This window comes from Acinetobacter sp. ANC 5600 (assembly GCF_002018395.1).
Classification (GTDB): Bacteria; Pseudomonadota; Gammaproteobacteria; order Pseudomonadales; family Moraxellaceae; genus Acinetobacter; species Acinetobacter amyesii.
In genome coordinates this window covers 1-57,671 of the sequence record NZ_MVKW01000004.1, presented here as the reverse complement: position 1 = coordinate 57,671, position 57,671 = coordinate 1, and the positions used below count along the sequence as shown (strand labels likewise).

Below are 57,671 nucleotides of genomic sequence, written 5' to 3'. Positions count from 1 at the left end.
CGTTTTTACCCGATCAATTTTTGAGGTGATGTTTCCTCAATATTTAAAACCATTTCCTGCATGTTCTGTGGTGAGCTTCGAAGATATAAATAAAATTAAGCAATTAACAGATCGACACGTTATTCCAAAGGCGACCAGTCTAAAAGCCAAAAGTACGCGCGGTGTTCAATGTGAATATCAGACGGTACAAGAAGTAACATTATTGCCGATTCAATTAAAACAGCTCAATTTCAAAACTCATCCATCGGCACATATGCATTTAAATCAAAATGCTACATTGAGCTTAGGATTTGAAATTTTTTCGAATAAGCACGCTTTACTCAAAAATGAAACTTTGCCGATATTTTTAGACGCTATTTCTAATTTTCCTTTGCAGGTTTTAGATAGTATTTTTAAATCGACTACAAGTTTTTCGATTCGTGTGGGGCAGCACATTTTTGATATTGCTAATCCATTTGAAATTATGGGCTTTGATGAAGTTCAAAGTGTTCTACCTATCGATCAACATACACATCATGCATATCGTTTACTGATGGAATATTTTTGTGTTCCTGAAAAATTCAATTTTTTAAATCTAAATCTAGATTTCATTAAGTTTTTAAGTTTAGAACATAGTGAATTTGATGTTCAAATGCACTTTAAACTCAATTTAAATGATCAAGCAGCAATTCGAAATTATTCTGAATTAAATGCTGCAAATTTTAAATTGTTTGTTACACCAATTGTTAATCTTTTCAATAAACAAGCAGAGCCGCAAAAGATTAATCATAAGCGAATGGAATATCCATTGGTGACAGATGCACACCATCCTGAATATTTTCAAGCCTATAGCATTTTAAAAATGAATATGGTGCGTGAAAAAAGTAACCAAGATGAAGTGTATTATCCGGTACTGCCTTTTTTTGCAATGAGTCATTATCATCAGGATAAAGTCCAGTTTTTTTATAGTTTAAATCCGCAGCAGATGAAGAATAAACATCAGGAATTAAACTATTCAATCATATCTCGTGCTTTAGACCCACATAGCACTCAGTCCGATTTTATTAGTACTGAACTACTATGTAGTAATCGTGAGTTACCTTACGAAAGTTATAATAAAGATCAGAATGCATTAACTCTGAATGATAGTAATTTGGCCCGTCGTGCCCTGATGCTCAAACGACCGTCGTTACCGTATTATTTTGAGCAAAATAAACAAGAACAGTGGCGGGTCATTTCACATTTATCTTTGAATAATATGTCTTTAATGAAAGGCGATACGGTCTCTCATATTAAAGAACTTTTGGAATTGTATAATTTACCTAAATCGAAAGAAAACCAAATTATTATCGACTCCATAAAAAATATTCAGTTTTCTACCACACAGAAACTTGTAGATAGTAAACCGTTTCCATTATTTGTCAGAGGTTTAAAAGTACAGCTCGATATCGATGCGGATATATTTAGAGGGCATAGCCTGTATATATTTAGTCAATTGCTAGCCCATATCTTTAATTTAAAAGTCAATATGAACAGCTTTGTCGATGTCTCGGTTTTTGATGCAAATAGTCAACAGGAGTTATACCAATGCGTGCAGAACGTTGGTGGCAAGAAAGCTCTGTAATTGACGGACTTTTCCAAGAACCGAAAGCCTACGAGTTTGTTCAAGCTACTCGTTTGTTAAGACATGCACCTTATGGAGCAGCTCAAGTCCATTGGGCCAATGACTTTGAGTTTAATAGTTCACTTAATTTGAACTTCCCGAACACTGAAATTGAAAGTTTAGAGTTCAACGATGAGAAAGTTGAACTGACAAATTTAATGGTGGGTTTAACGGGTATTCAAGGTGCATTACCTTATAGCTATACCAATAAGATTAAGCTCAGCGGGCGACATCAGCGACACGAAACACAAAAGTTTTTAGGACTGTTTAATCATAAATTAACAGCACATTATGTTGATGCCAGTTTAAATTATCATTTACCTATTCGTTATGAAATCGAGCAGGATAATCACTATCTTGATATTTTACATGCATTAAATGGTTATATCCGTAGCCAGCATGATCAGCCAGATTTAGATGATTATTTTGCTGAATTCTCAGGTTTAATGCAGGGGCAAAACAATACAGCTTATGCATTAAAAACCATGCTGAATTGTATCTTTAAGCAGAAATTTGATATTCGAGAATTTATCCCTGAAACTTTTGTATTTGAAGAAGATCAGAGAACATGTTTAGGTGGATCTCAGCCGAGCTTATTGGGGCTGAATACTTTTTGTGGTGAGAAGATTCAACAGATTGACGAAAAAATTGAAATCGTGATTGGACCTTTAAATCATGAAGATTATTTAACATTTTTACCGAATCAGGCACGCAGCCTAAAATTAAAACAAATGATTCAAACTTGGTGCAGTCCAACATTAATGGTGGATGTGCGCTTAATTTTACAAAAAGAAGAAATAAAACCGGTGTGTTTAAATTCTTTGAGCGGAATTGGTTTAGCTCAGGGAGCATTTTTACAGCCGAATAAACAGGTCGATAATACAGAAACCTGTTATGCCTTAATGGGGAATTCATAATAATGCTGAAATTAATAATTGGAACCTTTAGTACGCTTTTTGTTTTGTGTACTGCTTTCGTGATTTTTTACTGGCGAGATACAGGCTATGACCCTACAGCTTTTGATCTGATCACCTATTTTCTACTTCTTCCTGTCGCTTTATGTGCAATTATTTTGTCGCCTTATTTGCTTTACAAGGGCATTCAACATCAAAAAGAAAAAAAACTTGAAGCTGAAAAACGTGCAGAAGAACAAGCTGAGCAACAACAACTTGAGGTCATTGAACAAGCAAAACCAAAGCCTGTCGATGTACAGCAATTTCGTTTAAATGTTTATTCTTCAGCGGCTTGGCATAGTTTTGGTGAAAACGAACAAATTATCCAAGATATTCAACAATTCAAAAGTCCTGAACTCGATGATAAATTATTCAATGCATACGGTTTGCCTGTTCTTTCATTTCGAATTAAAGATTTAGATGAACTTACTAGTGAAGAAGCAGATGATGAATTTAGTGCCATCACCATGCGTGAAAAACGCATCCAGTCACTTATTCAGCAACAACTAGAGCAACACGTTGAAAGTCTATTTTTAATTGCAGAGCATCTGAAGCAATCAGCACTCTTTTATGATAGTGAATTGGCATATCAGTACCGTATGCATCCGGGTTGGGTGGATCCAGATTATACGCAAGATGAACATCCAGAACATTTGGCGAACAATGCACAGCAAGTTTCACGTCTAAATCGTATAAATGTTCATATTTTGCTTGCTGATAATTTGATTCATCAATGGAATGATGATTATGCTCAAATTATTCAGCAATATCTATCTGACGGATTTTCGATCATTCCCGAACAAATTCATATCGAGCCACATTTTATCGGCACTCAAGTCGCTTATTCAGAATGGTTAAGCATTTTAGAGATGATTTCAAAACAAAAGTTTGAAGTCAGTTTGATTCTGAATGCTGACTCTGAAATCGACCAAGAATGGATTGATGAAAAGATGTGGTTACAAGAAAAATACATTGCTGCAGAGTTTGCATCGAGTTGGTGTTTGGCTGCTTCAGACGTTCAAGTTCGAGGTTTAACTCCAAATAAAGTGCTACAAGTGGTGGCACATGAGCCTGAGTTGAAACGTAATTTAGAGCTTAAAGCACTGAATAATTTAGATCAGTATGATCAAGAACAACCCTTTTTATTGATGTTAGATGATGCAACAGATATGAAAGTGGTGAAAAAATTACAGCATAAATTTAATGAAACCGCGATTGAAACCTATCATTTTTTATATACAAAACAGAATCTTGGAAATACCCAGCAATTGGCAAAAATTTTTGGATTCATGTTGGGTATGCACTTGCCAGAAGAGTTAACTGCCATGATTTATAGCACAGACCAAGAATCGACATTTGCTTTTATTCAAGCATTTTCAGTAGAAGATGAACTTGAACAAGAAACTGTTTAATTAGAATTAAGACGAAATTGAGAACATTGTGAACACACTATTTTATACGATCCTCGGTTATGTTTGGCAGTACGTCACCAATCCTAAAGCGATGGTGGCTTTGTCATTTTTTGTGGCCATTGTGGCTATGCATAATTCGATTCCACAAAAGACTTTTTACATTGTGGTTGCTGTTTATATTCTCGGATTAATTCTGTGGGGTATTTATGAATTAGTGCAGCATTATCGTCATAAACAGCAAGGCGAAGAGCTGGCTGAGGCGATTGCCAAAGATAATGAAGCTGAATACGGCAAACAAAAGAATAAAGAAGAACTTGCGCTGATCAATCAGCAAATGAAAGACTCGATTCAACTTATCCGTAAATCAAAACTTGGCGACAAAAAGGGTAATGCAGCGCTATATGAATTACCTTGGTACATGGTGATTGGTAACCCAGCAGCGGGTAAAAGTTCAGCGATTTATAATTCTGGCCTTAGATTTCCATTTGAAGAAACTCATCAGAAAATGGTGTCAGCAGGTTTAAGTGGAACACGTAACTGCGATTGGTTTTTCTCTACAGATGGTGTGTTACTCGATACCGCAGGTCGATATTCTGTTTATGCCGAAGACCATTCAGAATGGTTAGGTTTCTTAAATATTCTCAAAAAAAACCGTTCTAAAGCACCAATTAACGGTTTAATCGTGATTGTTTCTGTGGCTGAGCTTGTCAGTCAAAGTCCTGAAAAATCAATCAAATTAGCCAAAAACTTACGCGCACGTATACAGGATTTGACTGAACGTTTAGAAATTTTTGCGCCAGTGTATATCGTTTTTTCAAAAATGGATTTGATTGCCGGCTTTACTGAATTTTTTGATTGTTATGATAAGGATGAATTTGATCAAGTTTGGGGTGCAACACTGCCTTATGATCCAGACTCATCTGAGCATGCTGTTGAGATGTTCGAAAAGCATTATTCAATTTTATACGATGGTTTGAAGAGCGTCAGTACTACGCACTTGAGTCGTCGTCATTCGCAAAATATTTCTCCAAGTGTAATGACATTTCCACTTGAGTTTAAAAGTTTAAAGCCAGTGTTAAAAACTTTTATTGGTACGTTGTTTCAAGACAACCCTTATCAGTTTAAACCAGTTTTCCGTGGGTTCTATTTCACCAGTGCGTTACAAGAAGGTGTGATTGAAAGTCCAATGACCGAGCAAATCGCTGAAGACTTTCATTTGGTGAAAAGTACGGATAGTGAGTTTGGCATTCCTACGAATTCTGTTTCGCAAGACCATGGTTATTTCTTAAAAGGACTCTTTTCAACCGTCATTTTAAAAGATAAAAATCTAGTTAAACAACATATCAATCCTGCACGTAAACGTCAGCGCTTTATGGCATTTATTGCTGCATTGTTATTGGTTGCTGTGGTGCTTGGGTTATGGGTTTGGTCGTATCGTAATAACCAACAACTCGTGGCGGAAGTTCAAGCTGACTTAGACAAAGTTGTGCAAATGGAAAGCCGTAGCGGAAGTGAGCTTTCGACTCAATTGGATGCATTGCTGATATTACAAGGGCATTTACAGCAGCTCGATCACTTTGATGAAGATCGTCCTTTGAAATACAGCTTTGGTTTATACCAAGGGAATAAAATCCGTGAAAAACTTAAAGTTGAGTATTTACGTGGTATTCAACAAATTGTATTGGCACCATCTCAGCAAAATATGGCGCAGTACTTACAACGCGTTAAAGCCAATGAAGCGACGTTGAAAGAAAATCACGTCAATGTGCAAATCACTCAAGCTGTGAAATCAAATCAGCCCTATTTAGAACCATCAGATACTAACCCTCAGGATGCATATAATGCACTGAAGGCGTATTTGATGATGAGCAATCATAAATATATGGAATCGAGCCATTTGAGTGACCAAGTTACTCGTTTCTGGCGTTCATGGTTAGATTCAAATCGCGGTCAAATGCCACGTGGGGAAATGATTCAAAAAGCTGAACAAGTTTTATCTTATGCGATGACTTTAGCTGCTGATCCTGCGTTCCCGCAAATGGAATCTGATCCTTTATTGGTTGATCAAACACGTCAATTATTGACGGCTGTTACTATGGGTATTCCTGCACGTGACCGCGTTTATAATGAAATTAAAATGCGTGGTTCGGTACGTTTCCCTGCGGTGACAGTGAAGCAAATATTAGGTGAAACAGGCCAAAACAGCATGTTAGGTAGTTATGCCTTGCCGGGTATTTTTACTTACCAAGCTTGGAATGATTATGTAAAAGATGCGATTAACCAAGCTGCGAATAATCCGACAGATACCCAAGACTGGGTACTCAATACCAATCGATCGGATGACCTGACGTTTAGTGGTAGTCCAGACCAGATCAGTAAACAGTTAACCGAACTTTATAAGCAGGAATATATCGCTGAATGGCGTAAATTTTTAAATGCTGTGCATTATGGAAAAGGTGCAGATGTCGCTCAGCAGTCACGTTTTATCGATATTTTAGGTGAACCTGAGAATTCTCCAATTCGTAAAGTGGTGGACCGTATTGCGAAAGAAACCAGTTGGGATAATCCAATTGTTCAAGCAGAACTGGCTGCGCCTCAGAAAGGCTTTATTGCGTGGTTTAAACGTAAAGTTCTCAGCCGTGATGATGCGCAGCAGGCACAGCAAGTTGCTTCTAAAGCCGGTCAAGGTGTTATTGCAAAAGAGTTTGATGTGTTCTATCAATTGGTTCGTAAGCGTGATGATCAGCAAAACAAATCTATTTTAGATGAATACATGCTGTCTTTGAGTCAAGTACGTAGTAAGTTCAATGATTTGAAGAGTGGCGGTGACATGGGGCCTGCAAGCATGACATTGGTGAAACAAACCATCAATGATCAAAGCTCTGTCTTTAATAGCACGCAAAAATTTGTGGATGAAAAAATGTCTGTGGGTCTGAATGAATTAGACCAGCAGTTGATTCAAAAGCTCTTTATGCAGCCGGTGACCCAGTCATTTGAAGTATTACTGATCCCAGCTCAAAACGAAATTAATAAGTTATGGGCAATGCAAGCGTATCAACCATTTACAACCAATCTTGCACCTAAATATCCATTTAATAGCAATGCTACTTTACAAGCGACCAGTAATGAAATTAGCCAAATTTTTGGTGAAAACGGAAGTATTGCTCGTTTTGTAAAAGAATATTTGGATCCATTGGTGATTCGTCGAGGCTATACCTTAACCACGAAAACATGGAAAGATTTGGGCATTGGTTTAAATCCACAATTTGTAGCGAACTTCCAACGCTATGTTGCGCCAAGTAATGGCGTTGCTACAGGGGAATTGAGTCAAGCAGCACCTGCGGCAACCAATCAATCGAACTTCCAGTTCTTCCCATTAGAAAATACACAGTTGCTTTCATATACCATTGATATTGATGGTCAGCGTATGGTGTATGAAAACGGTGTTCAGCAATGGGTGAACTTCGTTTGGCCAAATAAAGGGGCAATTCCGGGTGCACGTATTACTGCAATTGACTTGGAAGGTCAAACGCATACGATTTTTGATGAGCCGGGTGAATATGGTATTAACCGATTGGTTGAAGGCGCTCAGCGTACACAAAATGGTAATTCATTTGAAATGGTGTGGCGTAGCAAACAAAATCCAAAAGTGTTTGTAAAAGTGAACTTCCGTTTAATTAGTGGTAACGCATCTGGCCCAACTACAGGTTCAGGCTATTCAGGTATGACTCTTGTTGATCAAGTGGTGACGAATAAAGGTATTCGTGTCGTCGCAGCGCAAACGATGCCTGCAGGACAAGCGCCTGTAGTGCCAGCGACTTCACCGATGAGTGTTGTGCAAGGAACAGCAACACCATGATGATGAATTTAAAAATGAGAGCGGTGGCATTCGTGCAAAAGAACAAGGAGTGTGACGATGTATGAAGTGAGAACGACACCGCTGTATTATGGGAAATGTCCAGCTCGTGGTGACTTCTTAAAGAGCCGTGAACAATATTCACTGATTCAGTTAATCGATCAGTGGATCACGGAGGCGCTTGAGTTCGCTATGCGTTCAGACAATTTTAATGCAGCGTATAACTCACTGCCTTCATTAGATTTCTTTATTGCCAGTCCAAAAGATAAGCGTTTTTTGGTTGCCAATTTGATTAGTAGTGAAGACAGTTCAAAGCGTCAATTTCCAATGGTGCTCGCTCATCTGCTAGAAATCGATGATCCTTTCGATAATATTTTGTATGCACCTTTTCGTTATAAACAAACCTTAATTGACTTATATCAGCGTAACCGAGTGATGCGTTCTATTCGCGATCCCGATATTTTGCTCGATAAATTAGGCAAACTGAATAACGAAATTCAAGTGTTCGGGACAGAAGAAACCTCTTCTTTTTATGAGCATCATACGTTGCATTCATTTGCACGTTTATTGAATTTTACGCCTTATCAGTTGGCGCAAAGCATGATTGGTCTCGGTTTGCTGCTACAACCGATTATTCATCAGGGCACGTCTCGGTTGAATAAAGTGTTGATTTTACCAATTAATAATATTAGTTACTGCTATGAAATTGCGGCTTTTTGGGTCAACCTAATTAGTCGTTTTGTCGAAAACCAAGATGCTGAGTTACTCATTGGCATCCTACACAGTGATTCACCTGTTTTACTGTTTGGTTTTCAAGGTGCTGATATTACTGCACTCAGTGATGTTTTTACCCAAAATATGCAAAGTGATCATTGGGTTTCCCTGATCGATGCCAGTTGGATTGATCCTTATCTTGAACAAAATGCAGGCTTAGCCGTTTTGGAACAGTCTTTGAGTGAGCGTCAGATCAGCCTTATTCATGGCATTAAACTTTTTAGACAGACTTTTATAGAAGAATAATGATGCAAAGAATCTTACCAATGTTGCCCAAATTTATTGCGAGTGTATGCATTTTAGGTTGTTCGACTTTGCTTTGGGCAGAGCCTATTGTGATTGAAGGTGCTGTACCGAATGAAGCAACCAAGCAAGAAATATTAAATAAAGCCTATTTGACCTATGGTCAGGCAAATGTGGTTGATAAAATTCAGGTTCGAGCGGTTACAGCACCTAATGGTTGGGGTAATAGCGTAAGCCAAATGATTAATGATGACCTAAAAAAAGTAAAACAGGGGAAACTCTCTGTACGCGGAACGCAAGTCGATTTAAGTGGCAAGATGTCAAATCAAAATGATATCCAACCCACGACCACCAAGTTTCAGTCTTTGGTCACAGCACCTTTTCGTTTCAATGCACAGCTTTCTGTCAATCAGGCTGAACAGGCCATTATTGATGCGGCTTTACGTAATCGTATTATTGAATTTGAATCTGGAAGCGCGATTTTAGCACCATCTGGGGTACAGATCTTAGATGAAATGGTTATCGCACTGAATCGCGTCGGTGGGAAAAAAGTACGAATTATTGGTCACACAGACAGCTCGGGGAATCCTGAGAAAAACTTAAGTTTAAGCCAAGATCGTGCTAATGCAGTTAAAAACTACCTGATTTCAAAGAATATTGCGGCGGCGAACTTAAGTACTGAAGGGATGGGCTCAAATAAGCCTGTAGCAGACAATGCTACGCCTGAAGGCCGTAAGAAAAACCGTCGTATTGAGTTTGAAGTGCTGTAACTATTTCAACTTAACTACAACGGCTAATGCAACGAATGAACCCAGTGTATCTAGACTGGGTTTTTTTATGCTAATTGACTCAGTCGATTATTTGATAACTGAAAACGACATTTTTTAAAGTAGCAGTGTTATAACTAAATAAGACTATATTTTGAATAGGGATAAAGTTTTAATTTTTGCATTTTATAACACTAAAGCATTCATATTTTGAGCAATAAAACAGTGGATTCTAAAATCAATTAAGGTTAAAACATAAGAATCAGTTTTGGATATGCGTTTCATATCTACTGCTTTCAACCTTGTCGATAAAGAATAATCACTTTTGACATGGTGCAAAGTTTTAAAAAATCTGCAGGACAGTGCGGAAAAACAACAACTCAATATGGATGAATGTGGGAGCAAAGAATGCTTGGTAATATGATGTTTAAACCGCTTTTGATTAGTAGCATGATTGAACATGCGGGTCGCTATCATGCGGATAGTTTAGTCATTTCAAAAAATACAGACTCGACGATTACGAAAACCACTTGGGGTGAAGTCCATAAAAATTCAAAACGATTTGCCAATGTTCTTGCATCACTCGGTTTAAATTTAGGGGATCGTGTTGCGACCATCGCTTGGAATAACCATCGTCACTTAGAGTCTTGGTACGCTATTTCAGGTAGTGGTTATGTATGTCACACCATTAATCCACGTTTATTTCCAGAACAATTAATTTTTATCATCAATGATGCCGCAGACCGCGTCATGTTATTTGATAAAACCTTTTTGCCTTTAATCAAAGCAGTAAAACCACTATTAAAATCTGTTGAACATTTTATTTGTTTAGATGCACCAGATGCAGCAATTATCGAAGCAGTGCCAGAAGTTAAATTTTATGATGAACTCATCGCGGCGCAATCTGCAGACTATACATGGCCAGAATTAGATGAATTATCGGCTAGTTCGTTATGTTATACCTCGGGTACCACAGGCAATCCGAAAGGCGTGTTGTATAGTCATCGTTCAACAGTCTTACACAGTTATGCGATTTGTATGCCGGATTCATTAAATATCTCAGCGCGAGATATTATGATGCCTGTTGTGCCGATGTTCCATGTCAACGCATGGGGTACGCCATATGCTGCGGCAATGGTGGGATGTACTTTAGTGCTGCCAGGCCCAGGTTTAGATGGTGCGAGCCTGACACAAATGATTGATGACTATAAAGTATCTGTTGCATTGGGCGTTCCAACGATTTGGCAAGGTTTAATTAATGCTGCGCAGCAAGCGGGTAGTCAGCTCCAGAGTTTAGTGCGTAATGTAGTTGGTGGATCTGCTTGCCCACCTGCGATGTTAAAAGTATTTAAAGAACAATTTAACTGTGAAACGATTCATGCTTGGGGAATGACCGAAACCAGTCCATTAGGTTCTTCAAACCAATTTAAAGCCAAACATTTGTTATTATCTGAAGAAGAACAATTACAAGTACGATTATCACAAGGTCGTCCGCCATTTGGAGTTGATTTACGTATTACCGATGAAGAAAACGGTACACACGAAGTTGCACGTGATGGAGAAACGACGGGTAATTTACAGATCCAAGGGCATTGGATTATTGGCAATTACTTTGGCAAAACAGAGTCTGCATTAACCTCAGATGGTTGGTTTGATACCGGGGATATTGCAACCCTGAATGAAGATGGTTTCTTAAAAATTAGTGACCGTTCAAAAGATTTGATCAAATCGGGTGGTGAATGGATTTCTTCTGTTGAGTTAGAAAACTTGGCTATGGGACATCCTAAAATTGCAATGGCAGCAGTGATTGCAGCGACTCATCCGAAATGGGATGAGCGACCTGTTTTGATTGCAATTAAAAAGCCAGATGTCGATTTATCTGATACAGAAATTTTGGATTATTATGCAGATAAAGTCGCTAAATGGCAGGTGCCAGATAAAGTGATTTTCGTGGATGCTATTCCTTTGAGTGGAACAGGTAAAATGCTGAAAAAAGATTTACGTGAGCAATTTGGTGCTGTACTACTTGAAAGCTAACTTAATATAAGTCACTAACTAAATGTTGGTAAGGAGCAAAACGCAAAGGTATGTTACCTTTGCGTTTTTTATAAAAACTTAAATTTTGATAAATACCATATTCTTAATATGAGGTTTTTAAATAAATTTTTTTCAACGAATCCATAACCAAGTTCAATGAATAATCTAGCCGTGTTGGGTCGCATTCAATTCAATAAAAGCGTAAATTGATGAGGCATCCACCGTTAAACCACCTTTCTTATGTTTCCAGTTTGGATCTTATTCACTTTAATGGCTGCTTTTATGCAGTCATGGCGTAATGCATTTCAAAAACAACTCAGTACCACTGTTGATGTGTATGGTGTCACCCTTGCACGGTTTATTTTTGGACTCCCATTTGCCTGCATTTATTTATATGTGCTGTACCAACAACAGCCTGTGACTCAGGTGACCACATTTACAACTATGTTTTGGGTCTATGTGGTGATTGCAGGACTAAGTCAAATTTTAGCGACGATTTTAATGGTCTTGCTTTTTAAGCAAAAGAATTATGCCATCGGTGTCGGTTTAGCGAAAAGTGAAGCCATATTTGCGGCCATTGTTGGGGTGATTTTCTTAAGTGAACATTTAAGTTTATTTGGTTGGATTGGAGTTTTGATTGGTGGTGTTGCCGTTTTTCTTTTAAGCAAAGGTTCTCAACGACAAAAATTATCTCTGCCAACGTTATGCATCGGTGTAGGAAGTGGATTAAGTTTTGCAATTACCTCTTTATTGGTTCGTGAAGCCAGTATAGAGCTAAGTGATTTACCGACTTTGCATCGTGCGGCGTGGGTGTTGTTGAGTGTAATTGGCTTTCAATGTGTGATTATGCTGCTTTACCTCAGTTTATTTAGCCGTAAAACGCTCATTGCCATGTGGGATAGAGTCGGTCTGACCTTTCGCGTTAGTGTCTGTAGCTTTCTAGCATCCTTGGGCTGGTTTACTGCTATGAGTATGCAAACGGTTGCGATTGTCAAAACCCTAGGTCAAATCGAAATCTTATTTAGCCTCTTAATCTCTGCATATTTCTTTAAGGAAAAACTCGCAAGAACCGATCATTGGGGATTAGCCTTAGTGGTGATTGCGGCGATTATGGTGATTTGGGCTTAATGTGTGCTTTAAACATTCATGGAAGCAAATAGAGGCCGAATTTAAGTCAGATTTTCGAATATTTTTTTAATTAAAATATGAGAAAAATTAATGTTTACTAAGATATTTATCATGGAATTGTTTATGATTTAAAGGATGATTAAACTTTGAACATGATTGAAAATGTTCAAGTTGTTCAATTTATATATTTATTTTTCGAATTTTAGCGTTAATTTTTTTTAATTATTTTTTATTTATATTGCCAATATAAACAATGTATTGATGGGAGGGCTTAAATTTGGAAATACTCATACAAACATTATCCTTCCCAGCATTGTTAACGATTTTAGCTTCGGCTTTAGGCTGTGGATTGCTCATCGGTTTGGAGCGTCAACGTAACAACAATTTGGACAGTGAACAGAGTTTTGCTGGTTTACGCTCATTTACCATTTGTTCGTTGTTTGGAGCATTGTGTTTTTTAATCCATTTAACTGTTGGTGTGATCGGTGCAATTGTCGTCAGTATGTTTAGCTATTATGGATTAAGTCAACAAAAACAAGATATTGGAACAACCACTGAACTTGCTTTTGTCATGACTTATTTGATCGGTGCCGCTTGTGTTTTTAATATTCCACTTGCTGCGTGTTTGGCTGTCGTGTTGACCCTCATATTATTTGGAAAAAAAGGCTTACATCATTTTGCAGCGCATTGGATCAAAAACTATGAGTTAAGAGATGGGGTCTTTTTACTGGCATTGATCCTAATTGCCTTACCTTTAACGCCGAATCAAGCCTATTGGGGTTCAGTATTAAATCCCTATGTGATTTTAAAATTACTGATATTGATCTTGGTGGTGCAGTCATTAGCGCACATCGCCAAGCGGCTTCTATCTTCTGATAAAGCCATTATTTTATCGGCCTTGGCATCAGGTTTTGTGTCGAGCACAGCAACAATCGCAAGCTTAGGCATGGAAGTGCGAGCAAGAAAAGCCAGTGCCAAAAGTAATGCAGGGGCAGGACTTTTTTCATGTGTTGCGACATTGGTTCAACTCTTGATCATCGTACTTGGGGTGAGTTTTGCCTGGTTTAAAATATTAGTTATACCAAGTATCGTCGGCATCTTGATATTAGTCCTTGCTGCGCTATATCTGATTTATGGCTCATCTCAAGTTCAGCATAATAAAGAGACAGAACCCGAAAAACTTTGTGTAGAAGCGAATGAACCAGCGCCGTTAGAAAATACCGATAGTCGAATGTTTAGCTTAAAACAGGCGGCAATCATTGCCATCACGCTCACTTTGATCCAAGCACTTGTGTATGGATTAAATCTCGCTTTAGGTGATAAAGGCTTAATTTTAGGGACATTATTAGCATCACTCTTTGAAGTCCATGCAGCTATGGCAACCGTTGTGATGCAAGGTAATATCGATAATTTGACACTGGTTTATGCTGTGGTGATTGGATTATCAGCCCATGCAATTTCAAAATGTGTGAATGCATTTCTCACAGGTGGCTGGAAATATTTTCTATATTTTGCACCAACACAGTTACTTCATATGCTGTGCCTAATCGCGGTTTTGTTATTCAGTTTAAGATAAATGAGCCAAGTGACTGCTTCATATTATTCATGGCGCAATTGCATTAATTTGGCTTTTATTTGTGGCCAACTGGTTGAAATCCAACATACCAGCGAACCGAATGTCACTAAAATGGCGCCATGCCAAAAACTTAAACTCAGTGGTGTCTGTAAAATAAACATTGAAATCAATGAAGAAAAAATCGGACTAAAATACGATAAGGTCACCAATATCGTAATATTGCCTTTTATAATACCTACATTCCACGCTGCATAGCCCAATGCGGTCACGATGGATACGATTAACATATACTTACCGGTATGTAAGTCTACGGCAGGCATTCGCGGGATACCGTGAAATATCAACATTTTTAGCCATAGCACAATGGTGATCACGACGAAAAAGAATGAAATAGGGTTATGTCCATGACTGTATTTACGTGTAATCACACAGTAGAGTGACCATAAACTAGCGCCCATAAAAGCAAGAAAATAGCTTAATGGATTGGACTGAATGTTGGTAAAGACGGTAGACCAGTTAAAACTTCCGTTAACAGTTTGGATTAAAATAATGCCGCCCAAACTAATGGCTAAACCAATGATTACGAAAAAGTTAAATTTTAATTCTTTAAATAATATTAACGCGGCAATTGTCAGACTCGGCCATAAATAATTGACCAAACTGATTTCAATCGCTTGTTGAGCTGTTTGAGCCAAAGCAATGGCATACGAAAAACACAACTCATAAATCACAAATAAAAGGGTGGCATATATCAAAAATTGGCGCGGAACCAGTTTAAGGTTTGGAATTTTAAATAAGAGCAATAGAATAATTGCGCTCAAGGTATACATAAAGAGCACAGCAAGATCAGGGCCAATACTGAAACTAATTTTCTTAAGTAAACCAACAATAGAAGACCATTGTAAGATTGCACTGAATCCAATCAGCGTTGCAAGATTTTTGGACATGATTGCTCGAAGATTTCGCAAATAGCGAATGAATTTTTAATTTTTATTATAGTCTTTATTCAGTCGTTTAGTATAAGCGTGAAATTATCAAACTCTATTTAATTAAAAAGATTTAGAGCTCGTCGTACGTCAAGAGCAGCATGGCGATGAACTAGGTTTAGGTTCTGGTTTATTAACACAAGATTTAAAACTTGGACAATGTATTCATGCCTATATTCGTGCGAATCCAAATTTTGACTTAGCAGAGGGCGTTAAGTCGGCAATTATGATTGGCAATGGCTCAGGAATGGCGGGTTTGCTTTCACATCTTAAGCAACGTGTCGCAACAGAGCACTATCAAAACTGGTTAATTTATGGTGAGCGTCAACAAGCTTTTGATGCAATTTTTGCTGATGAACTGCATGAATTACAAAACCAAGGTAAAATTGCAGAAATCGATCGGGTATTTTCTCGTGATGGATTTGCTGAAAAGTATGTGCAAGATGTCCTAGTTGTAAAAAAAGCTGAATTGATTGATTGGCTAGAGCAAGGGGCTTGTCTCTATATCTGCGGCAGTTTGAATATGGCTAAAGCGGTAGATGCCACTTTGCAAGAGATACTGGGCATTGAACAACTGCATACACTGCGTAAAGCAGGTCGTTACCGCCGTGATGTGTATTAAATAATTGATGTCTACTGAAGAAGTAAAGTAATGATGCAGTTCGTAATGAGATGGATCGATAGTTTAAAAAGGAATAATAATGGATAAATTTGTAATTAGAGTTTATCACGATTATAAAAGGCTAATTATAGCTATTTTTTTTATTATTGAGTTTTTGATTTTTTTAATAAAGTATTACTTTTTTGGGATAGGTTTCTGGAGTTTTATTGGTGCAGTAGTTTTTTTTATTATCTTTGTTGATCTAATTTATAATGGGAGTTATTTGTTGATCGGGAAGATAAAAAAAGAAAGTGAAGTTTATGAATATTATATTAGGTTTATCTATATTAGACTTCTTTCATAATTCATTTTTTGCTCAGCTCTAAATTATAGATTCCCGCAATTAAATTGAATCTTAAGCCCAGTCTTTTTCCTCGATTACGATATCGCTCGGCAAGGATTTTGAAAGTTTTTAAACTACCAAATACATGCTCAACCCCAATTCTTCTTTTGTTGATTTCTTGATTATAGATTTTTAGTTCAGGATCCAATTTACAGCGCTTTTTTGCTTTTAATGGCAACAAGCTATTTGGATACATTGCATAAATCCCTTGATAGCCTTTATCTGCAAGGATAAAGGCACCTGCCGGAATCTGATGTAAGTTTCGTTTGAAGAGTTCGAAATCATGTACAGCACCACGATCAGTGCATAAACTCAGAATTTGCTGAGTTCTATAATGAATGATGGCCTGGACTTTGAAAGTATGTGCCTTCTTTTTGCCACTATAGCTTTTCTTCTGTTTTTTTAGGTCTTTGTATTGGAATTTCTGTGGCATCAACAATCACCACGTTCCAGTCGATGCCTTCGCCCTCAGGCAAATGCTTCGGTAAATTAAATAAATTGGACTTGATCAGGCAGTCCTCTACATGACGGACAATTCTTGAAGCAGTCGGCTCTGACACACCATAACTTGTTGCAACATGGAACAAGGTTCGGTATTCGCGCCAATAACTTAAGCACAGAAGGATTTGATCTTCTATGCTCAATTTAGTTGGTCTACCTTTAGCAGGAACATGCATTTTCAGTTGTTCAACCATTAAATCAAAGGTTGACCATGATATGCCGGTGTATCGCTTAAACTGTGTTTCAGAAAGCTTCTTTGAATCGATATATTTCATCCGCAGATTATGCATGAATATTTAAAATTCTTCGGTACAAATAATCAGCAAGAGACTGTTCGTTTTTTGATTTATGAAAGAGGCTTATTATGGAAAGATATTCAAAGTATAGATGTCGTACGCCAAAATTTTGGAACCATTGATGAGATTCAACTCTATATATTGTGTTCAAATACAATCATTTATATTACCGAAAATACACAGGGTTATTACTATTTCATTGATCAACTGCATCAGAATTTTCCAGAAATAGATGAAATTTGGCAAATTTCAATCCTTGCAGATGATTCAGGGCAACCATTCAATATTTTAAAAAAAGGCAATGGTCATTGATATGAAAAGTTATTTAGCCGTCTACGATATTGGCGCATAATTTGCTTGCTTCTACCTAATTTTTTACTGTTTGATATAACAAATTAGGAAGTTGAAGTGACTACAGGCTACTTACGCGGGCAAGACTTAATTGACCAGATCCAACAACAGGATTATTCCAGAGACCTAATTGGATATCATGGCGATGTACCTCAAGTCATATGGCCTAATCAGGCACGTATCGCAGTGCAGTTCGTGTTGAACTATGAAGAAGGTGGAGAAAACCACATCGAACATGGGGATGCAGGATCAGAACAATTCTTATCCGATATTATTGGAGCGGCCAGTTTTCCTGCCAAACATATGTCGATGGACTCGATGTATGAATACGGCTCCAGAGCAGGTTTTTGGCGGATTCATGAAGAATTTAAAAAACGTGATTTACCCCTGACGGTCTTTGGTGTCGGTATGGCTTTAGCACGTAATCCTTATATCGTCGATGCGATCAAACAATCCAACTATGATGTCGTTTCACATGGTCAACGCTGGTTACATTATCAAGATATGCCGATAGAGCTAGAACGTCAGCACATGGATCAAGCTTTTAGTGTGCTTGAAGCTTTATTTGGAAAGACGCCTATTGGCTGGTACACAGGGCGTGACAGTCCCAACACACGTCAGCTATTGGCTGAATTTCCGCAAATCAAATATGACTGCGATCACTATGGTGATGATTTACCTTTTTGGAGTCATTTGACGAATGAAAGTGGTCAAACCCGTCCACATTTAATTATTCCTTATACTCTCGAAAGCAATGATATGAAGTTTTGTTCACCGGGTGGTTTCAACAGTGGTGAACAATTTTATCAATACCTTAAAGACGCTTTTGATGTGCTATATGCAGAAGGTGAAAGCGCGCCAAAAATGTTATCGATTGGGATGCATTGTCGTATTTTAGGGCGACCAGGCCGTTTTAAAGCACTACAACGATTCTTAGATTATGTGCAATCACATGAAAAAGTCTGGATCTGTCGCCGTGGTGATATCGCGGAACATTGGTATACACATCATGCAGTCTAATAAAAAAATATTTGGATAAAGAGGAGCTTAGCTCCTCTTTTTTTAGGCCTGTACTTATGTAACTGACTTCATAGACCTAGGTTGGCACTGATATTGCAAATCTAAATTTGAACAATCATTCAATAATTTTAGGCGAATTTATAGTGCAACTTGTTGAATTTAATAAAGCATCCGAAGCAGATGTAAAAACTTTTTTAAAGCACTGTGTGCAAATTGAAGGCTGGGCAGAACACATTGTAGCGCAGCGTCCTTATACCTCTGTCACGCAAATCACAGAGCAAGCAGTAAAAGCTGCAAATGCTTGGACTTGGGATGAAATCAAAAATGCTTTAGATAACCATCCACGGATTGGTGAAAAAAAGGCACAGGCTGAATTAAGTAGTTTGGAGCAACAATTTTCAAATCGAGAACAGTCTGAAATTTCAGCAGATGAAGAAACTCAATTTGCATTGCTCAAAGGCAATATGGCGTATGAGAAAAAGTACGGTTATCTCTTTTTAATCAAAGCTTCAGGCCTCAGTAGTGAAGATGTACTACAGGCGCTGCAATATCGATTATTGAATGATCCTGAAACAGAAAAAAGAATTGTCCATCATCAACTGGCTGAAATTGCCTTATTAAGATTAAAACAGGAGCTTAGCGCATGATTAGCTCACATATTTTAGACACCAATCTAGGCAAACCTGCAGCGAATGTCCGCATTCAATTATTTAATGCACACGGAGAGTTACTAGGTTCAGCCCAAACCAATGCTGATGGCCGCGTTAATGATTTTGCACTCAAGGAATTTACAGCAGGTGCGTATAGCCTTGAATTTGCGACTGCTGAATATTTTCAGACGTTAAATACCGAAACCTTTTTTCCAAAAGCTGTGATTCATTTTTATGTAAAAGATGCCTCGCAGCATTTTCATATTCCTTTACTCATTAGCCCATTTGCATATTCAACGTATCGCGGAAGCTAAGAGCAAAGTTAAAAAATAGGGGATATAAAAATGACAGAACAAGATAAAACAGTTTCACCAGAACATGAATATTTAGGCGCAGGGAAAAGCCTTGCCTATGGTCTACAGCATGTATTAACCATGTATGGCGGTATTATCGCTCCGCCATTGATTATTGGTACAGCCGCGGGACTTGAACCTGCGCAGATCGGTTTATTGATTGCGGCGGCGCTTTTTGTGGGTGGCTTGGCGACCATCCTGCAAACCGTAGGTGTGAAATATATCGGTGCAAAATTACCCTTAGTTCAAGGGGTTTCATTTGCAGGTGTGGCGACGATGATTGCCATAGTAACCACTGGCGGTGGGCTTTCTGCTGTTTATGGCGCGGTGATTGTTGCATCTCTAATTGGCTTTTTTCTAGCTCCATATTTTTCAAAAATTATTTGTTTTTTCCCACCGATTGTGACTGGCTGTGTGATCACCGTGATTGGTCTTTCATTGCTGCCTGTAGCGGTACGCTGGATGATGGGGGGCAATAATAAAGCACTAGACTGGGGAAGTGCTGAGAACATCAGCTTGGCATTTTTAACTTTAGGTATCGTGATTGCGCTGAACTTAACCCGTAATGCAACCATCCGACGTTTATCTATTTTGTTAGCCATCGTCTTCGGTACAGTGCTCGCTTATGCCTTTGGCTTTGGCGATTTTTCTAAAGTTGCAAATGGTAACTGGATTCAATTTCCAAGCTTCTTTGCTTTCGGTATGCCAACTTTTGAGTTAAGTGCCATTATTGCCATGCTGATTGTGACTTTAGTGATTATGACTGAAACGACAGCAGATATTATTGCCGTTGGGGAAATTGTTGGTACTAAAGTGGATGCTGAGCGTATTACCAATGGCTTACGCGCTGATATGCTATCTAGTGCAGCAGCGCCAATCTTCGGTTCATTCATGCAAAGTGCTTTTGCACAAAATGTCGGTTTAGTAGCGATTACTGGCGTGAAAAGTCGCTTTGTTGTCGCAGCGGGTGGAATGATTTTAGTCGTATTAGGCATTCTGCCAATTATGGGGCGACTGATTGCAGCGATTCCTGTCCCTGTCTTAGGCGGTGCTGGTTTAGTTTTGTTTGGAACGGTCGCAGCAAGTGGTATTCGTACCTTGGCGAAAATTGACTATAACGAGCAAAAGAACCTCATCATTGTTGCGACTGCAATTGCAGCAGGAATGATTCCAATTATCGATCATTCTTTCTATGCAAACTTCCCGAAATGGGTGCAAACACTCTTTCATTCAGGCATTAGTTCAACTTGTTTGATGGCGATTATTTTAAATATTGTGTTCAATCATCTGAATTTATTTAAAAATAAAGAAGTGACTATGAGCAAAGATCAGGTGAAAAAACCAAACATGGCAATAGATGTGCAACATTAATCATGGCAGATCTTGAGTCTTGAACCTCACGATGATTCATAAAATAATAACTTTATAGTTTAAAAAAGCCCTCTAAATTGAGGGCTTTTTATTGCGTAATATTTAAATAAATTAATTAATACCAAGACATTAAATAAGATATTTACTAACAATTGGTTAAGTGATTTTTGGTCTATTTAACTCTAAGTATTTAAGCTAAAAATACATTAATTTGAAATGTGAATAGGCGTTGGGAACTGAAACACATCACAATTATGCCCAGCGCCAATACGATCGATGACGGCAAAGCTACTTGGTGCTTCGAGTGTCAGTAGTGGATGATGCCATGTTCCTGCACGATAGTTGACTCCTTGGCTACCATCAGTGATGAAAGCACATAGCTGTGTAAGATCAGGGCTGTGATCATCCAACGCAGGTGCAACAACCACTAAAAAAGCTTGCGCTTGCATTGGAATAAACGCTTGTGAGCCGTTGGGATGCTGCTCTAACATCGAAATCGTAAAAGGCAACTCAGTCGTTTTGATATTTCTGAAGATGCTAATTCCAGCAACCGCATCACCTGAAATTTCTGTTTCTACGAGGGCATGATATCGCTCTGTATGTGCGTCATTGATGTGGAAAAAATCATGTCCAGTCGTACAAATAACCTCACCAAAAGGCGCAAAGCCTTCAATACTTAGAGCTTGTATTTTTATGCTGTGAGTCATGTTTAGATATCTTATAGGGTATTTAATTAAAAAAATTGAAACCATACACATAGGAAGCACGAAGGCTTCCTATTTGATTAACACTGCATTTAAGGATGTATTTTTCCCCATAACCGTATGCGACTAATTCCCCCGTCAGGAATCATATTGATGCGGATATGCGATATTTTTTCATGCTTTAAAATCTCACTGACAAAGCTATGAATATGATCCATCTGCATGTCTTGTGCATCGAGTAAAAAAGGCCAGAACATACTTTGCGGAATCAGTTGAGGGTCAGTGGCATCTTCTACATAGATCGCTTGTATAGAAACCTGCGCAGGGAAGTTGCCTTTAAAATGGGCAGTATCAATATCAATTTTCTCTATTGCACCAGATTGGCCCAAAGCCAAAATACACCAGTCAAAACCTGGTGCACGGCGACGTTTCGTTTCCCAACCATCTCCCATATTGATGCCGCGACCAGGGTTAATTAAGTTTCGTGGATGTCCAAAATGAGCATCACTATAAGCAATAACACGTCCACCATTTTCTAGTGCAACGAGGTCTAATGTGCTCATACTATCTTGAATTTGAACCTGAACTTCACCATAGACTTTAAATCGTGCAATACCGCCGTCTGGATATATATTTAAACGCACATGGGTAAAAACCTGATCAGTTGAGACCTTCAATATATGGTGTTGGCTCGGGCCCAATACGGTATTGCCTAAGATATTGACCCATGCTGCCTGTGCTAGTTCACCACTCGGTGCAAAGCAGGCTTCAACTGATGCGGAAGCTGGATAATTCCCTGTAAAGAATGTTGTATCAATATCTAAGGCTTGAATTCGACCAGCAACACCGAGTTGGATGATTGCCCAATCATAACCTGCATGGCGTTTACGACGCGTTTCCCAACCATCCATCCATTTGCCATGCTCATCAAATTTATCTTCGACGAAGATAGGTGCATTAAATTGAAGCATGCGTTTTGATTCTGCAAAAAAATCATCTGAACAATCAAGTATTTTTGCACCAATACGGTCATCTGCTAAATTTGTAAGTGTCTGTAATTGTGCAGGAATATCAAAACTTGGTGCGAGTAAAGTCGCCATATATAAAATCCATTCACTATTTTCATTTAAAACATATGCATTTTGTTTTCAGTGTTAAAAATTTAACATTTGATAAAAACAAGCATTTACACGTGTTTAGAAGCACAGCGTGTGCCAACTTTAGATTTTTTATTGCTTTTTTGAAAAAATGGCATGCTTTTCGCTTTTTAGGAGAAAGATATTTAAAAACACAGGGGAGTTATAGATGGACATTACAATTATTGGTGCAGGTATGGCGGGCCTAACGACTGGGATCGCTTTGAAAAAATTTGGACACCAAGTAACCATCTATGAACAGGCAGAACAAATTTTACCTGTTGGAGCCGCTATTTCTTTATGGTCTAACGGTGTCAAATGTTTGAACTATTTGGGGCTAACCGAACAAGTCGAAAAGCTCGGTGGCAAGATGGATCATTTAGCCTATATTGATGGTTTAACGGGCGATGTTATGACGCAGTTTAGTCTGTTTCCTTTAATTGAAGAAGTTGGACAACGACCATATCCCGTTTCACGTGCAGACTTACAAAATATGCTCATGGATGAATTTGGTCGTGAGAATATTCATCTAGGCAAAAAAATGGTGAGCTTCTCAGAACGAGATAATCAAGTGATCACCCGTTTTGCCGACGGAAGCGAGGTTCGGGCTGATTTATTGGTCGGCGCTGATGGCACACATTCATTGACACGGGCATATGTATTGGGTGAACAAGTTGAGCGCCGCTATGCAGGTTATGTCAATTGGAACGGTTTAGTCGATATTTCAGAAGAATTTGCTGCGGCAGATCAATGGACGACATTTGTAGGAGAAGGTAAGCGCGTTTCGCTGATGCCCGTTGCCGACAACCGATTCTATTTCTTCTTTGATGTCCCTTTAGCAGCAGGCTTAGAAAATGACCGGACACAATATCAGGCCTTATTTAAAGAATACTTTAAAGGTTGGTGTGAACCGGTTCAAAAGCTAATTGATGCTGTAGATGCCCAAAAAACCAATCGGGTAGAAATTCATGATATTGAACCTTTTGCAGATTTCTACAAAGGTCGTGTGGTGATTGTGGGTGATGCAGCACACAGTACAACGCCGGATATTGGACAAGGCGGCTGCCAAGCAATAGAAGATGCAATTTATTTAGCTCGTTCTTTACAAATCAATACTTTGGGCTTGCAAGATTCATTGCGTCGTTATCAAAATAAACGTAATGAACGTGCCAATGAATTGGTTCTGCGAGCGCGTAAGCGTTGTGATGTAACCCATATGAAAGATGTAAGCGTAACGCGCGAATGGTATGCAGAACTGCGTAAAGAACAAGGCAATCATATTATGAAAGGTATTATCAGTAATATTGTAGGTAATCCATTGGATTAAAAATAAACTAATAAAACTTTAGCTTTCAGCAGCCAGTTCGAATTATTCGCACTGGATTTTTTTTACAAAAAATTAAGTGACAAAAAAGCTTAAATAATGGTTTTAATGGTTCAAAGATTTTAAATTGATCTTAATTTCTTCCATTTTTTCCACCAAAAGATTAATCATGATCTGAGAAATTCGAGAGGTTTGGCGCTTCGATGCGACACATAAAGCGATGGTCAAACTGTGTAAGCCTTTTTCACGGATCGGTTTAAAAATAATCTTATTATTCTCAAGCAGTGGCAAAGCATCCATGTATGACATCAAACTGATGCCTAATTGTTGTTGAACCAATGACAATATCATTCTAATGTCATTACATTCGATCTTTTGAATCGGACTAAACTTATGATGCTTATATAAAGTCTGTACATATTCACTAATAATGAGTGGTTCACTCGGCAAAATATGCCGTTCATTTAACGTATCTGAAAGATAAATTTTATCCATCCCACCCAAGGTATGATGCGGCGACATCACAAAGCCCAAAGGAATTTCTATAAAGGATAAAATCTCTAATTGGCTATGGCTTTTGGGATTTAAAATAATGCCAAAATCTAATTCTGCATCGACGATTTTTCTGGATATATCATCACTGCTATTCATGCTGATGTTGAGGTTGATCCACGGATAAGTTTCAGCCATCTTTTGAATACAGTCGACGACAAAACTGTCATTCAAAGCTGCAATAAAGCCCATTTCAATGTTTCCACGGTTTAAGCCTTGGATTTCATCAAATCGAGTTCGCGTTAGTTGATATTCTTTTTGCCATTTTAATAAATCGGCATACAGTAATTCACCCGCGAGCGTCAGTTTTAAGCCCTGAGGTAATCGTTCAAATAGGGCAACCCCCAGTTCTTCCTCTGCCAAAACGATTTGTCGATGTACTGCCGAGACTGAAATAAAAAGTTGTTCAGCAGCTTTACGTAGACTCCCAGTCCGTGCAACCGCCATAAAATATTCAGAAAATCTAGAAAAGGTAATCGACATACAGGCTTCAATCTCTATCGCGTCATCAGCGAATCATAATGTTATGCATTTTAAGCGATATTCATGCCAGCTTTATCAAATCAAGCAATAATGAATACTTAATGTTCTAAAAAATAGAACAATCTATGCAAATCATTCTAATAGACAGAAATGTGTTTAGAATTTAATTTCGACTTAGAAAATAAGGATTTAGCAAAATTTAAATAGAGCTAAATGCTGAAGAAATATTGAAAATGTCGAGATGAACTATGAATGCCATTCCAGTACTCAATTTATTTACCCAACCTCAGTGCAGTACATTTGATGCCAACGACTGGAATATTTTGGCGCAGCATTGGTATCCCGTTGCACGTGTAGAAGATGTTTCGACTGAACCGCAACAAGTGCAATTACTCGATGTAAAAATGGCGTTATATCAAACTGAAAGTGGAAAAATTCATTTGGTTCGTGACATTTGTCCACATCGAGGGGTGCCACTAACTAAAGGCTGGGTCAAGGGTGAAGACATTATTTGTCCATATCATGGTTTACATTATAACGGCGCAGGAAAGTGTGTAAAAATTCCCGCACAGCCAGAGCTGACTCAAATTTCAGAGCGTTTTTCATTAACTAAATTTCCAGTTGTATTGAAATATGGATTAGTGTGGACCAGTTTATTTAACCGAGACGAATCTACGGCCAATTTTCCAGATTTAGACACGTGGGATACCGAGCAGCACCAATCGATATTGCCACCTTATGTAGATATTGGTGGTTCAAGTGGGCGTCAGCTCGAAGGCTTTATTGATGTTGCACATTTCGCATGGGTGCATCATGAGAGCTTTGCAGACCGTGAAAATCCTAAAGTACAAAAATATTCCACAGTACGTACGGACTATGGACTACATACAGAATATCTCAGTGATGTGAGTAATTATCCGCATGGCTTACAACATTTAGCGCCAGAAGATTTTTTATGGAAAAGAACATTTGATGTCTATCCGCCATTTTCAGCAATTTTAACCATCGATTTTCCTGAAAATGGGGTGTTGAAAATCTTAAATGCCTGTTGTCCTGTATCGCATAATAAAACCCGTTTATTTGTGCCTTTAACTCGAAATTTTGATACCACAGGAGATTTACAAGCAGTTTATGATTTTAATGCACAAATTTTTGCTGAAGATCAGGACATGGTGGAAAGTCAAAAACCTGAGGAATTGCCACTGGATATCAGTATGGAGGCGCATTTCGAAGCAGATCGCTCATCCACAACCTATCGTCGCATATTAGCCGAATGGGGGCTAAGCAAACGTTATACCGTTTAAATTTTATATTCGAATAATTTTATATTTGAAGTATTCATGCAAAAAAGCGACTCAATCGAGCCGCTTTTTGAATTTGTACACTAAGGATTAGTTTACACGTATCCATGTTTGGCTGCGTCCAAGCGCAGATACACCAATATAGCCACGACCATTCAAAGTCTTACCGTCATTCGACATTTTCGCATTGAAGCTATAGGTTTTACCATTTTTGGGGTCAGTAATTTTACCGCCGTCATAGGTATTTTTACCGGTATTTTTCAAACCATTCACGATTTGTACACCGAGTAATGGTTTATTGTGGAATTTACCAACACATTTTTGGCAGTTTTCTGCTTCACCCGGGGTGAGTACATCAACGATTTTTGCAGATAAAACGCCATTTGAGGTTTCGTTAAATTGAACTACGGATAAAGGTTTTTTTGTTTGGTCATCGATGGTTTTCCATTTAGTACCATGCAATGGATCAGCAGCCAATGCTAAGCTAGACACCAGTGATAAACCGATTAGGCTAAGAGTTGTTTTTATCATTTTAGAACCTCTATTGAACATAGTAAGAGATGTGCATCCCTGATCTTCCAAAGGGTGGATACACAAGACTTGGAAAATTACAAAGCATCAGCCTTGCTTTCTTCAAGGACTATATTCACAAAAAAATAAGTATATATTGTGGATTTTATATACTGATTTTGAATATCTAGAATCTGGATCGTGTAGAAAAATAGAATAAATGTTGAGCTTTGTTTATAACATTTGGGGTTTGTATCACTTTTATAAATATCAAACGCAATTTGATTTAAAAAAATTGGAGCTACAATCCGCAAAAAAGCAGGAGATAAAAGGCTCATTAAAGCTTTTAATTTTTGCTCTAATCATGGCGAATTACATTCATTTGATTTGAAGAAATAACGCTAAATAGCCATGTATAGCATTCATATTTTAGAATTAAATAAAATCATTTCATTCATAGATTAGAACTCGTTAAGCTTGTGCTATGAATAATACGAAAATGCGGCTTGATCACTGAACTGGATTAAGTGTGTATAGGAATAACGATGAAAAATTTTAACAACAAAGTCGCAGCCATTACTGGAGCAGGTTCAGGTATTGGACAGCAATTAGCCATTCAACTGGCTCAATCAGGTGCGCATCTAGCATTAAGTGATCGCAACCTCGACGGCCTTGCACAAACGGCTGAAATGATTAAGCACACCGGTGTGAAAATAACTCAGACCCAGTTAGATGTGTCTGATCGTGCCGCTGTCGAGCAATGGGCGGCTGCAACCCAAGCTGAATTTGGTCAGGTCAATTTGATCTTTAATAATGCGGGTGTCGCGCTAGCCAGTACAGTAGAAGGTATGCATTATGATGAAATTGAGTGGATTATGAATATCAATTTCTGGGGCGTGGTGTATGGGACAAAAGCATTTTTACCGTACTTAAGACAAAGTGGCGATGGACATATTGTGAATATTTCCAGCTTATTTGGTTTGACAGCTCAACCGACTCAAAGTGCCTATAATGCAACGAAGTTTGCAGTACGTGGTTTTACAGAATCTTTACGTCAAGAATTAGACTTGGAAAATGTCGGAGTGAGCGCTACCTGTGTGCATCCGGGTGGAATTCGAACCAATATTGCAAATAGCGCGCGTATGAGTGACAGTATTCGTGCGTTGGGTATGAACCCAGATAGAGCCACGAAAGCCTTTAATAAAGTGTTGAAAACACCGCCTGAAGTTGCAGCAAAAGTGATTTTAGATGCGGTAAAGCAAAATAAACGTCGTGTTTTGATCGGTAATGACGCCAAAATCATTGATTTAATTCAGCGGATTGCACCTACACGTTATGCCCAAGCCATAGATCTGCTCAGTGGTAAGAAAAAACGTAAATAATTCAAAGATAAGTAAAAAAGGGATGATGCAACATGATCCCTTTTTTTTGTTTTTGTCAAAATATATATTTGAAAATGTATTTCTAAAATGAATTAAGCGGTGCTAGAGAAGACGCTATTTTGAAATCACATAATTCCAGCATGAGTTCAATTGATTAAAAATTTTGAACCATTTAGAAGTAAAATATGAGAAAAATTGATATTTAAATAAAAAATGAACACTTCACCACAAAATATAAGACTATTTTAGCTTGCTAACAGAATTGTATTAAAAACGTCCTAAGGATTGGACTACACAGGTGACTTAAATGGAATTAAGACATTTAAAATATTTTGTCATGGTTGCACAAGAACTTAATTTTAGCCAAGCGGCCTTAAAACTTTATACGGCTCAGCCTTCTCTTAGCCAACAAATCAAAGACCTCGAAGAGTTTATTGGCGTACAGTTATTTATTCGCTCTAAACGTAAAGTTGAACTGACCGATGAAGGAATTGTTTTTTTGGAACATGCCAAAAATATTTTGGAAAGTGCCGATAAAGCAGTTGCAATGACGCGCCAAGTCAAAAAAGCCAAAGACCAAAAAATCACCATTGGTTTTGTACCAGTTGCAGAAATGAAAATTTTTCCTTTTATTATTCCGAAACTCACAGAGATGTTTCCTGACTTAAAAGTTGAACTTTTAAGCTTAAATGACACTCAAATCGTCAGTGATTTACATAATGGACGTATTGATATCGCCATATCGAGGGCAGATGTTAATAACCATGAAATTTCGAGTCAGTTGATATTTGAAGAGCCTTTGATTTTCTTGATGAATAATCAGCATCCATTTGCAAATCAAAATAAAATATCAGTCAAATCTTTAGAAGAAATAGATTTTATTATTCCGGCTGAGGAAGTGTCGTCAGTTCTGCATCATAAGATTTTAAAATTTGCAGAAGACAAAAAGATCAACTTAAAAATCATCCAGCGCGCCAGTAATATTTTATTCAACATTAATTCAATCAATATCACACAGTCGTGTACGATTTTACCGAGTTATATTGCAGATATTGCTTATGAAAATATTATTGTCAAAAAGTTAGATACGGACCTTCCAACAATCAACTTATATATGAGTAAGCGCAGTACAAATACATCACCTAGTGTGCAAGCATTTATAAATTTAATTAACGATTTTTTTCATTTGAAGTTTGATTGAAGTTTATCATTTAGTTAAGTGATTCTATTCAATAAATAATCTTCTCAGGGGGGTAAAAACCTTTGGATTTACGCTGCTGATAAAGTTTATGTTGGTTCAAATTAGATGGTTTTTTTTAAACTAAGGCTAGGTGGCGATTACTTCATCATAAAAATTGAATCTGTGCGTTGCTATGCTTATTTGCCTAAAGGGTTCACTGGATTGCCAAAGTTGTAGAGCTTTTATTGACTGCTGTGGGATTAGATGTTCAATAAGCTTTTGAAATCGCTCATCGAGAATTGCCTGAATTAACCGAAGTCTAAATGAAAGCATTTTATTTTTGATTAAACAAAGAAGATGTAATTTTCCATCTTCTTTGTATTAGCAATGCGTTTGGATATTATGAACTTTTAGAATCTTGAGTCGTTGTCATCGGCGCTTGTGTAGTTACACGGTTGGTCAAAATGATATGTGCCGCGACACCGATACAAATCCCCCAAAATACTGAGCTTAGCCCTAAAAAATGCATACCTGAGGCTGTCGCTAAAAAAGTGATCAGCGCTGCATCACGGTTGGCCTCATTTTTCATCGCAACCGACATATTTGTCCCAATCGCACCTAATAACGCTAAACCTGCAAGTGCAGCGACTAACTCTTTAGGTAATAGGCTAAATAACATGACAATGCTGCCTGCAAATAAGCCGCCTAAAATATAAAAAATACCATTGGCAATACCGGCTATATAGCGTTTTTCCTTAAGTTCATGTGCATCTTTGCCCATACACATGGCTGCGGTGATAGACGCTAAAACAATAGTAATGCCTCCGACACATGCGACAGCGAGCGAGGCAATACTGGTTGCTGTGATAATCGGCTTGGCTGGCGTTTCATATCCACTGAGTTTCATGATCGCCATCCCCGGAAGGAATTGACCACTCAGACTGACTAAGATTAAGGGAATTGCCAAATTTAAAGTTGAGTTCCAAGTCCAAGTTGGAGCAATAAACTGCGGTATAGCGAGCTGAAAATTTACATCAACAGGATTGATTTTCCCTAATGTAAAACTCAGGACAACACCAGTTAGCAAGACCCAAATCATCGCGTAGCGTGGCGATAGTCTTTTAGAAATAAGAAAGACTAATAACATGCCAAAGACAATGATCGGCATACTATCTGTAGCAGTGAACAGTCCAAGCCCAAACTGAAATAAAATACCTGCCATCATCCCCGCAGCGACATCTTGAGGAATCCATTTTAAGAGTTTGTCAAAATAGCCGGTGATGCCAATCAAAAATATAACGATAGCGGATGTGATATAAGCCGCTATGGCTTCATTCAGTGAAATATTCGGAAATAGGGTGACTAAAAGAGCCGTACCGGGCGCTGACCACGCGGTAATCACCGGGGTTTTATATTTAATAGAGAGATAAATACCCGTCAGTGCTGCACCAATAGAAATGCCCCAAATCCATGAAATCATCATGGCTGGGGAGACTTGGGCTTTTTGTGCGGCTTGGAAAAAAATAATCAATGGGCCTGAATATGAAATCAGCACGGCTAAAAATCCTGCAACCGTCGCTGAGATCGACCAATCTTCTTTTAATGTTTTTAACAGGGGTGCCATCGCTTTTGCCTCCATGCGACTATGTCAATGAGCCTGTTGAATTTAACCAATGATTTTTAGAGATTAACCTTGATCTCCACCACCAACAGGGACGACTGTTCCTGTCATATAAGATGAATCATCGGATGCCAAAAATAGGATGGCATTGACTTGTTCCTGAATTGTGCCATAGCGCCCCAAGAATGTACGGTCAATGGTTTGATCGACCACGTCTTGCATCCATTGTTTTTCATGATCTGACAATGGGTTTGCGTTTCTTGGTACTTTCCGTGGTGGCGCTTCTGTGCCACCTGTGGCTACGGCATTGACTCGAATACCATCTTTTGCATGCTCAAAAGCGAGTGCAGCGGTTAAGCCATTGACCCCACCTTTTGACGCTGAATATGGCACACGGTTAATACCACGGGTTGCAATAGAAGATACATTTACAATCGTCCCTTGCTGATTTTGAATCATTTCAGGTAACACGGCTCGGCAGCACCACATAGTTGGAAATAATGAACGATTAACTTCCTTAACGATTTCTTCTTCTGAAAACTCTTGGAAGGGCTTCATCCAAATCGCACCTCCGACGTTATTGATCAAGATATCAATTCGGCCATATTTTTCAATGGCTTGGGTAGCAACTGATTGAGCGCCTGCATATGTTTCAAGATTGGCTTTAACAATAATGGCATCGCCATTATGGGCTTGAATATCGTTCAGCGTATCTTCAACAAAATCTGAGAGATCTGCCAATACCACTTGAGCGCCTTCCCGTGCCACTTGTAGTGCGACGCCACGACCGATACCTTGAGCGGCACCGGTTACAATCACAACTTTATTGCTAAATCTGGCTTGTTCTGACATTAAACTATTCTCCCTTAATTCGCTGAGAATTTTTCAAACAAGAAGTTTGCAGGTTTAACGCCTTCTGTATCTAACCAGCCACGTACAGCTTCAACCATCGGCACAGGACCACAGAGATAAATATCTACATCGCCATTGTTTAACCAATCTTTTTCAACATGACTGGTCACATAGCCTTTACGTTCATGCTGTGACTCAGGGTGAGCGACCACAGTACGGTATTCGAACCACGGGAGTTTGCTTTGTAATTCATCGAGCTTGTCTTTTGCCACGATGTCAAAGTCATTGGTTACGCCAAATACAAGACGAACAGGTTGTTCAGAACCTTTTTCTTCAAGCACTTGTAACATGGACATAAACGGCGCAATACCTGTACCACCTGCAAGCATGACCACAGGGCGGACGACATTACGCAGATAAAAACTACCAAAAGGACCTTTGAAGGTCATTTTGTCGCCGGCTTTCGCATCGGCACTCAGGAAGGTACTCATTTTGCCTTCAGGGACATTACGAACCACGAAGCCTGTTAAACGATTGCCCGGCTTTGAACTAAACGAATACGAACGTGTTTCTTCAGTCCCCGGAATGCCGACATTGACGTATTGACCTGCCAAGAAGTTAATGTCAGGTTGACCTTCATCCAGTTGAATATCAAAGGTAATCGTAGAATCCGACATATTTTCAACACGAGACAATGTGCCTTGAAACTCATGAATTTCAGTTTTACACACGTCAGATGATGCACTAATTTGGAAAACAGCATCTGAACTTGGACGACATTGGCAAGCTAAAATATAACCTTGCTCAGCTTCTTCGGGGGTTAAAGCATCTTCGATATAAGATTCTTCAGGCATGTCGTAAGTACCCGACTCACAAAATGCACGGCATGTCCCGCATGCGCCATCACGGCAATCTAGAGGGATATTGATTTTTTGACGATAGGCTGCGTCGGAAAGGGTTTCACCTTGAGCAACACTAATAAAACGAGTAACGCCATCTTCAAATTGAAGTGCAACATTATGGTTTGACATGGCTGAATATCCTTTTGAAAATCTGGTATAACGTGTCCTTTCAGCCAAATATCCTTCTGGCTGAAAGTAAAACCTTGCTTAGTGAAATAAGCTTTTAGAGGTGATAAATATCAATAACTTGGTTGATATAATCGTTTTTCAGAACAACATATTTGCTGAGGATTTTTGGCTGCTCGCCTGAAAAATCAATTTCATAACGTGACATGCCAAAGTAGCTATAGTTGGTTTTGTAGCGGAAACTTAAGGTGTTCCAGTTAAAACGCACCGTCACTTTGTCGCCATCACGTTCAATAATCTCGACGTTATTAATGTTATGGCTGGTTCGGGTATCTGGCATCGTGGCAGATGAACGCTCAGTTTTAATGCGGAAGACACGGTCTTCTAAACCTTGACGGTCTGGATAATAAATCAAAGAAATCTCAGACTGAGGATCCTCTGTCAGGCGGTCATCATCATCCCAAGCCGGCATCCAAAATGATGCAGATGGGGCATAGCACGCTAGCCACTCATCCCACTTTTCATCATCTAAAAAACGCGCTTCGCGGTAGAGGAACTGAGATACAGCTTCAATGCTTACGCTGTCTAAATGTGCAGTTGCATTCATGCGACATCTCCTTGTTCATTTGCGACTTGTTCAGCTAGTTCTTTTTCTTCAGCGATGGCATGTTTCATGGTTTTTAACCAATATTGATGCTGAGCAAGGTAAAGACCTTCATCTTCGGTTTTGATGCCAGTTAATAGTGGTTTTAATCCAATTTCATTGGCTGCATCATCCGGTCCATGAATCCAGTGTTTTGAACCACGGCACATGTCGTTCCATTCCAATTCAATCCCTGCATAACCTGCTTGGCAGGCACGGAATTCTTCTAAATCGTCAGGTGTTGCCATGCCTGAGGCATTAAAGAAGTCTTCATATTGACGAATACGACGTGTACGTGCTTCTGGCTCTTCACCGACAGGGGCGATACAGTAAATGGTGACTTCAGTTTTATTGACAGAAATCGGGCGTAAAACTCGAATTTGTGAACCGAATTGATCCATCAAATAGACGTTTGGATAAAGACATAGGTTACGTGAACGCTCGATCATCCATTTCGACATCGGTGCGCCGAATTTTTCGGTATATTCATCGGCTTTGCTAAAGTTTGGACGGTCTTCTGGGTTTGCCCATTGGGTCCATAACAACATGTGACCACTGTCAAAACCATAAGAACCACCACCTTGCTTGCCCCAAGAACCCGCACTCATGGCACGAATATTATCTGCCGCTTGTGCTTCTTTACGGTGCTGAGTGGTCGCTGCATAGTTCCAATGCACGGCTGATACGTGATAGCCATCTGCGCCATTTTCAGCTGTCAGTTTCCAGTTACCTTCATAGGTATAGGTAGATGAACCACGTAAAACTTCCAAACCGTTTTCCGACTGACCTTCGATCATGTCGATAATTTTGGTGGTTTCACCTAAGAATTCTTCAAGGCTTGGCACATCAGGATTTAAGCTACCAAATAAAAAGCCTTTATAACTTTCAAAGCGCGCGACTTTTTTCAAGTCATGTGAACCATCTTGGTTAAAGCAATCTGAATAACCAGCTTCAGCAGGGTCTTTAACTTTGAGCAATTTACCAGAGTTATTAAAAGTCCAACCATGGAATGGACAGGTGTAGGTTGCTTTGTTGCCTTTTTTATAACGACATAACTGTGCGCCACGGTGTGAGCAGGCATTGATCATGGCATTCAGTTCACCATTACGGTTACGTGCAATGATAATGGGCTGGCGACCGATATGAGTCGTGTAATAATCATTGTTATTTGGAATTTGGCTTTCATGTGCCAAATATACCCAGTTACCTTCAAAAATGTATTTCATTTCAAGATCAAACAACGCTTGATCAGTAAATACTGAGCGGTGCAATTTAAATTCACCAGTGTCAAAATTATCGACAAGAAGTTCATCAATACGATCTAGATGGCTGGTGTTAATTACAGGAATACGTGGCATGTCCATTCTCCGACTGTCCAATGAGGGGATAGTCGCCGAGTTGTCAAACTTGGATGAGACAGCTCGGCTTCCTTTGAGTGAGTAATTAAGCGCTAGCGCGTCGACGATCAACTTCAGTATTTGGTGCTGCAGCTTGTTCTTTAACTAACTCAACATTAAAGCTAATGTGTTTAAACGGCTGGTTTAGACCACGACGCGCAATTTCAGCTTCGTCTGTGATATCAACAGCAGTTGCTACCAGACCATCACGAGTTGCAAAGGCAAAGTCGTCCCAAAGGTATTTATCACCTTCGATGTTGAATTGAGTGGTTAGCTTGCGGTAACCTGGTGCAGAGATAAAATAATGTACATGCGATGGACGGTTACCATGACGGCCTAATTTGTCTAAAACAAATTGAGTTGTACCTTCTGGAGGGCAGCCATAACCAACGGGCATCGTAGTTTGTGCAACATATTTACCGTCTTGGTCAGAAAGAATCGTACGGCGAAGGTTAAAGTCAGATTGAGACTTATCAAAGAAAGAATAGTTACCTAGGCTGTTGGCATGCCAAATTTCAACTTTAGCGCCTTCAATGATGTTGCCTTCGGTATCTGTTACTGTACCTTCAATAAACAGTGTTGGAATTTTATCGGTTTCCGTACCATCATCCATACGAGCAAAGCCCACTGATTCAGGTGCGCCAGCCACATATAAAGGGCCTTCAATGGTACGTGGTGTACCACCTGTAATACCTGCTTTCGCATCAGCTTCATCGGCACGTAAATCAAGATAGTGCTCTAAACCTAAACCAGCGGCTAAAAGACCCAATTCGTTTGCTTGACCCGCGTCTGTAAAATACTCTAGACCTTTCCATAGTTCAGTTTGAGTAATATCTAGATCTTCAATCGCTTGGAATAAATCACCCAATAAACGTACCACAACTTGCTGTACACGTTGGTCAACAGGCCCTGTCGCTGTATCTACGTTCATTTGTTTAACCAGAACATCAATCTCTTGACGGTTCATACTATATCTCCTTAAGTATGCATTTAAGTATGGGTGGCTATCACTCGATAAAAGAGGTCTTTGGCTGCCACGTTCCTTGTTTGGTTGTCTAACAATACTTTTTAAGTTGTTTCGTGTAGCGGCTGAAGTTTCTTTCAGGTAATGCGCTGCACGATGTGTTTGATCTGTTGGATGGGATTAAAGTTGCTTAATCCTGTCTATGTGATATACCTTAAAAGAATAAAATCTTCACGTCGAAGATCAAATTTGCATTTTATTATACTTAATAGGTATTGATGGCCATGGAACTAAGACACTTAAGATACTTTGTCGCGGTGGTTGAAGAGCAGAGTTTTACCAAAGCGGCAGAAAAACTATATATAGCTCAACCACCTTTGAGTCGGCAGATTCAAAATTTGGAACATGAGCTTGGAATTCAGTTATTTGAACGAGGTAGCCGTCCGCTTAAGACTACGGAAGCAGGCCAATTTTTTTATCATCATGCTTTAAAACTTTTGTCTAATGCAGAAGAAATTAAATCGATGACGAAACGAATCGGTTTGACAGAAAGAACAGTGACAATCGGTTTTGTGAGCTCTTTATTGTTTGGTTTACTCTCGAATATTTTGTATTTATTCAAACAACAACATCCACATTTAAAAATAGAAATGGAGGAAATGGCGACCACTGAACAAATCAAAGCATTAAAAGAAGGTCGTATAGATGTCGGCTTTGGGCGTTTGCGTATTTCAGACCCCGCGATCAAACGGGTTTTACTGCGTGAAGAACGCTTAGTGGTAGCCTTACATGCAAGTCATCCTTTGGCACAAAAAAAGGAAGGAGTCTATCTTGCAGATCTGATCGATCAGCAATTGATTTTTTACCCAAATCACAACAAACCAAACTTTTCGACCCAAGTGCGTGGCATATTTTCAGAGTATGGTTTGGAACCTAAAAAAGTACGTGAAGTACGTGAATTACAACTGGCCTTGGGCTTTGTTGCAGCGAATGAAGGAGTTTGTATCACCCCAATGAGTGCCCAAAGTGTGCAATTAACACATTTAACATTTGTTCCTATCTTAGATGAAGCCGCGATTAGTCCTATATTTATGGCTGTACGTCATATGGATGAAAGCGAAGATATTCGTGGTTTATTTGATAGTGTTTATCAAGTGTATGATTTAGAATCGATTCCATATGATCGTGCTGTGTTTTGAGTATGTTGTCGCTAGACGTTCAGATGAACTGCACATATGAAATGATCTATTTAAATAAAGCGGAATCAAGGGATTAATTTGTATTCAACTTTTTAGGTATACAAACATGCCTAATCGGTTTTGGACATTAAGCACCGACTTATTCATTGTGAAAAGCGAATTTTACAAGCTTCACAATTAGGAGGTGGGCTATGCAAAACCAGAAAATTAATATTAATACCTTGGTTGATGAAGCCAAATTTACGCCATTTCATTGGGGTGTTTTGATTTGGTGTCTTTTGATTATTATTTTTGACGGTTATGACTTGGTGATCTATGGCGTTGCCTTACCGTTGTTGATGCAAGAATGGTCCTTATCTGCGGTACAAGCCGGCTTACTGGCAAGTACGGCTTTATTTGGCATGATGTTTGGTGCCATGTGTTTTGGCACACTGTCGGATAAAATTGGTCGCAAAAAAACCATTATGATCTGTGTCGGTATCTTTAGTGGTTTTACCTTCTGCGGCGCTTTTGCAAGTACTCCCGTTGAGTTTGGTATTTTACGCTTTCTTGCCGGTCTAGGCATCGGAGGCGTTATGCCGAACGTTGTCGCATTAATGACAGAATACGCGCCAAAACGTATACGCAGTACCTTAGTTGCACTAATGTTTAGTGGTTATGCCATAGGTGGTATGGCTTCAGCGTTATTGGGTGCTTGGTTAGTGCCTGTATATGGCTGGAAAATCATGTTTTATATTGCAATTATTCCATGTCTTGCATTGCCTTTAATTTGGAAATTCCTCCCTGAGTCATTGATGTATTTAACCTCAAAGCATCAAACAGATACGACTCGAACGATTGTCTCTAAAATTGCCCCTGAACAAGTCCTCACAACGGATACTCAATTTATACTCAATGAAGTTTCTGAAGAAGATAACGCTCCGTTAAAAGCATTATTTCAACAAGGCCGTAGTTTCAGTACGTTTATGTTCTGGATTGCATTTTTCATGTGCTTATTGATGGTTTATGCACTTGGAAGCTGGTTACCAAAATTGATGATTCAAGCTGGCTATTCGCTTGGTGCAAGTATGATTTTCCTCTTTGCACTGAATATTGGTGGAATGGTAGGTGCTATTGGTGGTGGTGCTTTGGCAGACCGATTCCATATCAAAAAAGTTCTGAGCATCATGTTCATGTGTGGCGCATTGGCTTTAATCTTACTGGGCTTTAACAGTCCGCAAATGGTTCTGTATACCTTAATTTCTGTTGCAGGTGCAGCTACCATCGGTTCACAAATCTTACTTTATACCTTTGTCGCACAATACTACCCAACCACGGTACGTTCTACAGGTATGGGCTGGGCATCGGGCATTGGACGAATTGGTGCAATCGTTGGACCGGTACTTACTGGTGCGCTGTTAACCATGAATTTACCGCATCAAATGAACTTCTTGGTGATTGCCATTCCCGGTGTCATTGCTTCTTTAGCAATATTTATGGTGAATTTGCAAGCGTCTGTAGAGGCATCTACTCAAGGTCAATCGCCAAAACTCAATACGCAAGCTATCAAAAATCCAGCGAATTAAGCCGATATTTAAAGATTTAACATTACCCCAAAATTTAAGTTTCCAGGCCTTGATGCACAGCATGAGGGCTAGTGGGAAATTGTGACAAAAAATAAGGAAAGGGCATCGCCCAAATCGAGGTCAGGATGAAAACTCAAAAGCTAAATTTAGTCAAAAAAACCTTTAAAATTAAACCGATGCTACTGGCTTGTGCAGCTGTGTTCCCCATGTGGACACATGCGGCAGTCAGCGAGGCTGAAGTTGAACAGTTGCGTGAAGAAGTCAAAGCATTAAAAGCCATGATGCAGCAATATGTTCAACAGCAAAACACCTTGTCGAGTGAAATCAAAGACGTAAAACAAGGGCCTGTAGTTGCTGTGCAGAATCAAAAACCGACTCAAACACCGAGCCTGAGTTTAAATACCAAATCGGGCGCTGAGTTTAGCTTGTATGGCAATGTGCGAGCAGATGCATCTTATCAGGCAGAAGGCGGCAGCTTATCTCGCCTGTATAACCAAATGAATAGTGTTCCGCTAGAAGGGAATGCTGAAAGTTCAGATCGTTTAAAAGCAACACTTGCTGCCACACGTTTAGGCCTAGACTTTAAAACGCCGACTCAAGTGGGCGATGTAGGCGGTAAAATTGAAGTCGACTTTTTGGGTGCAAATGATGGACTGAGGATTCGTCATGCCTATTTAACTTATGGTGATTGGTTGGTGGGGCAAACATGGTCTAACTTTGCTGTACCTGATTATATGCCTGAAACTATTGATGCATTGGGCTATGTTGGTGGTGCTGTTAAACGTACACCGCAAGTTCGCTATAGTCACAAATTTAGTCCTGAGACAAATCTTGTGCTTGCAGCAGAAGATTCTAAGGATGACAGTTCAAATATGCGTTTGCCTGCATTAACAGCGCGGTTAAACCATAAAATGACAGATACACTCATGTTGAGCGCACGTGCGATGGGTGCTGAAAAGAAAACGGATACGGATACAGAAACTGCATGGGGACTTGGTCTGGGCGCAAAGCTAGATTTGACGGATAAAACAGTGCTCAAAGCGGATTATTACCATGTCAAAGGCGACAGTAGTTTTGTGTCATGGACCAACCAAGGTTTTGTGACCAATGCAGATAAAGACATCATCGCCACCAATGAATTTGACTCGATTACAGTAGGTTTAACTCAACAAATTTCAGCACAATGGCGCGGAACATTGGGCTATGGTTTTATGAAAGCAGATAATAATGCAAATTATGTCAACTCATTAGTCGATAAAACCAAGGCCAATAAAAACTTGTGGCAAGCTTGGGCAAATGTATTTTACAGCCCTGTTAAGCCGATTAGTTTAGGTCTGGAATATGTCTATGGTGAACGTGAAGCTTTTGGCGCTGCACCAAATGGCAGTACCAAGGGTGAAGATAACCGAATCAATGCGGTCGCGATGTACAACTTCTAATGCTATTACAGAGAATAGTTTAATTTAAATTGCCTTAGAAATTTCAATATCAATTTAACGAGAGCGTGATTGGAAGTATATTCAGGTTTTGACATTTAATTTTCCGAAAAACTTTCAATACGTGCTCTCAATCCATACACGCCCTTGATCTTCTCCGATTGAGGGCTTTTATCTTATTTAGAAACTTTTATTTTTTGACTAAAAAATATAATTATCTGTTTTATTTCATTTAACAAATCATTTGAATATAAAAATACGAAGAAGGATATTGATAAAAATCATGAATTTTGAAATATTTTGATACATACATGACGATAAAACACACTACAATCCTTGCCGTAAATTTCGTTTCACTTAGAAGACGCAATCATGGATGTCCCTCAATTTTCCAAATATAACAACACGTCACTTAAGCTTTTAAGCCTGATGATGCTTACTGCAATGGCACAATATAGTGTTGCAGATAGCAATATATTACCTGAAATCACCATTAACGTTGAACAAAGTTCAATGGATGATCAAATAAAAAAAGCACTGACTAAAGTAAATGGTGCAACCAATGCGATCGTTGCAGCAGACATTCAAGATGTACCGAAGCGAACAAATGCTGATTTATTTAAAAATCAACCGGGGATATACGCGGCATCTTCAGGAAATGAAGGGGTGAAACTGTCGATACGTGGCTCGGGGATCAATCGTGCACCGGGGGCGCATGCTTCAGGGTTGTATGTAACCTTAGATGATTTGCCATTTACAGGGCCAGGAGGAACACCTTATGAACTGCTTGAGCCGCTGTGGGTAGACCATATAGAGGTTTTACGGGGGGCTAATGGTTTAACACGTGGTGCATTAAGCTTGGGTGGTCTAATTAACTATGCTAGCCCAACAGGAAAAAATGCAGCAAAACTGTCAGTGCATCATGAAATGGGCAGCCACGGTTATCAAAAAAGTGAAATCAGTTCAGGACAACAAATCGGTGACTTAGACTATTATCTTTCCTTAACGCAAAGTGATGATGACGGTTTTCAAGATCATGCTTCAAGCCAGAGCAAAGGTTTATCGGCCAATGTGGGATATAAAATAAACCCTAACCTAGATACACGTTTTTATCTGCGTTACCGAGAGACTGAACACCAAACGCCGGGACGTCTAACCCAACAACAGATTGAACAAAATCCAAAACAAGCAGTAGCCCAAAATATCTCGCTGAATAATAATCGTCCGCAGCCGGGAAGTCTTTGGTTGGCGAATAAAACCAATATGACTTTGGACTCCGGTGATCGCTTACAGTTGGGTCTGGCCTATCATCATTATCCGATGGATTTGCAAGAAGGGTTATATAGTACTGATGTAAACTATGACGATATCAGTACCTTATTTAACTACCAATTTGACCGAATCTTGTGGGGCCATGAAAGTCAAAATACTTTAGGTTTCCGTAGTACCACGCATTTGCCAGATGGTCAGGTCGTTGAACGCTTGCGTGTTGCGCAAGGCGCGTATGCTGCGGGTACAGAAACGCGGCATTATACCTACCAAGGTGGTGACTATGTTTTACATTATGCCAATGCCTTGGCACTACACCCACAGTTTTGGCTCGATAGTCGAGTTGCATTGGCGTACACCCATCGTGAAAGTGAAGTGACATGGCCTGTGCAGAGCCATAAAGAAAATATTCGTGAATGGAATGTCCTGCCATCGCTAGGTTTTCGATATCAAATCCAACCTGAAACACAGCTCTTTGCCAATGTCAGTCGAAGCTTAGAAGCACCACATCCATGGGCTTTAATTTGGGGTTCTGATCAATACTTCCCAGATGGTAGTGGCGCAGCAACGGGACGCCAAAGCGCTCCGATTCATTTGAATAGTCAGACTGCGAATACTTTTGAACTAGGTGGGCGTGGTCAACATGCACTGGGTGAGTGGAATATTGCATATTACTATTCGCAGGTTAAAAATGAACTGTTGGCTGTTGAAATCCAATCAGAGCCTAAAAAGATTATTGCCGAATCGAATGCTTCAGACACCATTCATCAGGGGCTTGAAGCCGGTTTAAACAGTTTACTTTGGCAAAATGATGTATATGGACAAGTTCAACTGAAACAAGCCTACACCTTGAATGATTTTCACTATAAAAATGATGCGGTATTTGGAAAAAATGAGCTGGCAGGTATACCAAAACACATCTATCAGGCTGAACTTAAATATGAACATCCTTTAGGCTTTTATGCTGCGGTGAATACACTTTATGCCGCAAAGGTCGCAACCGACTATGCCAATAGTTTCTATGCAAAAGATTGGCAAATTTGGGGAGCATCATTCGGCTATATACAACCACAAAAACAATATATAGCTTGGTTGGATTTCAGAAATATGGCCAATAAAAAATATGCATCTACCGTTACACCGGGCTATAACGATGCCGGCAAAGATCCTGCGCGTTTAACACCGGGTGAAGGTCGGGCGGTATATGCAGGACTGACGTATCATTTTAATTAAGCATCTTATATTCAAATACAGCGAACAATTGAAAAGCCTTATGCTGCGGATTTGATAATAAAAAAGGGAGCCAATCAGCTCCCGTTTTTTAAATCTTTGATTGAGTTGTTAAGCAGTACGAGGCATATCCTGAATACGTCGCCATGGCTGAGCTTCTTCAATTTCATACGCCAGTTCGATCAAGGTTTTTTCATCCCCGACATCGGCTGATATTTGCATACTGATCGGTAGTCCATCGTTTTGCGTTTCTCCCATAGGAATCGACATACCCGGCGCACCCACCACATTTTGGATAGGGGTAAAAGTCACATATTTCTGTATACGTTCGAATAACTGGTCAAACGGTAATTGAGGTGACAAATAGCCAATTTTAGGTGTGGTATGTGCAAGTACAGGCGATAGCAAAACGTCATAATGCTTAAAGATTTCACGATATTGCTGCTGCATTTTCTTTAATCGATACAGAAACAGCGGGGTTTTATAAAAGTTCTTTTTATACAACTTCGATAAACCAACGGTTAAGTTATCTAATTCTTTTGGACTAAAGTCAGCACCAAAAATTTTCTTGCCAAAGGTACTCAGTAAAAAGGATAACATCCCCCAATATTCACTAAAATCTTCAACAAAGCTTAAGGAAAAAGGTAATTGAAGTTCTTCAACATGATGGCCTAATTTTTCTAAGAGTGCTGCGCTATGCATTAAGGTTGCAGTTGTTTCGCTATCTATTTGCCCTGTAATCGATTGCGGGACTAAACCGATGCGTAATCGACGTTTAGAAGGCCCATGAATCATGCCTATGCGTGGCAGCTTTTTATTGTAATAACTTGATTCCATTCCTGCATAAAAATGCGCTGTATCTCGTATGCTACGGGTTAGGACACCTTCACTGATGATATTAATCGGAAGAGAACCTGCTGCTTCACTGTCATAAGTACGGCCACGGCTAGGCTTTAATCCAATCAAACCGCAGCATGCAGCAGGGATACGAATCGAACCACCGCCATCATTGGCATGAGCAATCGGCACTACCCCGGCTGCAACGAGAGCTGCGGAACCCCCTGAAGATGCACCGCAGGAATAACTTAAATGCCAAGGGTTATAGGTGGCTGAGCCATCTTTATATTCGGTACTGGCATTTAGACCAAATTCAGGGAGCTTGGATTTTCCTAATACGACAAACCCTTGATCTAAGATTTGTTGGCTAATTTGAGGATTACGATCGGCTGGTTTTAAACCTATGGCCTTTGAACCATGGCGTGAGGGCAATCCTTGATAATCTAGATTATCTTTAAAGAAAAAAGGGACGCCCGCAAATAGACCATGTTCAACATATTGATTTTTCTCTAAAGCACGTTGAAAACAGTCCAGTTCAATGGCATTTAGATGCGGATTGACTTGTTCCGCACGTGCAATGGCCGCTTGTGTAATTTCCTGTACAGAGGCTTCTTTAGATTTGATGAGCTGTGCAATCCCCACAGCATCTAGATCTGTGAGTACATCCGAACTAAAAGCATGTATGCGTTGACTGTGTTTTTGATCTTCCATGAACGAACCTATTTGTTTTTTGAATTTTGGTAAATATTGAATGAATTCATTGTTATCTCAACAACAAATATATGTATTTGAACAATATCTGTTTGAGCATAATAATGACAATAAAAATTGTCAAATATTCGTCTGATCTGAGGAAAGTGCAGAGATTGTACTAAGGAGGGCATCTAAAGCCTGTTGAATCTCATCCTTCCATGCAAAGGAACAATTTAAACGGATATATTGAGTTTTGGCTTCCGCAACATTAAATAAACGGCCTGGAGCAACGCCAATCTGCTGTTGAATTAGGGCTTCATAGACTGCCATACTTTCAACATTTTCCGGTAGTCTTAACCAAAGAAAATAACCGCTTGGATGATATTGTAATTTGCATCCAGTCGGTAGACGGCTTTCTAAATAACGGTAAAACTGTAATTTATGTTGTTGTAGACTTTTTCTTAGGACCCGTAAATGTTTTTCATAATGATAATTTGAAATAAATTCCACCAAGGCATTTTGCAATAAGGTATTGACGGAAATAGTACTCATGAGTTGTAAGTGTTGAATCGCTTGAGAGTATTTACCGGCGTGCACCCAACCGACCCGAAATGCAGCGCCCAACGTTTTAGAAAAAGAAGAGCAGTGTAAGACCATATTATTTTGGTCAAAGTATTTCATTGAAACAGGTTTCTTAGACGCATAATGCATTTCTTCATACACATCGTCCTCAATTAAATGCACATGATATTGGTGTAATAAAACGGCAATTTTTTGCTTGATTTCATCACTCACTGTGAAGCCCACAGGATTATGCGAATTCAGCATCAGCCAACAAATTTTGACGGGATAAGTTTTTAAAATATGTTCAAACGCGGTTAAATCAAAACCATCTTGTGGATGTTCAGGTAAGGTCACCACTTTAAGGCCTAAGCGCTCTGCAGCTTGCAAGGCGCCATAGAAAATATTTTGCTGTAACACAATATAATCACCCGGTGAGGCAATGGCCTGTAAGGAAAGATTCAGTGCATCCATACAGCCTGAGGTAATCACAATATCCTCTGGGTCAGTGGCTATGCCTTGCATGCAATAACGCTGTGCAACCAACTTACGTAGAGCTAAATTACCGGGTGGAAGATTATCAATGGCATCGTAACTTTTGGGATTTCGGGAAATTTGCCCCATGATTTGGGTTAACTTTTTAGAAAAAACAATGTCTTGAGCTGGAAAGGCTGAACCCAATGGAGCGATTTTTTCATCTTGTATCGATTTTAAATACTTAAATACCAGAGAGTTAATTTCAATGGGGGTGTTTAAAGACACGATTTGAGTTTGTTCAGCCTCTATTTCGACTAAGCCTTGAGCTACATAGTAGCCTGATTTTTCACGTGCATAGATTAAGCCACGCGATTCCAACTCCTGATAGGCATTCATGACCGTGATCAAACTAAAACCGGACAACTGCACTTGTTCACGTAAAGACGGGAGCTTTTCGTGCGCTTTTAAAGTGCCATTTTCAATCAGTTGACGTAGGTGCTGAGCAAGCTGTTCCGATTTATACATAGTCATCAACAAGACAAAGTTCTGTTATAAATATAACAGTAAATGAAACTTTATATTAAATTTTTATAACAGATGAGTCTGTACTGTTATAAGTTTTTTCAAAATCACTGTATCTAGTTTTAAGTTTGAATTTTTTATAAGGTGCATTGACCACAACACTTGTGGCGTCAAATGGTAGGGAAGTTAGGGAGTTGAATATGTTTAAAGCCAGTGAATTAGAACTGTTACAACATTTACTGGTGGATGTTCCATTGACAGATTCAACGCTGCATCTGCTACAACAACAGCATACTAATTTAGAAGCGGTGCTGTTACGCAGTCGAATTTTGCGTCAAGTACAGCAAGTGGGCTATGTCAGTATTTGTCAGGAGCATATGAATGCCAAGGCTGAAAATGCGGCTTTTTTATTTGCACCCTTTATCTTAGCGAATTTGAATCAGAAGGTGATCTACGCTACACCGCAAAGCCCTGAAAATGTTGCGATATTAAATCGTTATTATCAAGCGGAGGCTAAACTTAGCGCATTTAAAGTTGAAGATGTTTTATCGGGACTAAATGTCTACATTGAGCTACATAATGAACAGCTATCGCCAGCAGAATACTTCTATTTTGGTTTGATCAATAGCTTATGTAATCCGAAAGTTTCCAAAATCATTTGTATTACACATCTACATATCGACTTAGAAAAATTAAAACAGCTCACTGAATTTTTAAATGTTGAAATCCATGTCTTGGCGGATAAAGTTGAACCGATTGATTTTGATCTAAATAAAATCAATATGTTAAAGCTGCTATTTAAAGACAAAGATCAGCAATATATCGATTTATGCCAAAAGTTTTCGTTTATCAATGCGAAAATTTTACATCGATTAGGTTTATATGAATTTGACCGTGCGCAAGTCTTGGTAGAAGACATGTTTTATTCAGAGCATATCTTTGAAAAAATGTCGGTCTACGGTGAATACATTCAAACGCATCTTCAGCACCAAGTTAAAAAACAGAGTCCTGCATAAGCGATAAAGATGACTAATTAAGTTTATAGCTGTGAATTGATCACTTTAAAAATGCAAAAAAGCTTGTAAATCTAGACTTACAAGCTTTTTTTAAATTCAAATTTAAACCAATTTATTTGGCCTAATGATCCGATTAATACTTTATGAACTGATCATGAGCAAACATGAAATGTAAGATATACATGCAATAGCGAGTTGCAATAAGTGAATAGATTATCGCTTAAGGTAGATAAGAATTATCTGCACCAACGACAAACGCTACACCAATACAGAATAAAAGCACATAGATTGAGAACCAAATAATGGCACGTTTAAAGGCCTTATCTGAAATTTCACTGTCTGCATATTTTTGCGGTTTTTTAGGCTCTTGATTACTCATAAGATGTACTCTAAATCCCTAGTGGTTATAGGTGATTATTGGGGTATAACGTCTTAAAGCATAGATACAACATTCATCTAAATTTCTATAACAGTTATAGTTTGGAAGGTAGCTTCATTTCTTAATCCATTAATAAACTATGATATTGGTCAGTTCTTTTTCTCAAAAAGTCCCAAACCAGCTTAATGCGCGGCTCATGCTGTAAATCGACTAAGGTCAGCATCCAAAAGGTATGCACAAAACGAACATCTTGCGCCAAGACTTGTTCTAATTCGGGTTTTTCCTCGGCCAAAAATTTGGGCAATATTGCCAATCCTGCACCCGCACTCACGGCAATTTGTTGTGCCAAAATACTACTACTTCTAAAGTTAGCATTGAGCTGAATAGGTAAGCGCTCTAAACAATACAATTCGGGGCTATAGACTAGATCATCTATATAGTTCACAAAAGTGTGTGATTTTAAATCTTCTAATGTATGAATGGGTTGCGTGTTTTTTAGGTATTCCTTACTGCCATAAATTTTTAAACAATAGTCTGCCAATCGAGTAATGATATAGGGGCCTGATTTTGGTCGATCGATGGAAATAACAATATCTGCTTCACGATGTGAAAGCTTGATCATTTTCGGCACAGGAATAAGGTCGATAGTCAGCAATGGGTATTTTTTGGACAATTCTGCCAAGAGCTGTGTCAAAAATGCTGTTCCAAATCCTTCGGGTGTGCCAATTCGCACACGACCTTGCATAGGTTGGTTAGGTTTTTCGATTTGTAAAAATGCCTGTTCCATTTGTTCTACCCGAGGAACCAGTGCCAAACCTTCTAAGGTAAGCTCATAACCTGTGGCTTCACGTTTAAATAATGGTGTGCCTAAAGCCAGTTCTAGCGCATGTATACGTCGAGAAACCGTACTGTGCTCAACACCGATAATACGGGCGGTATTGGTTAGGGTTTTCGCACGAGCCAAAACCAAAAAATACTGTAAATGATCCCAATCTACTTTCATTGTTATTGTCATCCCTGTGCATATTTGCACATCAATCGTGCGTGAATCTCTATTGGTAGTCAAAATTTTCTTTGCTAGTTTGAAGTGAATTGGAAAATATAAATATAAGGCTTTTGGATATTTTCTAAGTCAGTACAAAACAATAAGTGCCTATGGAGAGGTCATGAACACAATGTCAAATATTCAGTCAGCGACGGCTAAATTATTAATTAACGGTAAATTTGTAGAGTCAAACACTACAGAGTGGCAAGACATTCTAAATCCTGCAACTCAAGAGGTTTTGGGTCGTGTTCCAATGGCGACTATGGAAGAAGTGGATGCAGCGATTGCTTCAGCGCAAGAGGCGTTTAAAACTTGGCGCTTAACACCCGTACAAGCACGTATGCGCATTATGTTGAAGCTACAAGATCTGATCCGTAGCAATATGAAAGAGATTGCCCGCGTACTGACTGCTGAGCAAGGAAAGACACTTGCAGATGCTGAAGGTGATATTCAACGTGGTTTAGAAGTCGTTGAGCATGCGTGTTCGGTTGGCACACTTCAAATGGGCGAATATATAGAAGGTGTTGCACGTGGTGTGGATACCTATACTTTGCAGCAACCTTTGGGTGTATGTGCAGGAATTACGCCATTTAACTTTCCTGCGATGATTCCACTGTGGATGTTCCCAATGGCCATCGTCTGTGGAAATACCTTTGTTTTAAAGCCATCTGAACAAGATCCATTATCGACCATGATGCTTGTCGAACTTGCGATTGAAGCCGGTATTCCAGCAGGTGTATTAAACGTAGTGCATGGTGGTAAAGACGTTGTTGATCGTTTATGCACACATCAAGCTATTAAGGCCATTTCGTTTGTTGGCTCTACGGCTGTTGGTACACATGTATATAACCTTGCAGGACAGCATGGAAAACGTGTGCAGTCGATGATGGGGGCTAAAAACCATGTGGTGGTGATGCCAGATGCCAATAAAGAACACACTTTAAATGCTCTCGTTGGTGCAGCATTTGGTGCGGCGGGTCAGCGTTGTATGGCTTTGTCGGTTGCTGTCATGGTTGGTGAAAGTAAAGAATGGGTTAATGAACTGGTTGAAAAAGCCAAAACGCTGAAGGTCAATGCAGGGCATGAGCCGAATACCGATATTGGCCCAGTTATTTCACCTCGCGCAAAAGCACGTGTACTGGATTTAATTCAAAGCGGTGTAGAGCAAGGTGCGGAGTTGCTGCTGGATGGTCGTGATGTTCAAGTCATCGGCTATGAGCAAGGAAACTTTGTCGGAGCAACGATTTTTAATCAAGTTTCAACCGATATGCGCATCTATACCGAAGAGATCTTTGGGCCCGTGTTAGCCATTATTCATGTCGATACTCTGGAGCAGGCGATTGAATTGATTAATGCCAATCCATTTGGCAACGGTGTTGGACTATTTACACAAAGCGGTGCAGTCGCTCGTACATTCCAAAGTGATATCGATATTGGTCAAGTGGGTATCAATATTCCAATTCCTGTACCTGTACCTTTCTTTAGCTTTACAGGATCGCGTGGTTCAAAACTGGGGGACTTAGGTCCATATGGTAAGCAAGCGGTTCAGTTCTATACACAAACCAAAACCATCACCAGTCGTTGGTTCGAAGATACACAAGAAAAAGGTGAAGTGAATACCACCATTAACCTACGTTAATTTAGGAGTTCAAGGATGAATATTGCCTTTATCGGTTTAGGAAACATGGGCGGGAAAATGGCCCAAAACCTACTCAAAGCAGGTTTTACGGTTTACGGTTTCGACTTAAGCGAAATTGCGATTCAGTATTTTACTGAAGCAGGTGGCATCGTTTGCCAAAGTCCACAAGATGCTGCGAAACAAGCAGATGTTGTGATTAGCATGTTGCCTGCTGCCAAGCATGTCAAAGAGGTGTACTTGGGAGAAAATGGTGTATTGGCGGTAATGAAAGCAGGAAGCTTATGTATCGATAGCAGTACCATTGATCCGCAAACCATTAAGGATATAGCCGAGGCGGGTGCTGCACATCAGATAAAAATCTGTGATGCACCTGTTTCAGGCGGCACTATTGGTGCTCAGGCAGGTACATTAACCTTTATGGTCGGTTCAGATGATCAAACTTTTGAAAGAACCAAAGCTGTATTGGGGCACATGGGTAAAAACATTGTGCATTGTGGTGATGTGGGTGCAGGTCAAATTGCGAAAATTTGCAATAACTTGATTCTTGGTATTTCCATGGCAGCCGTTGCTGAAGGTATGGCACTCGGTGCGCGTCTGGGAATTGATCCTCAAGCCTTAGCGGGTGTGGTGAATAGTTCGAGTGGACGTTGCTGGAGTTCGGATGTATGTAATCCATGGCCAGGTATCTCAGCAAATGCACCTGCAGGACGTGGCTATACCGATGGTTTTGCAACGCAGTTGATGTTGAAAGATTTAGGATTGGCTGTAGAAGCCGCAGGACAAGTCAAACAGCCGATTATTTTAGGTGGACTGGTTCAGCAGATGTATCAACAGCTGTGTTTACAAGGTAATGCACACTTAGATTTTTCAAGCATTGTGCAGCAATACTTACCTAAGGACGCTTAATCGCTTTGAACACCAATCTAGCCTAGGGATGGCTAAAAATACTAACACTCGTGTCGGAATAACAATAAATTGAGACTGAGGTAGAGAAGATGTCGAATTATCAAGATGTTGCAAAGGCATTTGACTTAAATCATGCTGCCAAAGAAATGTTATCAGGCTCTTTAGAGCAATTAAATGCATGTTATGAATGCTGCGACCGTCATGCGATTGATCAAGATAAGGTTGCACTGTATTGGCAAGGCAAAGATGGGCGGAAAGAACAATATACCTTTGCAGAGCTGCAACAGTGGTCAAGCCAATTTGCCAATTTTTTAAAGTCACAGGGTGTGCAAAAGGGTGATCGTGTATCGGGTTTATTACCCCGTACAGTTGAATTACTTGTGGTGATTTTAGGGGCTTGGCGAATAGGTGCTGTATATCAACCGCTATTTACCGCCTTTGGCCCCAAAGCCATTGAACATCGTTTACACCTTGCACAAAGCAAATTGGTGATTAGCGATGTTGGTAATCGCAGTAAATTAGATGAAGTTGCACATTGTCCCCAAATCGTTACTGTTGCAGATCCAGCGGGTCAAGGGATTCAACAGGGAGATTTAAACTTTTGGGATGAAGTAAACGCACAGTCTACAGATTGTGAAATTGTCCTACAGAGCATCAATGATCCATTTCTTCTAATGTTTACTTCAGGTACTACAGGTCCTGCAAAACCCTTAGAAGTACCCCTTAAAGCCTTAATCGCTTTTGGTCAATATATGAAAAATGCGGTAGGACTGCGTGAAGATGATTCATTTTGGAATATTGCCGATCCGGGTTGGGCTTATGGTTTGTATTATGGAATCACTGGGCCACTTTTACTGGGACATGCAACGCTCTTTTACGAAGGTGGTTTTAGCATTGATAGTTTGTGTCAGATCGTAGATGACTACAAGGTGACGAACCTTGCAGGCGCACCGACAGCGTATCGGATGATGATGGCGGCTGATCCTGAACAAATGGCAAAACTCAAAGGGAAATTCCGCGTCGTCAGTAGCGCTGGTGAGCCGCTTAACCCTGAAGTTTTCCGCTGGTTTAAACAAGTTTTAGATGCACCGATCTTTGACCATTATGGTCAGACTGAAGTTGGTATGGTGGTGTGTAATCACCATGGTTTACAACATGATATTCGCGCAGGTGTCGCAGGTTATGCCAGTCCGGGATATCGCGTGGCGGTTGTTGATGAACAAGGGCAAGAGCTAGCTGCAGGAACGCCAGGAGTACTGGCTGTCGATATTAGTCAATCACCGATGATGTGGTTTGGTGGCTATAAAGAAAGTCGTAAGTCACCCTTTGTAAAGCATTATTACCTCACGGGTGATACCGCAGAATTACACGCAGATGGCAGTATGAGCTTCGTTGGTCGTAATGATGATGTGATTACAACATCAGGTTATCGTATCGGGCCATTCGATGTTGAAAGCGCTTTACTTGAGCATGATGCAGTGATTGAAGCTGCGGTCATTGGTGTACCTGATCCGGATCGGACAGAAATTGTAAAAGCTTTTGTGATTTTAGCTGAGCATGTCACAGCGTCAGAAGAGTTAGCAGAGCAACTAGGGCAATTTGTGAAAAAGCGCTTATCTGCACATGCTTATCCACGATTGGTGGAGTTTGTTCAAGAACTGCCGAAGACTCCAAGTGGAAAAATTCAGCGTTTCTTATTAAGAAATCAAGAGATTGCAAAACAATCTACGCAGCATGCAAGTTAAATGACGTATCGATTAACTCTAAATTAATGCCGAACAATCAGGATCAAAATCAAGCTTTCATTCAGTTCTAGTCATTTTCAAACTGGATGAAAGCAATTGATTGATGTACAGGAAGATAAGATGCAATTTACCGAAGAACAATTATTAATTCAGGACATGGCACGCAGTTTCGCACAGGAACAAATTAAACCTCAAGCGGCTGAATGGGATAAAAACGGTACCTTTCCCAAAGAGGCATTAGCGCAGATGGGAGAACTGGGTTTATTGGGCATGCTGGTATCAGATGAATGGGGTGGTTCAGATACTGGTAATCTTGCCTATGTTATGGCTTTAGAAGAGATTGCCGCGGCCGATGGGGCAACCTCAACCATTATGAGTGTACATAACTCGGTAGGCTGTGTTCCTATTGCTAAATTTGGCACAGAAGAACAAAAGCAGAAATATTTAGTGCCTTTAGCACAAGGCAAAATGATCGGTGCATTTGCATTAACTGAGCCACATACGGGTTCAGATGCTGCTGCCATTAAAACTCGTGCAGTAAAAGATGGCAATGAATGGGTGATTAATGGTGCTAAGCAGTTTATTACCTCGGGACATAATGCAGGGGTCATTATTGTCTTTGCTGTGACTGACCCAAGTGCAGGGAAAAAAGGCATGAGTGCTTTTATTGTCCCAAGAGAAACACCTGGTTATGAAGTGATTCGTACTGAAGAAAAGCTTGGATTACATGCCTCAGATACCTGCCAAATTGCACTCACAGACGTGCGAGTGCATGAAAGCTTGATGTTAGGAAAAGAAGGTGAAGGTTTGAAAATCGCCTTATCAAATCTAGAAGGCGGTCGTATTGGTATAGCGGCGCAAGCAGTTGGTCTTGCACGTGCAGCATTAGAAGAAGCAACCCGATATGCCAAAGAGCGTATTACTTTTGGTAAACCAATTTTTGAACATCAGGCAGTTGCGTTCCGATTGGCAAGTATGGCAACAGAAATAGAAGCTGCACGCCAATTGGTCTATCACGCGGCACGTTTAAAAGAAGCAGGACAACCTTGCTTAAATGAAGCGTCTATGGCCAAGCTTTTTTCATCTGAAATGGCTGAGCGTGTTTGCTCCGCAGCATTACAAGTCTTTGGTGGTTATGGCTATCTCAAAGATTTCCCGATAGAGCGTATTTATCGTGATGCACGTATTTGCCAAATCTATGAAGGTACGAGTGATATCCAACGTTTAGTAATTGCCCGCAGCTTATAACGTTGTCATTAAGACATTTAAATGAAAAGGCTTCAGATATGAAGCCTACTCATAAATATTGAACATATATAGGGATATTACATGCAATTTGAAACGATTCTGCTTGAAAAGAACAATGGTGTTGGACTTATTACTTTAAATCGTCCTCAGGCCTTAAATGCATTAAATAGCACATTAATTCAAGACCTTAATTTGGCCTTAGATGATTTAGACAGAGATTCTTCCATTGGCTGTATGGTTATTACAGGTTCAGAAAAAGCCTTTGCTGCTGGTGCAGATATTAAAGAAATGGCTGAACTGAGTTTTCCAAATATTTATTTGGATGATTTTTTTCATCTGGCAGATCGAATTGCTCAGCGCCGTAAACCTCTAATTGCAGCTGTCAGTGGTTATGCGTTAGGTGGAGGCTGTGAGTTAGCACTCATGTGCGACTTTATTTACTGTGCCGATAATGCAAAATTCGGTTTACCAGAAGTGACTTTGGGAGTAATCCCAGGGATAGGTGGGACACAGCGCTTAACGCTTGCTATTGGTAAGGCCAAAGCAATGGAAATGTGTCTGACTGCGAGACAAATGGGCGCAGTAGAAGCAGAGCAGAGTGGTTTAGTTGCTCAAGTCTTCCCTAAAGAGGAGTTGGTCGAAAAGACCTTAAAAGCTGCTGAAAAAATAGCCGAAAAATCTGTAGTCGCAACCATGATGATCAAAGAGTCAATTAACCGTGCATTTGAAGTCAGTTTGCAAGAAGGTTTACGTTTTGAACGTAGAACATTCCATTCGATTTTTGCAACTCAAGACCAAAAAGAAGGCATGCAAGCATTTGTTGAAAAGCGCCAAGCCAATTTTAAAGACAATTAAAAATAAAAAAGGATGATATGGATATGAGTACAAATAACTTAATGATTGAAGAACATGGACATTTAGGCCAAATCAGTTTAGATCGCGTGGCAAATTTAAATGCCTTGTCTTTGGAAATGATTCAAGGGATTCAACAGCAATTAGCACTATGGGCTGATCAAACTAATATTCATGCTGTACTTATTCGCTCAAATAGTCCCAAAGCATTTTGTGCAGGTGGAGATATTCGCTATCTCTATGATAGTTATATGAATGGTAAAGAAGATCATCAAGCTTATTTTCAAGCTGAGTATGAAATGCTGAATAGCATTCGTGCGTATGAAAAACCCATTATTGTCATACTCGATGGCTATGTACTTGGCGGTGGATTTGGCTTAGCCCAAGCATGTCATGTGCTTGTCAGCAGCGAAAAGTCTAGATTTGCCATGCCTGAAACTGCCATTGGATTTTTCCCAGATGTGGCTGCGACACACTTTTTATCACGTTTGGATGATATTGGTGTGTACATGGCAACTACGGGCGATCAAATCAGTGCCAGCGATGCGTTATATCTAGATTTGATTGACTACCATGTTCCGAGTGAGCAACTTGTTCAATTAGAAGAAGATTTAAGAAATTCCAAGCAACTCAGCAAGGAAAATATTGAACAATTGATTGCGAAATATATTACTCGACCAGCGGAAAGTGAACTTAGTCAAAATGCAGATTTAATTCGTAAGCATTTTGGTTTTGAGAGCATTGATGCCATTGAAAATAGTCTTGAAAATGAACAGCATAATGATGCTCAAGTGTGGGCGCTAAAAATACGCAATACCTTGGAACAACGATCTCCAATTGCGAAAAGGATCAGTTTACAGCTCCAACATTTAGGTCGCGGTCTTTCACTGAAGCAATGCATGCAAATTGAACGACATTTACAAGATGTTTGGTTTCAACATGGCGATATTGTTGAAGGTGTACGCGCATTAATTGTGGATAAAGACAAGCAGCCAAAGTGGCAACAGTCTAGTCCGACTTTAGACAAAATATTGGAGGAAATATCTATTTAATCAGTGATTTAAAAAACTTTAATGGTTCAAACCCTTGGTCAATATTCATATTCAATTTGTTACTAGGTATAAAGAAGTGACTCAGCGTAAATTAAACACATATAAGATCTAAAAATATTGATTTTCAAGAAGAAAATCATCACATAAATCAAGCATCGTGAAAATGCAACATAGAAATATCTTGCAGAATAAGGAAGATAACAATGCAAAATGTACAGGGAAACACAGCTCCACCAGCTAAGTCCTCGCATCGTTTAGCGGGTATTTCCAGCATGGTGGGTACAACCATCGAATGGTATGACTTTTTTATCTATGGTGCTGCCGCAGCACTCATTTTCAATCGACTTTTTTTCCCAAATCTTGATCCTTTAACGGGCGTATTGGCAGCATTTGCTACCTATGCTGTAGGCTTTATTGGTCGACCGCTAGGTGGCATTGTTTTTGGTCATTTTGGCGATAAAATCGGTCGTAAATCAATGTTATTGGTCACATTAATGTTGATGGGTATTCCTACTGTGATGATTGGGTTGTTACCGACTTTCGAAACCATTGGTTATTGGGCAACGGTCTGTTTAATTATTTTAAGATTTATACAGGGCATGGCCATGGGTGGAGAATGGGGCGGAGCAGTCCTCATGGCGGTAGAGCATGCGCCAGCGGGTAAAAAAGGCTTTTGGGGAAGTTTACCGCAAGCCAGTACAGGTGGTGGTTTATTGCTCGCTTCGGTAGCTTTAGGCTTAGTCTCAATGTTACCTGAAGAAGCGTTATTTAGCTGGGGTTGGCGTCTACCATTTTTAGCCAGCATTATTTTACTGGCTGTCGGTTGGTATATTCGTGTAAAAGTGCCTGAATCACCAGACTTTGAAAAAGTTAAAGCTCAAACCAAATCAATTAAAGTTCCAGCAAAACAAGTGTTTAAAAATCATCCTAAGCAGTTGATTACGATTATTTTATCTCGAGCTGCTGAAAATGCTTGGTTCTATTTGGCATCGACATTTGCTTTAGCCTATACCACCACACAGCTAAATATTCCTAGGCAAGATATCTTGTTTGCAACGATTTGTGGTGCTGCAGTCATCATGGTTATTACGCCAATTTTTGGACATTTGTCTGATAAAGTTGGGCAAAAAAACATGTTTAGATTTGGTTTATGCGTACTGGCTTTATACAGCTATCCATTTTTTGCGATGTTAAATACTAAAGATCCAGTATTGGTTTGGACGGCCATTGTGATTGGTATTGGTGTGGTTTTTCCTTTGATGTATGCGCCGCAGTCACAGTTATTTTCGCGCCAATTTCCAGCAGAAATACGTTATAGCGGTATTTCAATCTCAGTTCAATTTGCAGGCGTGCTAGGTGGTGGTTTAGCACCATTAATCGCGACGAAATTGCTGAGTATTGGTGATGGAAGCCCTAATTTAATTATTGCCTATATTTCAGGCTTTGCAGTGATTGCGATTATTGCATCATCATTCTTAAAGCCGGACCAAATAGAGCGAAAGGCAAATGCATTTAGCAGTGAGGAAATCAAATCTTCCTAAATCAACAATCAGGAAAACAATTGATTGATTTAAAATATAGAATTTCAATATAGAAATACATGTGATTTAGCCATAGCAACAGTTGTTATGGCTTTTTTCTTGTCTGAGGATTGTGGTAGGACAAATTTATTTTAGCGAAGCTTAGGAACTTAGCAATTTGAATACAGTTGATGTGCAAGAGCTGTGAATTATCATCTTTGTAAATAAATCTGAAGCTGTTATTCACCAATTAAAATGTCTGTGCGATAAACCATTTAAAATGTCCTGTTTTTAACTACAAGAGTCAAGTACAGGATTTAAATTTCTTTGTTCAATAACAACTTTCTGAGCTTTACGACTCGGCATACTTTTCTTGAGACGGGAACGTTTATTCTGTTTCTCCAATTCCTCATGTTGCTGCTGGATATGGGCCAGGACCGAACCTAATCTTTTATTCTCAACCACTTCATTCTGCTGTAGTCC

48 protein-coding genes and 1 pseudogene (1 of these 49 running past the window's edge) are annotated in these 57,671 nt (G+C 39.5%); 31 read left to right on the top strand and 18 right to left on the bottom strand.

The annotated features are described in order from the left end of the window. The 9 genes from tssF to B1201_RS09725 form a co-directional block, all read left to right on the top strand. Nucleotides 1-1,603, top strand: the 3' portion of a protein-coding gene (gene tssF, locus B1201_RS09765; RefSeq protein ID WP_078193362.1) for a type VI secretion system baseplate subunit TssF. 206 nt of this gene lie to the left of the window's left edge; only the last 1,603 of its 1,809 coding nucleotides appear in the window; its start codon lies off the left edge, out of view; it ends in the stop codon at nt 1,601-1,603. After that, nucleotides 1,567-2,559 (top strand): type VI secretion system baseplate subunit TssG, encoded by a 993-nt coding sequence (tssG, locus tag B1201_RS09760; protein ID WP_078193361.1) that lies wholly within the window; start codon nt 1,567-1,569, stop codon nt 2,557-2,559. Before tssF ends, tssG begins: the two co-directional genes overlap by 37 nt. Before the next feature lie 2 nt (nt 2,560-2,561). Next, the gene (locus B1201_RS09755) at nt 2,562-4,007 is read left to right on the top strand and encodes a hypothetical protein (RefSeq protein ID WP_078193360.1); all 1,446 of its coding nucleotides are present in this window, start codon (nt 2,562-2,564) and stop codon (nt 4,005-4,007) included. A 28-nt stretch (nt 4,008-4,035) separates the two neighbouring features. After that, entirely contained in the window at nt 4,036-7,866 is a 3,831-nt protein-coding gene (gene tssM, locus B1201_RS09750; RefSeq protein WP_078193359.1) for a type VI secretion system membrane subunit TssM, read from the top strand. A 57-nt stretch (nt 7,867-7,923) separates the two neighbouring features. Next, complete coding sequence (gene tagF, locus B1201_RS09745; protein WP_078193358.1) at nt 7,924-8,883, top strand: type VI secretion system-associated protein TagF; 960 nt, start codon at nt 7,924-7,926, stop codon at nt 8,881-8,883. 20 nt (nt 8,884-8,903) lie between these two features. Then, nucleotides 8,904-9,650 carry an OmpA family protein gene (locus B1201_RS09740; RefSeq protein ID WP_227591916.1) on the top strand — a complete coding sequence of 249 codons (747 nt, stop codon included), beginning with the start codon at nt 8,904-8,906 and terminating at the stop codon, nt 9,648-9,650. Nucleotides 9,651-10,055: 405 nt separating this feature from the next. Further along, entirely contained in the window at nt 10,056-11,684 is a 1,629-nt protein-coding gene (locus tag B1201_RS09735; RefSeq protein ID WP_078193356.1) for a long-chain-fatty-acid--CoA ligase, read from the top strand. 240 nt (nt 11,685-11,924) lie between these two features. Then, nucleotides 11,925-12,812 (top strand): DMT family transporter, encoded by an 888-nt coding sequence (locus B1201_RS09730; RefSeq protein ID WP_078193355.1) that lies wholly within the window; start codon nt 11,925-11,927, stop codon nt 12,810-12,812. 277 nt (nt 12,813-13,089) lie between these two features. Then, nucleotides 13,090-14,388: an MgtC/SapB family protein gene (locus tag B1201_RS09725; protein WP_078193354.1), complete on the top strand. Its 1,299-nt coding sequence runs from the start codon at nt 13,090-13,092 to the stop codon at nt 14,386-14,388. Between the two features lie 23 nt (nt 14,389-14,411). Here B1201_RS09725 and yddG read toward each other — a convergent pair whose 3' ends face one another. Further along, nucleotides 14,412-15,335 carry an aromatic amino acid DMT transporter YddG gene (yddG, locus tag B1201_RS09720; RefSeq protein ID WP_078193353.1) on the bottom strand — a complete coding sequence of 308 codons (924 nt, stop codon included), beginning with the start codon at nt 15,333-15,335 and terminating at the stop codon, nt 14,412-14,414. 265 nt (nt 15,336-15,600) lie between these two features. Here yddG and B1201_RS09715 point away from each other — a divergent pair, with 265 nt between their 5' ends. Then, entirely contained in the window at nt 15,601-15,996 is a 396-nt protein-coding gene (locus B1201_RS09715) for a hypothetical protein (RefSeq protein WP_078193352.1), read from the top strand. Between the two features lie 344 nt (nt 15,997-16,340). On the opposite strand, the gene B1201_RS09705 is transcribed toward B1201_RS09715, so the two are convergent. Further along, nucleotides 16,341-16,811, bottom strand: a complete 471-nt coding sequence (locus B1201_RS09705; protein ID WP_078193350.1) for a transposase family protein — start codon at nt 16,809-16,811, stop codon at nt 16,341-16,343. Next, a complete protein-coding gene (locus B1201_RS09700; protein ID WP_143221689.1) occupies nt 16,759-17,169 on the bottom strand; it encodes a transposase family protein in 411 nt (136 codons plus the stop codon). The genes B1201_RS09705 and B1201_RS09700 overlap by 53 nt, the downstream gene beginning before the upstream one ends. Here B1201_RS09700 and B1201_RS09695 point away from each other — a divergent pair. The 5 genes from B1201_RS09695 (at nt 17,164) to B1201_RS09675 (ending at nt 20,920) form a co-directional block, all read left to right on the top strand. Further along, entirely contained in the window at nt 17,164-17,487 is a 324-nt protein-coding gene (locus tag B1201_RS09695) for a hypothetical protein (RefSeq protein ID WP_078193349.1), read from the top strand. The genes B1201_RS09700 and B1201_RS09695 overlap by 6 nt on opposite strands. Before the next feature lie 96 nt (nt 17,488-17,583). After that, complete coding sequence (gene puuE / locus B1201_RS09690; RefSeq protein WP_078193348.1) at nt 17,584-18,546, top strand: allantoinase PuuE; 963 nt, start codon at nt 17,584-17,586, stop codon at nt 18,544-18,546. Between the two features lie 143 nt (nt 18,547-18,689). Next, entirely contained in the window at nt 18,690-19,193 is a 504-nt protein-coding gene (uraD, locus tag B1201_RS09685; protein ID WP_078193347.1) for a 2-oxo-4-hydroxy-4-carboxy-5-ureidoimidazoline decarboxylase, read from the top strand. Beyond that, nucleotides 19,190-19,510 carry a hydroxyisourate hydrolase gene (gene uraH / locus B1201_RS09680; protein ID WP_078193346.1) on the top strand — a complete coding sequence of 107 codons (321 nt, stop codon included), beginning with the start codon at nt 19,190-19,192 and terminating at the stop codon, nt 19,508-19,510. The genes uraD and uraH overlap by 4 nt, the downstream gene beginning before the upstream one ends. A 30-nt stretch (nt 19,511-19,540) precedes the next feature. Continuing rightward, on the top strand, nt 19,541-20,920 hold the full coding sequence (locus B1201_RS09675) for a nucleobase:cation symporter-2 family protein (RefSeq protein ID WP_078193345.1): 1,380 nt from the start codon (nt 19,541-19,543) through the stop codon (nt 20,918-20,920). 206 nt (nt 20,921-21,126) lie between these two features. Here the strand turns inward: B1201_RS09675 and B1201_RS09670 are convergent, their stop codons facing one another. Together B1201_RS09670 and alc are read right to left on the bottom strand one after the other, a co-directional pair. Beyond that, nucleotides 21,127-21,627: an ureidoglycolate lyase gene (locus B1201_RS09670; protein WP_078193344.1), complete on the bottom strand. Its 501-nt coding sequence runs from the start codon at nt 21,625-21,627 to the stop codon at nt 21,127-21,129. Between the two features lie 89 nt (nt 21,628-21,716). Then, nucleotides 21,717-22,724: an allantoicase gene (gene alc, locus B1201_RS09665; RefSeq protein ID WP_078193343.1), complete on the bottom strand. Its 1,008-nt coding sequence runs from the start codon at nt 22,722-22,724 to the stop codon at nt 21,717-21,719. A 205-nt stretch (nt 22,725-22,929) separates the two neighbouring features. On the opposite strand from alc, the gene hpxO reads away from it, so the two are divergent. Next, nucleotides 22,930-24,087, top strand: a complete 1,158-nt coding sequence (gene hpxO, locus B1201_RS09660; RefSeq protein ID WP_078193342.1) for an FAD-dependent urate hydroxylase HpxO — start codon at nt 22,930-22,932, stop codon at nt 24,085-24,087. A 102-nt stretch (nt 24,088-24,189) separates the two neighbouring features. Here hpxO and B1201_RS09655 read toward each other — a convergent pair whose 3' ends face one another. Next, entirely contained in the window at nt 24,190-25,119 is a 930-nt protein-coding gene (locus tag B1201_RS09655) for a LysR family transcriptional regulator (protein WP_078193341.1), read from the bottom strand. A gap of 248 nt (nt 25,120-25,367) precedes the next feature. Between B1201_RS09655 and B1201_RS09650 the strand changes: the two genes are divergently transcribed. Beyond that, on the top strand, nt 25,368-26,423 hold the full coding sequence (locus B1201_RS09650) for an aromatic ring-hydroxylating oxygenase subunit alpha (protein ID WP_078193340.1): 1,056 nt from the start codon (nt 25,368-25,370) through the stop codon (nt 26,421-26,423). 87 nt (nt 26,424-26,510) lie between these two features. On the opposite strand, the gene B1201_RS09645 is transcribed toward B1201_RS09650, so the two are convergent. After that, a complete protein-coding gene (locus tag B1201_RS09645; protein WP_078190743.1) occupies nt 26,511-26,951 on the bottom strand; it encodes a DUF2147 domain-containing protein in 441 nt (146 codons plus the stop codon). Between the two features lie 524 nt (nt 26,952-27,475). On the opposite strand from B1201_RS09645, the gene B1201_RS09640 reads away from it, so the two are divergent. Both B1201_RS09640 and hcaR read left to right on the top strand, forming a co-directional pair. Continuing rightward, complete coding sequence (locus B1201_RS09640) at nt 27,476-28,312, top strand: SDR family NAD(P)-dependent oxidoreductase (protein WP_078193339.1); 837 nt, start codon at nt 27,476-27,478, stop codon at nt 28,310-28,312. 307 nt (nt 28,313-28,619) lie between these two features. Then, nucleotides 28,620-29,513 (top strand): DNA-binding transcriptional regulator HcaR, encoded by an 894-nt coding sequence (hcaR, locus tag B1201_RS09635; protein WP_078193338.1) that lies wholly within the window; start codon nt 28,620-28,622, stop codon nt 29,511-29,513. Between the two features lie 379 nt (nt 29,514-29,892). Here hcaR and benE read toward each other — a convergent pair whose 3' ends face one another. The 6 genes from benE to catA all read right to left on the bottom strand — a co-directional run bounded on the left by benE (nt 29,893) and on the right by catA (nt 36,000). Beyond that, nucleotides 29,893-31,116, bottom strand: a complete 1,224-nt coding sequence (benE, locus tag B1201_RS09630) for a benzoate/H(+) symporter BenE (RefSeq protein WP_078193699.1) — start codon at nt 31,114-31,116, stop codon at nt 29,893-29,895. 63 nt (nt 31,117-31,179) lie between these two features. Then, nucleotides 31,180-31,965: a benzoate diol dehydrogenase BenD gene (gene benD, locus B1201_RS09625; protein ID WP_078193337.1), complete on the bottom strand. Its 786-nt coding sequence runs from the start codon at nt 31,963-31,965 to the stop codon at nt 31,180-31,182. Nucleotides 31,966-31,979: 14 nt separating this feature from the next. Then, nucleotides 31,980-32,996 (bottom strand): benzoate 1,2-dioxygenase electron transfer component BenC, encoded by a 1,017-nt coding sequence (gene benC / locus B1201_RS09620; protein WP_078190731.1) that lies wholly within the window; start codon nt 32,994-32,996, stop codon nt 31,980-31,982. Nucleotides 32,997-33,090: 94 nt separating this feature from the next. Continuing rightward, entirely contained in the window at nt 33,091-33,600 is a 510-nt protein-coding gene (gene benB, locus B1201_RS09615) for a benzoate 1,2-dioxygenase small subunit (RefSeq protein ID WP_078193336.1), read from the bottom strand. Further along, entirely contained in the window at nt 33,597-34,994 is a 1,398-nt protein-coding gene (gene benA / locus B1201_RS09610; RefSeq protein WP_078193698.1) for a benzoate 1,2-dioxygenase large subunit, read from the bottom strand. The genes benB and benA overlap by 4 nt, the downstream gene beginning before the upstream one ends. A gap of 85 nt (nt 34,995-35,079) precedes the next feature. After that, nucleotides 35,080-36,000 carry a catechol 1,2-dioxygenase gene (catA, locus tag B1201_RS09605; protein WP_078193335.1) on the bottom strand — a complete coding sequence of 307 codons (921 nt, stop codon included), beginning with the start codon at nt 35,998-36,000 and terminating at the stop codon, nt 35,080-35,082. 281 nt (nt 36,001-36,281) lie between these two features. Here catA and B1201_RS09600 point away from each other — a divergent pair, with 281 nt between their 5' ends. The 4 genes from B1201_RS09600 (at nt 36,282) to B1201_RS09585 (ending at nt 42,699) form a co-directional block, all read left to right on the top strand. Continuing rightward, a complete protein-coding gene (locus tag B1201_RS09600) occupies nt 36,282-37,196 on the top strand; it encodes a LysR family transcriptional regulator (RefSeq protein ID WP_078193697.1) in 915 nt (304 codons plus the stop codon). 191 nt (nt 37,197-37,387) lie between these two features. Next, nucleotides 37,388-38,761 (top strand): MFS transporter, encoded by a 1,374-nt coding sequence (locus B1201_RS09595; protein ID WP_078193334.1) that lies wholly within the window; start codon nt 37,388-37,390, stop codon nt 38,759-38,761. Nucleotides 38,762-38,886: 125 nt separating this feature from the next. Beyond that, a complete protein-coding gene (locus tag B1201_RS09590) occupies nt 38,887-40,200 on the top strand; it encodes a DcaP family trimeric outer membrane transporter (protein WP_078193333.1) in 1,314 nt (437 codons plus the stop codon). 369 nt (nt 40,201-40,569) lie between these two features. Next, nucleotides 40,570-42,699, top strand: coding sequence for a TonB-dependent receptor family protein (locus B1201_RS09585; protein WP_078193332.1), 2,130 nt, complete (start codon nt 40,570-40,572; stop codon nt 42,697-42,699). A 108-nt stretch (nt 42,700-42,807) separates the two neighbouring features. On the opposite strand, the gene B1201_RS09580 is transcribed toward B1201_RS09585, so the two are convergent. Both B1201_RS09580 and B1201_RS09575 read right to left on the bottom strand, forming a co-directional pair. Next, nucleotides 42,808-44,244: an amidase gene (locus B1201_RS09580; RefSeq protein WP_078193331.1), complete on the bottom strand. Its 1,437-nt coding sequence runs from the start codon at nt 44,242-44,244 to the stop codon at nt 42,808-42,810. Nucleotides 44,245-44,364: 120 nt separating this feature from the next. Further along, nucleotides 44,365-45,789: a PLP-dependent aminotransferase family protein gene (locus B1201_RS09575; protein ID WP_078193330.1), complete on the bottom strand. Its 1,425-nt coding sequence runs from the start codon at nt 45,787-45,789 to the stop codon at nt 44,365-44,367. Nucleotides 45,790-45,986: 197 nt separating this feature from the next. Here B1201_RS09575 and B1201_RS09570 point away from each other — a divergent pair, with 197 nt between their 5' ends. After that, on the top strand, nt 45,987-46,802 hold the full coding sequence (locus tag B1201_RS09570; protein ID WP_078193329.1) for a hypothetical protein: 816 nt from the start codon (nt 45,987-45,989) through the stop codon (nt 46,800-46,802). Nucleotides 46,803-47,022: 220 nt separating this feature from the next. On the opposite strand, the gene B1201_RS16970 is transcribed toward B1201_RS09570, so the two are convergent. Both B1201_RS16970 and B1201_RS09565 read right to left on the bottom strand, forming a co-directional pair. After that, entirely contained in the window at nt 47,023-47,181 is a 159-nt protein-coding gene (locus B1201_RS16970; RefSeq protein ID WP_168379604.1) for a hypothetical protein, read from the bottom strand. Between the two features lie 121 nt (nt 47,182-47,302). Further along, nucleotides 47,303-48,184 (bottom strand): LysR family transcriptional regulator, encoded by an 882-nt coding sequence (locus B1201_RS09565; RefSeq protein WP_078193328.1) that lies wholly within the window; start codon nt 48,182-48,184, stop codon nt 47,303-47,305. A gap of 163 nt (nt 48,185-48,347) precedes the next feature. Here B1201_RS09565 and B1201_RS09560 point away from each other — a divergent pair, with 163 nt between their 5' ends. The 7 genes from B1201_RS09560 to B1201_RS09530 all read left to right on the top strand — a co-directional run bounded on the left by B1201_RS09560 (nt 48,348) and on the right by B1201_RS09530 (nt 57,209). Further along, nucleotides 48,348-49,865 carry a CoA-acylating methylmalonate-semialdehyde dehydrogenase gene (locus tag B1201_RS09560; RefSeq protein WP_078193327.1) on the top strand — a complete coding sequence of 506 codons (1,518 nt, stop codon included), beginning with the start codon at nt 48,348-48,350 and terminating at the stop codon, nt 49,863-49,865. Nucleotides 49,866-49,880: 15 nt separating this feature from the next. Continuing rightward, nucleotides 49,881-50,771 carry a 3-hydroxyisobutyrate dehydrogenase gene (gene mmsB / locus B1201_RS09555; RefSeq protein ID WP_078193326.1) on the top strand — a complete coding sequence of 297 codons (891 nt, stop codon included), beginning with the start codon at nt 49,881-49,883 and terminating at the stop codon, nt 50,769-50,771. A gap of 89 nt (nt 50,772-50,860) precedes the next feature. Beyond that, nucleotides 50,861-52,516, top strand: a complete 1,656-nt coding sequence (locus tag B1201_RS09550) for an AMP-binding protein (RefSeq protein ID WP_078193325.1) — start codon at nt 50,861-50,863, stop codon at nt 52,514-52,516. A gap of 120 nt (nt 52,517-52,636) precedes the next feature. After that, nucleotides 52,637-53,764 (top strand): acyl-CoA dehydrogenase family protein, encoded by a 1,128-nt coding sequence (locus B1201_RS09545; RefSeq protein ID WP_078193324.1) that lies wholly within the window; start codon nt 52,637-52,639, stop codon nt 53,762-53,764. An 81-nt stretch (nt 53,765-53,845) separates the two neighbouring features. Further along, nucleotides 53,846-54,619, top strand: a complete 774-nt coding sequence (locus B1201_RS09540; protein ID WP_078193323.1) for an enoyl-CoA hydratase — start codon at nt 53,846-53,848, stop codon at nt 54,617-54,619. A gap of 17 nt (nt 54,620-54,636) precedes the next feature. Further along, nucleotides 54,637-55,668, top strand: coding sequence for an enoyl-CoA hydratase/isomerase family protein (locus B1201_RS09535; RefSeq protein WP_078193322.1), 1,032 nt, complete (start codon nt 54,637-54,639; stop codon nt 55,666-55,668). Nucleotides 55,669-55,871: 203 nt separating this feature from the next. Beyond that, the gene (locus B1201_RS09530) at nt 55,872-57,209 is read left to right on the top strand and encodes an MFS transporter (RefSeq protein ID WP_078193321.1); all 1,338 of its coding nucleotides are present in this window, start codon (nt 55,872-55,874) and stop codon (nt 57,207-57,209) included. Between the two features lie 270 nt (nt 57,210-57,479). Here the strand turns inward: B1201_RS09530 and B1201_RS09525 are convergent. After that, nucleotides 57,480-57,671: pseudogene (locus B1201_RS09525) on the bottom strand (ISNCY family transposase); the annotation flags it as partial.

Excerpts from the sequence above, each read along its gene's own strand:
- benC (WP_078190731.1), bottom strand. The coding sequence starts at position 32,996 with ATGTCAAACCATAATGTTGCACTTCAATTTGAAGATGGCGTTACTCGT.
- B1201_RS09755 (WP_078193360.1), top strand. The coding sequence starts at position 2,562 with ATGCTGAAATTAATAATTGGAACCTTTAGTACGCTTTTTGTTTTGTGT.
- B1201_RS09730 (WP_078193355.1), top strand. The coding sequence starts at position 11,925 with ATGTTTCCAGTTTGGATCTTATTCACTTTAATGGCTGCTTTTATGCAG.
- uraH (WP_078193346.1), top strand. The coding sequence starts at position 19,190 with ATGATTAGCTCACATATTTTAGACACCAATCTAGGCAAACCTGCAGCG.
- B1201_RS09585 (WP_078193332.1), top strand. The coding sequence starts at position 40,570 with ATGGATGTCCCTCAATTTTCCAAATATAACAACACGTCACTTAAGCTT.
- catA (WP_078193335.1), bottom strand. The coding sequence starts at position 36,000 with ATGAACCGTCAAGAGATTGATGTTCTGGTTAAACAAATGAACGTAGAT.
- B1201_RS09715 (WP_078193352.1), top strand. The coding sequence starts at position 15,601 with ATGATTGGCAATGGCTCAGGAATGGCGGGTTTGCTTTCACATCTTAAG.
- B1201_RS09705 (WP_078193350.1), bottom strand. The coding sequence starts at position 16,811 with ATGCCACAGAAATTCCAATACAAAGACCTAAAAAAACAGAAGAAAAGC.
- B1201_RS09590 (WP_078193333.1), top strand. The coding sequence starts at position 38,887 with ATGAAAACTCAAAAGCTAAATTTAGTCAAAAAAACCTTTAAAATTAAA.
- B1201_RS09565 (WP_078193328.1), bottom strand. The coding sequence starts at position 48,184 with ATGAAAGTAGATTGGGATCATTTACAGTATTTTTTGGTTTTGGCTCGT.
- hpxO (WP_078193342.1), top strand. The coding sequence starts at position 22,930 with ATGGACATTACAATTATTGGTGCAGGTATGGCGGGCCTAACGACTGGG.
- B1201_RS09645 (WP_078190743.1), bottom strand. The coding sequence starts at position 26,951 with ATGATAAAAACAACTCTTAGCCTAATCGGTTTATCACTGGTGTCTAGC.
- B1201_RS09540 (WP_078193323.1), top strand. The coding sequence starts at position 53,846 with ATGCAATTTGAAACGATTCTGCTTGAAAAGAACAATGGTGTTGGACTT.
- tssG (WP_078193361.1), top strand. The coding sequence starts at position 1,567 with ATGCGTGCAGAACGTTGGTGGCAAGAAAGCTCTGTAATTGACGGACTT.
- benE (WP_078193699.1), bottom strand. The coding sequence starts at position 31,116 with ATGGCACCCCTGTTAAAAACATTAAAAGAAGATTGGTCGATCTCAGCG.
- benB (WP_078193336.1), bottom strand. The coding sequence starts at position 33,600 with ATGAATGCAACTGCACATTTAGACAGCGTAAGCATTGAAGCTGTATCT.
- B1201_RS09535 (WP_078193322.1), top strand. The coding sequence starts at position 54,637 with ATGGATATGAGTACAAATAACTTAATGATTGAAGAACATGGACATTTA.
- B1201_RS09650 (WP_078193340.1), top strand. The coding sequence starts at position 25,368 with ATGAATGCCATTCCAGTACTCAATTTATTTACCCAACCTCAGTGCAGT.
- B1201_RS09735 (WP_078193356.1), top strand. The coding sequence starts at position 10,056 with ATGCTTGGTAATATGATGTTTAAACCGCTTTTGATTAGTAGCATGATT.
- B1201_RS09695 (WP_078193349.1), top strand. The coding sequence starts at position 17,164 with ATGCATGAATATTTAAAATTCTTCGGTACAAATAATCAGCAAGAGACT.
- B1201_RS09560 (WP_078193327.1), top strand. The coding sequence starts at position 48,348 with ATGAACACAATGTCAAATATTCAGTCAGCGACGGCTAAATTATTAATT.
- B1201_RS09600 (WP_078193697.1), top strand. The coding sequence starts at position 36,282 with ATGGAACTAAGACACTTAAGATACTTTGTCGCGGTGGTTGAAGAGCAG.
- B1201_RS09545 (WP_078193324.1), top strand. The coding sequence starts at position 52,637 with ATGCAATTTACCGAAGAACAATTATTAATTCAGGACATGGCACGCAGT.
- yddG (WP_078193353.1), bottom strand. The coding sequence starts at position 15,335 with ATGTCCAAAAATCTTGCAACGCTGATTGGATTCAGTGCAATCTTACAA.
- B1201_RS16970 (WP_168379604.1), bottom strand. The coding sequence starts at position 47,181 with ATGAGTAATCAAGAGCCTAAAAAACCGCAAAAATATGCAGACAGTGAA.
- B1201_RS09740 (WP_227591916.1), top strand. The coding sequence starts at position 8,904 with ATGTTGCCCAAATTTATTGCGAGTGTATGCATTTTAGGTTGTTCGACT.
- B1201_RS09670 (WP_078193344.1), bottom strand. The coding sequence starts at position 21,627 with ATGACTCACAGCATAAAAATACAAGCTCTAAGTATTGAAGGCTTTGCG.
- B1201_RS09550 (WP_078193325.1), top strand. The coding sequence starts at position 50,861 with ATGTCGAATTATCAAGATGTTGCAAAGGCATTTGACTTAAATCATGCT.
- B1201_RS09655 (WP_078193341.1), bottom strand. The coding sequence starts at position 25,119 with ATGTCGATTACCTTTTCTAGATTTTCTGAATATTTTATGGCGGTTGCA.
- B1201_RS09640 (WP_078193339.1), top strand. The coding sequence starts at position 27,476 with ATGAAAAATTTTAACAACAAAGTCGCAGCCATTACTGGAGCAGGTTCA.
- benA (WP_078193698.1), bottom strand. The coding sequence starts at position 34,994 with ATGCCACGTATTCCTGTAATTAACACCAGCCATCTAGATCGTATTGAT.
- B1201_RS09700 (WP_143221689.1), bottom strand. The coding sequence starts at position 17,169 with ATGCATAATCTGCGGATGAAATATATCGATTCAAAGAAGCTTTCTGAA.
- B1201_RS09575 (WP_078193330.1), bottom strand. The coding sequence starts at position 45,789 with ATGTATAAATCGGAACAGCTTGCTCAGCACCTACGTCAACTGATTGAA.
- benD (WP_078193337.1), bottom strand. The coding sequence starts at position 31,965 with ATGTCAGAACAAGCCAGATTTAGCAATAAAGTTGTGATTGTAACCGGT.
- hcaR (WP_078193338.1), top strand. The coding sequence starts at position 28,620 with ATGGAATTAAGACATTTAAAATATTTTGTCATGGTTGCACAAGAACTT.
- mmsB (WP_078193326.1), top strand. The coding sequence starts at position 49,881 with ATGAATATTGCCTTTATCGGTTTAGGAAACATGGGCGGGAAAATGGCC.
- B1201_RS09595 (WP_078193334.1), top strand. The coding sequence starts at position 37,388 with ATGCAAAACCAGAAAATTAATATTAATACCTTGGTTGATGAAGCCAAA.
- tagF (WP_078193358.1), top strand. The coding sequence starts at position 7,924 with ATGTATGAAGTGAGAACGACACCGCTGTATTATGGGAAATGTCCAGCT.
- B1201_RS09580 (WP_078193331.1), bottom strand. The coding sequence starts at position 44,244 with ATGGAAGATCAAAAACACAGTCAACGCATACATGCTTTTAGTTCGGAT.
- B1201_RS09570 (WP_078193329.1), top strand. The coding sequence starts at position 45,987 with ATGTTTAAAGCCAGTGAATTAGAACTGTTACAACATTTACTGGTGGAT.
- B1201_RS09530 (WP_078193321.1), top strand. The coding sequence starts at position 55,872 with ATGCAAAATGTACAGGGAAACACAGCTCCACCAGCTAAGTCCTCGCAT.
- B1201_RS09675 (WP_078193345.1), top strand. The coding sequence starts at position 19,541 with ATGACAGAACAAGATAAAACAGTTTCACCAGAACATGAATATTTAGGC.
- alc (WP_078193343.1), bottom strand. The coding sequence starts at position 22,724 with ATGGCGACTTTACTCGCACCAAGTTTTGATATTCCTGCACAATTACAG.